The 48939-nt window shown below is 73.5% G+C and carries 41 protein-coding genes, 3 pseudogenes and 1 riboswitch (1 of these 45 running past the window's edge); of the genes and pseudogenes, 24 read left to right on the top strand and 20 right to left on the bottom strand.

The genetic code is table 11. The annotated features are described in order from the left end of the window. Together JQN83_RS22045 and JQN83_RS22050 are read right to left on the bottom strand one after the other, a co-directional pair. Positions 1 to 567: the start of a DUF6077 domain-containing protein gene (locus JQN83_RS22045; protein WP_208569035.1), read on the bottom strand. It extends 1581 nt beyond the left edge of the window; only the first 567 of its 2148 coding nucleotides appear in the window; its start codon is at positions 565 to 567; its stop codon lies beyond the left edge, outside the window. Positions 568 to 740: 173 nt separating this feature from the next. Continuing rightward, the gene (locus JQN83_RS22050; RefSeq protein WP_208569036.1) at positions 741 to 1379 is read right to left on the bottom strand and encodes a TetR/AcrR family transcriptional regulator; all 639 of its coding nucleotides are present in this window, start codon (positions 1377 to 1379) and stop codon (positions 741 to 743) included. Positions 1380 to 1556: 177 nt separating this feature from the next. Here JQN83_RS22050 and JQN83_RS22055 point away from each other — a divergent pair, with 177 nt between their 5' ends. The 4 genes from JQN83_RS22055 to JQN83_RS22070 all read left to right on the top strand — a co-directional run bounded on the left by JQN83_RS22055 (position 1557) and on the right by JQN83_RS22070 (position 6660). After that, positions 1557 to 2450: an ABC transporter permease gene (locus JQN83_RS22055; RefSeq protein ID WP_208569037.1), complete on the top strand. Its 894-nt coding sequence runs from the start codon at positions 1557 to 1559 to the stop codon at positions 2448 to 2450. Further along, positions 2443 to 3261 carry an ABC transporter ATP-binding protein gene (locus JQN83_RS22060; RefSeq protein WP_067303417.1) on the top strand — a complete coding sequence of 273 codons (819 nt, stop codon included), beginning with the start codon at positions 2443 to 2445 and terminating at the stop codon, positions 3259 to 3261. Before JQN83_RS22055 ends, JQN83_RS22060 begins: the two co-directional genes overlap by 8 nt. A gap of 170 nt (positions 3262 to 3431) precedes the next feature. Further along, positions 3432 to 4940, top strand: a complete 1509-nt coding sequence (locus tag JQN83_RS22065; RefSeq protein ID WP_208569038.1) for a bifunctional cytidylyltransferase/SDR family oxidoreductase — start codon at positions 3432 to 3434, stop codon at positions 4938 to 4940. Positions 4941 to 4965: 25 nt separating this feature from the next. Then, complete coding sequence (locus JQN83_RS22070) at positions 4966 to 6660, top strand: CDP-glycerol glycerophosphotransferase family protein (protein WP_208569039.1); 1695 nt, start codon at positions 4966 to 4968, stop codon at positions 6658 to 6660. A 276-nt stretch (positions 6661 to 6936) separates the two neighbouring features. Here the strand turns inward: JQN83_RS22070 and JQN83_RS22075 are convergent, their stop codons facing one another. The 4 genes from JQN83_RS22075 to JQN83_RS22090 all read right to left on the bottom strand — a co-directional run bounded on the left by JQN83_RS22075 (position 6937) and on the right by JQN83_RS22090 (position 11561). Continuing rightward, complete coding sequence (locus tag JQN83_RS22075; RefSeq protein ID WP_208569040.1) at positions 6937 to 7788, bottom strand: C39 family peptidase; 852 nt, start codon at positions 7786 to 7788, stop codon at positions 6937 to 6939. Between the two features lie 272 nt (positions 7789 to 8060). Continuing rightward, positions 8061 to 8205, bottom strand: a riboswitch (cyclic di-AMP (ydaO/yuaA leader). 449 nt (positions 8206 to 8654) lie between these two features. Continuing rightward, entirely contained in the window at positions 8655 to 9416 is a 762-nt protein-coding gene (locus JQN83_RS22080; protein ID WP_307799557.1) for a hypothetical protein, read from the bottom strand. A 125-nt stretch (positions 9417 to 9541) separates the two neighbouring features. After that, the gene (locus tag JQN83_RS22085; RefSeq protein WP_208569042.1) at positions 9542 to 10075 is read right to left on the bottom strand and encodes a hypothetical protein; all 534 of its coding nucleotides are present in this window, start codon (positions 10073 to 10075) and stop codon (positions 9542 to 9544) included. Positions 10076 to 10211: 136 nt separating this feature from the next. Beyond that, on the bottom strand, positions 10212 to 11561 hold the full coding sequence (locus tag JQN83_RS22090; RefSeq protein ID WP_307799558.1) for an acyltransferase family protein: 1350 nt from the start codon (positions 11559 to 11561) through the stop codon (positions 10212 to 10214). 186 nt (positions 11562 to 11747) lie between these two features. Here JQN83_RS22090 and JQN83_RS22095 point away from each other — a divergent pair, with 186 nt between their 5' ends. The 3 genes from JQN83_RS22095 (at position 11748) to pseI (ending at position 15442) form a co-directional block, all read left to right on the top strand. After that, positions 11748 to 13073, top strand: a complete 1326-nt coding sequence (locus tag JQN83_RS22095; protein ID WP_208569043.1) for a polysaccharide pyruvyl transferase family protein — start codon at positions 11748 to 11750, stop codon at positions 13071 to 13073. An 89-nt stretch (positions 13074 to 13162) separates the two neighbouring features. After that, on the top strand, positions 13163 to 14287 hold the full coding sequence (locus JQN83_RS22100) for a glycosyltransferase family 2 protein (RefSeq protein WP_208569044.1): 1125 nt from the start codon (positions 13163 to 13165) through the stop codon (positions 14285 to 14287). Positions 14288 to 14389: 102 nt separating this feature from the next. After that, positions 14390 to 15442, top strand: coding sequence for a pseudaminic acid synthase (gene pseI / locus JQN83_RS22105; RefSeq protein WP_208569045.1), 1053 nt, complete (start codon positions 14390 to 14392; stop codon positions 15440 to 15442). 472 nt (positions 15443 to 15914) lie between these two features. Here the strand turns inward: pseI and JQN83_RS22110 are convergent, their stop codons facing one another. Genes JQN83_RS22110 through JQN83_RS22125 form a run of 4 tightly spaced genes read right to left on the bottom strand, consistent with a single transcriptional unit; the run spans position 15915 to position 18714 of the window. After that, entirely contained in the window at positions 15915 to 16415 is a 501-nt protein-coding gene (locus JQN83_RS22110; protein ID WP_244252944.1) for a hypothetical protein, read from the bottom strand. Positions 16416 to 16464: 49 nt separating this feature from the next. Further along, on the bottom strand, positions 16465 to 17211 hold the full coding sequence (locus JQN83_RS22115; RefSeq protein WP_208569046.1) for an SDR family NAD(P)-dependent oxidoreductase: 747 nt from the start codon (positions 17209 to 17211) through the stop codon (positions 16465 to 16467). After that, positions 17204 to 18466: an AMP-binding protein gene (locus JQN83_RS22120; RefSeq protein ID WP_208569047.1), complete on the bottom strand. Its 1263-nt coding sequence runs from the start codon at positions 18464 to 18466 to the stop codon at positions 17204 to 17206. Before JQN83_RS22120 ends, JQN83_RS22115 begins: the two co-directional genes overlap by 8 nt. Then, a complete protein-coding gene (locus tag JQN83_RS22125) occupies positions 18463 to 18714 on the bottom strand; it encodes an acyl carrier protein (protein ID WP_244252945.1) in 252 nt (83 codons plus the stop codon). The genes JQN83_RS22120 and JQN83_RS22125 overlap by 4 nt, the downstream gene beginning before the upstream one ends. An 88-nt stretch (positions 18715 to 18802) precedes the next feature. Here JQN83_RS22125 and JQN83_RS22130 point away from each other — a divergent pair, with 88 nt between their 5' ends. Next, the gene (locus JQN83_RS22130; RefSeq protein WP_208569048.1) at positions 18803 to 19315 is read left to right on the top strand and encodes a GNAT family N-acetyltransferase; all 513 of its coding nucleotides are present in this window, start codon (positions 18803 to 18805) and stop codon (positions 19313 to 19315) included. Positions 19316 to 19484: 169 nt separating this feature from the next. Here JQN83_RS22130 and JQN83_RS22135 read toward each other — a convergent pair whose 3' ends face one another. After that, complete coding sequence (locus tag JQN83_RS22135) at positions 19485 to 21374, bottom strand: hypothetical protein (RefSeq protein WP_208569049.1); 1890 nt, start codon at positions 21372 to 21374, stop codon at positions 19485 to 19487. 344 nt (positions 21375 to 21718) lie between these two features. On the opposite strand from JQN83_RS22135, the gene pseB reads away from it, so the two are divergent. The 7 genes from pseB (at position 21719) to JQN83_RS22170 (ending at position 29140) form a co-directional block, all read left to right on the top strand. Further along, the gene (gene pseB, locus JQN83_RS22140) at positions 21719 to 22702 is read left to right on the top strand and encodes a UDP-N-acetylglucosamine 4,6-dehydratase (inverting) (protein WP_208569050.1); all 984 of its coding nucleotides are present in this window, start codon (positions 21719 to 21721) and stop codon (positions 22700 to 22702) included. Next, entirely contained in the window at positions 22699 to 23856 is a 1158-nt protein-coding gene (locus tag JQN83_RS22145) for a DegT/DnrJ/EryC1/StrS family aminotransferase (RefSeq protein ID WP_208569051.1), read from the top strand. Before pseB ends, JQN83_RS22145 begins: the two co-directional genes overlap by 4 nt. Before the next feature lie 12 nt (positions 23857 to 23868). Further along, complete coding sequence (locus tag JQN83_RS22150; protein WP_208569052.1) at positions 23869 to 24705, top strand: hypothetical protein; 837 nt, start codon at positions 23869 to 23871, stop codon at positions 24703 to 24705. Beyond that, positions 24702 to 26507 carry a class I SAM-dependent methyltransferase gene (locus JQN83_RS22155; RefSeq protein ID WP_372444100.1) on the top strand — a complete coding sequence of 602 codons (1806 nt, stop codon included), beginning with the start codon at positions 24702 to 24704 and terminating at the stop codon, positions 26505 to 26507. Before JQN83_RS22150 ends, JQN83_RS22155 begins: the two co-directional genes overlap by 4 nt. A 137-nt stretch (positions 26508 to 26644) precedes the next feature. Beyond that, the gene (locus JQN83_RS22160) at positions 26645 to 27373 is read left to right on the top strand and encodes a cytidylyltransferase domain-containing protein (RefSeq protein WP_219470838.1); all 729 of its coding nucleotides are present in this window, start codon (positions 26645 to 26647) and stop codon (positions 27371 to 27373) included. After that, the gene (locus JQN83_RS22165; protein WP_208569090.1) at positions 27370 to 28494 is read left to right on the top strand and encodes a PseG/SpsG family protein; all 1125 of its coding nucleotides are present in this window, start codon (positions 27370 to 27372) and stop codon (positions 28492 to 28494) included. Before JQN83_RS22160 ends, JQN83_RS22165 begins: the two co-directional genes overlap by 4 nt. A gap of 13 nt (positions 28495 to 28507) precedes the next feature. After that, on the top strand, positions 28508 to 29140 hold the full coding sequence (locus tag JQN83_RS22170) for an alpha-ketoglutarate-dependent dioxygenase AlkB (RefSeq protein WP_208569053.1): 633 nt from the start codon (positions 28508 to 28510) through the stop codon (positions 29138 to 29140). 48 nt (positions 29141 to 29188) lie between these two features. Here JQN83_RS22170 and JQN83_RS22175 read toward each other — a convergent pair whose 3' ends face one another. The 4 genes and pseudogenes from JQN83_RS22175 to JQN83_RS34190 form a co-directional block, all read right to left on the bottom strand. Next, positions 29189 to 31678 carry a DNA gyrase/topoisomerase IV subunit A gene (locus tag JQN83_RS22175; protein WP_208569054.1) on the bottom strand — a complete coding sequence of 830 codons (2490 nt, stop codon included), beginning with the start codon at positions 31676 to 31678 and terminating at the stop codon, positions 29189 to 29191. A 41-nt stretch (positions 31679 to 31719) separates the two neighbouring features. Continuing rightward, positions 31720 to 32358, bottom strand: a pseudogene (locus JQN83_RS34180) (toprim domain-containing protein); the annotation flags it as partial. Positions 32359 to 32364: 6 nt separating this feature from the next. Continuing rightward, positions 32365 to 33834, bottom strand: a pseudogene (locus JQN83_RS34185) (ATP-binding protein); the annotation flags it as partial. Beyond that, positions 33811 to 35229: pseudogene (locus tag JQN83_RS34190) on the bottom strand (ATP-binding protein); the annotation flags it as partial. The pseudogenes JQN83_RS34185 and JQN83_RS34190, both read right to left, overlap by 24 nt. A gap of 312 nt (positions 35230 to 35541) precedes the next feature. On the opposite strand from JQN83_RS34190, the gene JQN83_RS22185 reads away from it, so the two are divergent. Then, positions 35542 to 36798 carry an SGNH/GDSL hydrolase family protein gene (locus JQN83_RS22185; protein WP_208569056.1) on the top strand — a complete coding sequence of 419 codons (1257 nt, stop codon included), beginning with the start codon at positions 35542 to 35544 and terminating at the stop codon, positions 36796 to 36798. Between the two features lie 251 nt (positions 36799 to 37049). Here JQN83_RS22185 and JQN83_RS22190 read toward each other — a convergent pair whose 3' ends face one another. Next, positions 37050 to 37490, bottom strand: a complete 441-nt coding sequence (locus JQN83_RS22190) for an RrF2 family transcriptional regulator (protein ID WP_208569057.1) — start codon at positions 37488 to 37490, stop codon at positions 37050 to 37052. A 113-nt stretch (positions 37491 to 37603) separates the two neighbouring features. Here JQN83_RS22190 and JQN83_RS22195 point away from each other — a divergent pair, with 113 nt between their 5' ends. The 4 genes from JQN83_RS22195 to JQN83_RS22210 all read left to right on the top strand — a co-directional run bounded on the left by JQN83_RS22195 (position 37604) and on the right by JQN83_RS22210 (position 41999). Further along, positions 37604 to 38857, top strand: coding sequence for a globin domain-containing protein (locus JQN83_RS22195; RefSeq protein ID WP_504739806.1), 1254 nt, complete (start codon positions 37604 to 37606; stop codon positions 38855 to 38857). A 268-nt stretch (positions 38858 to 39125) separates the two neighbouring features. After that, entirely contained in the window at positions 39126 to 40340 is a 1215-nt protein-coding gene (locus JQN83_RS22200; protein ID WP_208569059.1) for a glycosyltransferase, read from the top strand. An 87-nt stretch (positions 40341 to 40427) separates the two neighbouring features. Continuing rightward, complete coding sequence (locus JQN83_RS22205; RefSeq protein ID WP_208569060.1) at positions 40428 to 41291, top strand: alpha/beta hydrolase family protein; 864 nt, start codon at positions 40428 to 40430, stop codon at positions 41289 to 41291. Between the two features lie 84 nt (positions 41292 to 41375). Next, entirely contained in the window at positions 41376 to 41999 is a 624-nt protein-coding gene (locus JQN83_RS22210; RefSeq protein ID WP_208569061.1) for a hypothetical protein, read from the top strand. A 175-nt stretch (positions 42000 to 42174) separates the two neighbouring features. Here the strand turns inward: JQN83_RS22210 and JQN83_RS22215 are convergent, their stop codons facing one another. Further along, a complete protein-coding gene (locus tag JQN83_RS22215; protein WP_208569062.1) occupies positions 42175 to 43071 on the bottom strand; it encodes a DUF72 domain-containing protein in 897 nt (298 codons plus the stop codon). A gap of 166 nt (positions 43072 to 43237) precedes the next feature. On the opposite strand from JQN83_RS22215, the gene JQN83_RS22220 reads away from it, so the two are divergent. From JQN83_RS22220 to JQN83_RS22230, 3 genes are all read left to right on the top strand, one after another. Next, entirely contained in the window at positions 43238 to 43744 is a 507-nt protein-coding gene (locus JQN83_RS22220) for a DinB family protein (protein ID WP_208569063.1), read from the top strand. Positions 43745 to 43852: 108 nt separating this feature from the next. Then, positions 43853 to 44098, top strand: coding sequence for a hypothetical protein (locus JQN83_RS22225; RefSeq protein WP_208569064.1), 246 nt, complete (start codon positions 43853 to 43855; stop codon positions 44096 to 44098). A 294-nt stretch (positions 44099 to 44392) separates the two neighbouring features. Next, positions 44393 to 45133 (top strand): Pr6Pr family membrane protein, encoded by a 741-nt coding sequence (locus tag JQN83_RS22230; RefSeq protein ID WP_208569065.1) that lies wholly within the window; start codon positions 44393 to 44395, stop codon positions 45131 to 45133. Positions 45134 to 45187: 54 nt separating this feature from the next. Here the strand turns inward: JQN83_RS22230 and JQN83_RS22235 are convergent, their stop codons facing one another. Together JQN83_RS22235 and JQN83_RS22240 are read right to left on the bottom strand one after the other, a co-directional pair. After that, positions 45188 to 45694: a mycothiol transferase gene (locus tag JQN83_RS22235; protein ID WP_208569066.1), complete on the bottom strand. Its 507-nt coding sequence runs from the start codon at positions 45692 to 45694 to the stop codon at positions 45188 to 45190. A gap of 96 nt (positions 45695 to 45790) precedes the next feature. Continuing rightward, complete coding sequence (locus JQN83_RS22240) at positions 45791 to 46162, bottom strand: VOC family protein (RefSeq protein ID WP_208569067.1); 372 nt, start codon at positions 46160 to 46162, stop codon at positions 45791 to 45793. Between the two features lie 264 nt (positions 46163 to 46426). On the opposite strand from JQN83_RS22240, the gene JQN83_RS22245 reads away from it, so the two are divergent. Further along, positions 46427 to 47827 (top strand): acyl-CoA synthetase, encoded by a 1401-nt coding sequence (locus JQN83_RS22245; RefSeq protein ID WP_244252987.1) that lies wholly within the window; start codon positions 46427 to 46429, stop codon positions 47825 to 47827. A 4-nt stretch (positions 47828 to 47831) separates the two neighbouring features. Here JQN83_RS22245 and JQN83_RS22250 read toward each other — a convergent pair whose 3' ends face one another. Continuing rightward, positions 47832 to 48671: a metallophosphoesterase family protein gene (locus tag JQN83_RS22250; protein ID WP_208569069.1), complete on the bottom strand. Its 840-nt coding sequence runs from the start codon at positions 48669 to 48671 to the stop codon at positions 47832 to 47834. Positions 48672 to 48939: the final 268 nt, after the last annotated feature.

A 48939-nucleotide genomic window follows, 5' to 3' on the forward strand; every position in this document is an offset into this window, starting at 1 on the left:
GTCAGCCCGCCACGCCCGCCGGGTGAGCAGCATGGCACCGATGCCCGCGACCGCGCCGGCGGCGGCCGGGACCCACCAGGAGAGCACGTCGCCGGCCGGGGTGCCGGCGAGGCCGGCGGTGACGGCGGCGACCACCCCGGCGGCGACCACGGGCAGCAGCCAGCGGCGCGGCTGGCCCGTGCCGCCCGCCGGGACGGGGTCGGAAGTCGTCGGCGCTCCGGCGGCGTCGGGAGTCGTCGGCGCTCCGGCGGCGTCGGCAGCCGCACCCGCCGGGGCGGGGACCCGGGCCCGGCGCAGGGCACGCACCGCCACCACGGCGGTGATCAGGGCGCAGCCGACCAGCCAGATCAGGAACGTCACCGACGGGCGCAGCCCGAACAGGAAGGACGCGTGGTAGAGCACCGTCCACAGCGCGAAGCCCAGCACGGCCGCGTCGGTGACGACGGCCGGGGCCGCGGCGAGCGCCGACCGCAGCCGGTGCGCGGGCTGCGGCCGTCCGGCGGCAGGCCCGGCGGGGGGTGGTGCGACGGGCGGAGGCGCGACGGCAACGGGGTCGGCGTTCGGCACGGGTCGTCCTTGTCGTCGTGCGGGCACGGTACGCGAGAGTCGTACGGCCGGCGGGCGGCGGACGGTCGCCCGGCTCCGGTCCGGAAAGCAGGGTAACCGCAACCATCGTCCGTCGATGGCCGGTGGGCGGCGTGGCGGTGTCCCGGAGTTGGCCGGGTGGGGTGGGTGCCGGGTCAACCGGACACCGGGGCCGCCCGCGGCCGGGGCACGGTGCCGTTCGCGGTGAGCCCGATGGCCACCGACTCCACCAGCAGGTCCAGGTAGGTCGGGGTGAGCGGGGTACGGGCGATGGCCAGTCGCCAGTACAGCGGCCCGACGATCAGGTCGACCGCCGCGTCGGCGTCGGTGTCGGCGGGCAACTCGCCGCGCTCCACCGCCAGGCCGATCAGCCGGCCGCCGATCTCCTGCTGCTTGGCCCGCAGCAACTGCTGCAGGGTCTCGTCGATGGTCGGGTTGCGGGCCGCCTCGGCGAGCAGGTCGGGGATGATCTGCGAGGCCAGCGGGTGGCTCAGCGCGTGGGCGACGACCTGGAACAGCAGCGTCAGGTCGCCGCGCAGGCTGCCGGTGTCCAGCGCCGGCAGTTTGCTGCCGGCGGCGGCGACCACGGTCTCGATCACCAGGTCGAGCTTCGAGCTCCACCGCCGGTAGATCGCGGTCTTGCTGACGCCGGCCCGGCGGGCCACCGCCTCGATGGAGAGCCGCCCGTATCCGACGGCGGCGAGTTCCTGCATCAACGCGCGGCGGATGGCCCTGGTGATGTCGCCTCTCAGCACTGCGGCACCGGCCGGCGCACGCCTCTTGTCGCTGGTCATCGGGGACTCTTCGCACCTGTCACGTGGGCCAATGTAGCGCAACGACGGTACGGTTGCGTCCCGACGTGTTATGGACTACCGTCCACGCAGCGACGAGGCTGCCCCGGCACCGCGCCGACCCACAGTTCCCATCGTCGCGCGCATCCCGTTGGTACGAAAGATCGGAGCGCCCTTCCCATGGCCACCACCGCGCTGGTCGACCCCGAAACGGGCCTGACCCAGGCGCAGCTGGCCGCTCGGCACGGACTACGGGTCGCCGGTGAGCGCCCCTCCCTGACCGAGTACAGCCGCAGACTGTGGGCCTACCGGCACTTCACCGCCGCGTACGCCAACGCCAAACTGGTCGCTTCGTACAGCAACGCCAAGCTGGGCCAGATCTGGCAGGTGCTCACCCCGCTGACCAACGCCGCCGTCTACTACCTGATCTTCGGCGTGGTGCTCGGGCAGAACAACATCCCGAACTTCATCGCGTACCTGACCACCGGGTTGTTCATCTTCAACTTCACCCAGAGCGCGGTGCTGGCCGGCACCCAGTCGATCAGCGGCAACCTGGGGCTGATCCGGGCGCTGCACTTCCCCCGGGCCTGCCTGCCGCTGGCCGCCACGCTGACCCAGTTCCAGCAGTTGCTGGCCTCGATGATCGTGCTGGTCGGCATCGTGCTGGTGACCGGCGAGCCGCTCACCCTGGCCTGGCTGATGCTGCCGCCGGCACTGCTGCTCCAGGCGGCCTTCAACGCCGGGGTCGTGATGGTGGTCGCCCGGATGGGTTCCAAGGCCAGCGACCTCAAGCAGGTCATGCCGTTCATCCTGCGCACCTGGATGTACGGCTCCGGGGTGCTCTACAGCGTCAAGCTGTTCGACCGGCTGCCGGAGTGGGCCTCGACGCTCATCCAGTTCAACCCGATCCTGGTCTACATCGAGCTGGCCCGGTACGCCCTGCTGGAGCAGGCGCCACTGCTCAACGAGTCGCTGACCCAGCTCTGGCTGGTGGCGGCCGGCTGGGCGATCCTGGGCGGGATCGCCGGGTACGTCTACTTCTGGCGCGGCGAACAGGAGTACGGCCGTGGATGACCGGTACGAGACGTCCAACGACGTCACCGTGACCCTGCCCCGGGTCGTCGAGCGGATCCCCACCGTGGTGGTGGACGACGCGCACGTGATCTACCGGGTGCACAAGGGCGCCGGTGGCGGGAGCACACCGGTGGCCGCGCTGCGCCGGCTGGTCAAGCGCTCCTCCGCGCCCAACATCCAGGAGGTGCACGCGGTCAAGGGGGTGTCCTTCACCGCGTACCGGGGTGAGGCGATCGGCCTGATCGGCAGCAACGGCTCCGGCAAGTCGACCCTGCTGCGGACCATCGCCGGGCTGCTCCCGGTCAACCGGGGCGCGGTCTACACCCAGGGCCAGCCGTCCCTGCTGGGGGTGAACGCCGCCCTGCTCAACGATCTGTCGGGTGAGCGCAACGTCACGTTGGGCTGCCTGGCGATGGGGATGCAGCCCGACGACGTGGCCCGGATGACGCCGGAGATCATCGAGTTCTCCGGGATCAACCAGCGGGGCGACTTCGCCAGCCTGCCGATGCGGACGTACTCCTCGGGCATGGCGGCCCGGCTGCGGTTCTCCATCGCCGCCGCCAAGAAGCACGACGTGCTGCTGATCGACGAGGCGCTCGCCACCGGCGACAAGGGCTTCCGTAAGCGCAGCGAGCAGCGGGTCCGGGAACTACGCGAGGGGGCCGGCACGGTCTTCCTGGTCAGCCACCAGCTCTCCTCGGTACGGGACACCTGTGAACGGACGATCTGGTTGGAGTCAGGGCTGATCCGGATGGACGGGCCCACCGACGAGGTGATCCGGGCGTACGAGGCATTCGCCAACGGCAAGTAGTATTCCGGGCGCACGTACGGCATCGATCCGATGCTCCACGGACCGCGTCGTCCCGTTGGGGCGGCGCGGTCCGCGCGTTAAGGTTCATCCCGTCGCCAGGCTGGCGCAATCTTCCGTTCAGGGTGACCCCCGGGACGCGTGCAGACATCCCCCGAGAGTGAGGATCGGCAATGACGCAGGACCACACCACTGGCCCGGACGCCACACCGGAGACCCCGGCACCGTGGCGGCCCTCGCGGACGGTGGCGGTGGTGCTGGCCGGAGGCACCGGGACCCGGCTCGGCCTGGGCATCCCGAAGCAGTTGCTGAAGATCGCCGGCAAGCCGATCATCGAACACACCCTGGCCGTCTTCGAGTCGGCCCCGGAGATCGACGAGATCATCGTGCTGATGGCCACCGGGCACGTCGCCGACGCCCAGCAGATCGTCGACAAGGCCGGCTTCCGCAAGGTCAGCAAGGTCATCGAGGGCGGCGAGACCCGTAACGCCACCACCCGGGCCGCCCTGGACGCGGTCGGCGACGGCGACGTCAACATCCTCTTCCACGACGCGGTCCGCCCGCTGGTCAGCGCCCGGATCGTCCGCGAGTGCGTGAACGCGCTGTGGAGCTACTCCGCCGTCGACGTGGCGATCCCCTCCGCCGACACGATCATCCAGGTCGACGAGGACGAGTGCATCACCGACATCCCGGTCCGGTCCCGGCTGCGCCGGGGGCAGACCCCGCAGGCGTTCCGCTCGGGCACCATCCGGGAGGCGTACCGGCGGGCCGAGGGCGACCCGGACTTCGCCGCCACCGACGACTGCGGCGTGGTGCTGCGCTACCTGCCCGGCACCCCGATCAAGGTGATCGACGGCTCGGACGAGAACATCAAGGTCACCCACCCGGTCGACGTGCACCTCGCCGACAAGCTGTTCCAGCTCGCCGCCGCCCAGGCCCCCCGGCTGTCGCACCGCAGCTACACCGAGGAGCTGGCCGGCCGGACGATCGTCATCTTCGGCGGCAGCTACGGCATCGGGCACGATCTGGCCGAGCTGGCCCGGGGCTACGGCGCGCAGGTCTTCCCGTTCAGCCGGTCCAGCACCGGCACCCACGTCGAGCAGACCGGCGACGTCGAGGCCGCGCTGAAGACCGCCTTCGAGGCCACCGGCCGGATCGACCACGTGGTGGTCACCGCCGGCATCCTGGAGAAGGGTGCACTGGCCGAGATGGACGAGGAGACCATGGACCGGGTGCTCCAGGTCAACTTCGTCGGCCCGGTGATCGCCGCCCGGCAGTCCCTGCCGTACCTCCAGCAGACCAAGGGTCAGCTGCTGCTCTACACGTCCAGCTCCTACACCCGGGGCCGGGCCCAGTACGCGCTCTACTCCTCCACCAAGGCGGCGCTGGTCAACCTGACCCAGGCACTGTCCGACGAGTGGGCCGAGTACGGCGTCCGGGTCAACTGCATCAACCCGGAGCGCACCGCCACCCCGATGCGTACCAAGGCGTTCGGTGAGGAGCCGGAGCACACCCTGCTGGCCGCCGAAACGGTCGCCCAGTCCTCGCTCGACGTGCTGATCTCCGACCTCACCGGTCAGGTGATCGACGTCCGGCGGGCCCCCGGCGAGGCGGCCCCGGTGCCGGCGCAGCCGACCGCGGCCGAGCAGGACCGGCTGCCCAGCGGCGTCGACGCCGGCTGACCCGACACCCCGGAGACGGTACGACATGCGTGGTGACCTGGTCAGGAAACTGATCGCACGGTGCCTGACCACCGGCCTGGCCGTGGTCGCCTTCCTGGTGGTGGCGTTCACCGGGGCCACCGGTTGGGGCCTGGCCCTGGCGGTGGCCGCGCTGGCCGCCGCCGGTTACGAACGTCGGGTCCGCCCCGACGCCGACATCGTCGCCGAGACGGTGCTGCTGGCCGCCGGCATCCTGGTCGGCTACGCCCGCCGGCTCGACGACGGGTTCGACCCGGTGCTGGCGCTCACCGCGCTGCTGCTGCTGGGCCTGGTGCTGCTGGTGGGGCCGCTGCGCGATGCCGGCAACCTGGAGATCCGGGCGGCGAACCTGCCGGTGCGGGCGTGGACCCCGCTGGTCGCCGCCCGGCTCGGCGGCGTACTGCTGGGGCTGCTCGCCGTGGTGGCGGTGGCCGCCGCGTTCGCCCTGCCCGCCGTGCTGGCGCTGGTCGTCGTGCTGGTGGTCGCGGCCGGCTGCGGTGCGGTCGGCCTGGACCTGGCCCGGCGGCGGTTCCGGCCGTCGGGTGGGGGCGGCCCGGTGACCCGGGCGCTGCGCACGCACCAGCCGGAGTTCCTGCTCTACTTCTCCGCCCCACCCGGCTCGGAATACCAGGTCACCATGTGGCTGCCCTACCTGGAGCGGCTCGGTCGGCCGTTCCTGGTGCTGCTGCGGGAGCCGGAGTTCCTGCCCACGATCGCCGCCGCGACGAGCGCCCCGGTGGTCTACTGCCCCACCCTCAAGGCGATGGACGAGGCGCTGGTGCCCAGCCTGCGGGTGGCGTTCTATGTCAACCACGGGGCGAAGAACAGCCACTGCATCCGGTTCACCCAGCTCACCCACGTGCAGCTGCACCACGGCGACAGCGACAAGGCCCCCAGCGCCAACCCGGTCTCGGCCATCTTCGACAAGATCTTCGTGGCCGGTCCGGCGGCGATCGAGCGGTACGCGCGGGCCGGCGTGGAGATCCCCGCCGAGAAGTTCGTCGTGGTCGGCCGCCCGCAGGTCGAAGCCATCGAGGTACGCCGGGAGGCCCGCCCGCTGACCGCCCCGACCGTGCTCTACACCCCCACCTGGACCGGCCACCACGCCGACGCCAACTACTGCTCGCTGCCGGTGGCCGAGCCGCTGCTGCGCCGGCTGCTCGACCGGGGGGCCACGGTGATCCTGCGCGCCCACCCGTACACCGGGCAGAATCCGGCCTCGGCCCGGCAGTTGGCCCGGCTCACCGAGCTGCTCGCCGCCGACCGGACCCGTACCGGCCGGCAGCACCTGTGGGGGTCGGCGGCCAGCCGCGAGCTGAGCCTGACCGAGTGCGTCAACCGCTCCGACGCGCTGGTCTCCGACGTCTCCGGGGTCATCTCCGACTACCTCTACTCCGGCAAGCCGTACGCGGTGACCGACCTGGGCGTCGACGGCGACGAGTTCCTGGACCGGTTCCCGCTGGCCCGCTCCGGTTACGTGCTGCGCCGGGACATGGCCAACCTCGACGAGGTGCTGACCGGGCTGCTGGACACCGACCCGTTGGCGGCGGCCCGCTGGCAGACCCGCCGCCGTTACCTGGGCGACTTCCCCGCCGACGCGTACGCCGAGGGTTTCCTGGCCGCGGCCCGCCGCGAGCTGGAACCGGGCTGGACCCCGCCGACCCCCCGTACCCCCGCCGCCCCCCTCTCCCCCCACGCCTGACCCGCACCCGCACCCGCCCGCCTCCGCCCGCACCCGCCTCCGCCCGCACCCGCTCGCGCTCGCACCCGTCCCGGACACGCCTCCGCACCCGCCCCGCGCGCCCGCCTCCGTCGGCAAGATCGTGCTCGATCCAGGTTGTAGTGGCCTCCTCGTCGCAGGAGGCCACTACAACCATGTTCGAGCACGATCTTGCTCCGGCCGGTCGGGTCGACCCCGGGACAGCGAACCGCCCCGGCCACCCGTGGTAGGGCGGCCGGGGCGGGTGGGGTGGCTCGGTCAGGCGGAGTAGCCCCGGGTGGCGATCCAGTTCGCCAGGGTGGTCACGCTGACCCAGTAGGCCGGCAGCGACGGGTCGGCCGAGTCGGCGATCCGCACGGTACGACCGTTGTCCCGGTAGCCCACGGCGGCGATGTAGTGGCCGCCGGGGAAGGAGTGCCAGCCGCCGTCGAGGTCGGTGGCGTCCCCGGCCACGTTCGCGACCACGGCCCGCTTGTCGGCGACCGCCGCGACCACGTCGGCCCGCAGCCGGTCGATCTGCGCGTCGCTCGGCGTGCCGGCGAACATCCTGGTCCGGTACGGGTCACCCTTGACCACGGCGTTGAGCACCCGGGTGGTGTCCTCGGCCGAGTTGGTGCCCATCTCGGTGGTGCCCAACTGGGCGGCGAGGTCGTCCTGGCCGCGCTCGATGCCGGCCGCGCTGAGCGCGTTGCGGACCGCCGCCGGGCCGCAGTAGTAGTAGGTGGTCTGGGCCTGGTAGTCGTAGCGCAGGACCTTCGACGACGGCGGCTTCGGGGCCGCCTTGCGGGTCAGGTCCGGGTCGGCGGTGGCCCTTGCCTTCGCCCGGGTGACGCGCGGCGACGGGGCGTCGCTCGCCGACGGGCTGGCCGAGGGGGTGGCCGACGGGCTGGTCGGGGCGGGGACGGCGACCCGGGCTTGGGCGCGGCTGGCGACGTCGTCGAGGCGGGGGGCGGTCTCGGCGACGGCGGTGGCGCGCTGCTGGTCGGTCGGGGCGTCGTCGACCCCGGCGGCCAGGGCGGTGCCACCGGCGGCCAGGGCGAGGACCGCCGCCGAGCCGACGACCATCCGGTACGGGCGTCGGATGCCCAGTAGGCGGAGCTGTCGTTTCATGTGGTGCTTCACAGGGTGTTCCTCCACGGGGCGAGGCGGCGGGCACACCCCATCGGCACGCGGCGGACACGCCGCGCGCGGATCGGGTGTTGCGCCGCTCGTTCGGCAGGGACCGCCCGACGGGGGGCCGGGCGGATCGGCGGCTCGCCCGGCAGGGGCCGGGCGGCGGGGCACAGAGCCGGGTCAGCGCGTCGGGCGCGACGGTCCGGCGGTGCCCCGGCACCGAGGTGGAGGAACTACCGAGGGGGTGGGGTCATGCTGCACGAGGAGGGAACTCCTTCCTTTGCCGCCGACCGGGTTAGCTGACGGATTCGGGCGGGAAGATCGCCCTACCCCGGGCCGTGGCCCGGAGATTCACCCCAGGTGGTGCGTGTGGGTCCCCGGTTCGTGACTGGCACGATTGAGCGGGTCGGCACGGCGTCGCCTCTTGCGATCGGAAACCGCACCGGACCGCAGCGACACTACTGGCCGGTTTCCCCCCTCGCCAAGCCCGTTGAGCTGCACAAACATGGGCTGGACGAGTCAGTTTCGGGGCACTCGGGCACTGACCCGCCACGCGTGGGACGGTCGGAGCGCCCGGGCCCGTCCAGGCGAAAACCCGGACGGCCGGGCACCGACCGCCGATGATCGTCGCAGTCGATGTGACCGACTGTGACCAGGTGTCCGGTTTCCACCCGCAGTGACGGCACCCACAACCCGCAGATAACAATTCAGTCCCGCCGACCCGCCGACCGGTCCGGCTTCGCCGACCAGCCGACCAGCCGACCAGCCGGCCCGCTGACCCGCTGGCCCGCTGGCCCGCTGACCCGCTGACCCGCCGACCGTCCGGCTTCGCCGACCAGCGACCGGCCGACCTGACGGCCGGGTCAGCCGACCCGGGCCGGACGCCAGCGGGTGGCGGGGGCCGGGCGGGTGGCGGACGTCGCCGGACGGGGCAGTGGGACCCGGGTCGGCCGCCACCGTTGCGCCGCCGCGTGTGCCTCGGCAGCCAGCGACCGGGCCGCCTCGGCGGCCAGTTCGGCGTTCCGCCACGCCGCCCGTTCCCGCCCGACCGCAGCCCGGTACGCTGTACGCCGGTCCTCGCGGACCGCGCGGGCCAGCATCACCTCGTGCTCGACCGGGTGCCGACGCGGGTCCCAACCGTCGCGGTGCGCGAAGACGTCCCGCAGCCGCTCCACCGACAACTCTCCCCGCCAGTGCGCCGCCACGGCCTCCTGGTGCAGCCACCGCTCCCGACCGGCGTACTCGGCGGGGGTGCGGGGAGTACGCGGGCTGGGCAGCGCCCGGGCACCGGTGAACCGGCGGGCCAGCGTCTCCGCTTCGTCGTACGCCTGCCAGGCCCGTTCCAGGGCGTCGTGGGCCGCCAGCCAGGCCACGCGGTGGTGGCGGGCCCTCCGGGCGGCTCCGGAGGCGGCGACGGCCACCTCCTCCGCGTAGCGACGCAGGTCGGCGACGGGGGGTGGGGCGTCGGATGCCGGCGCGGCGGCAGTGGCTGCGGCGGCCGGTTGGTCCCGCTCGGGCCGGGCCACCAGGATGGTGATCCCGGTCAGCGCCAGGACGAGCAGCGCGGACCAGATCACGGTGGCGGTCGGGACCTCGATCAGGAACTGGGAGAGCACGGTGTTCACGGTCGACACCTCGCAGGCGGGATGCGGAAGAGGAGGCCGTACCGGCGGCGGGAACATCCGGCCGGGCGGTGCGGGTGTGGTGCGTGGCGCAGGCGGTCGCGGGTGGTCGGCCCCCGCGTGGGCGGTCAGCCCTCCGGGGGTGCCCGGGGGGCGGTGGCGACGGGTGTTCGACCGGCCGGCAGCGCCGGGGGCGGGGCGCTCCGCGCGACGCCGGCCGGCACGACGGCGTCGACCCGGTCTGCCGTCGGCACGGCGAGCACGACGGCGGCCCGGTCCGCTGCCGGCACGGCGAGCACCACGGCGACGGCCCGATCTGCGGCGGCGGCCGGGTCGGCCTCCCGCCCACCGCTGCGGATGTCGGTCGGGGCGGCCGGGGCTCCGGCCGCGGGCAAGGACAGCGACGCGTCGACCGGCAGGGCGGCTGCCGCCGGCCCCGGGTCGAACGACGCCGGGCGCAACGACGCCGGGCCGGGCAGTGCTGGGCCGGACAGTGCCGGGCCGGACAGTGCCGGGCCGGACAGTGCCGGGCCGGACAGTGCCGGGCCGGACAGTGCCGGGCCGGCGACGGCGAACGCGATCGCGACGGCCAGGCCGGTCAACAGCCGGGACCACCAGCGGGCGACCCACCACAGCGGACTGGTGGGTGCGGCCGGGAGCATATGTCCACGTTACCGCCGTGGTGACCGACCCGCAGCACCGCCGGGCGTGTCGCCGCGCCCACCACCGTGGACCTGGTCCGGGGCGGTGCTGCACCAGGTCGCCGCCCAGCTCGGCCCGGGTTCCGGTGCGGGGTGGTCAGTGCGGGTCGCGCGGTCCGACGTACTCGACGGGGAGTCCGGCACGCCGCCCGTCGCCGGCAGCCCGCGGCCCCGGCACGGTGACACCGCCGCTGCCGGCCACGTCGTCCGGCCGAACCCCACCGGCGGCGACACCGGCCGGCGCCCCACCGCCGACAACGGCACCGCCGACAGCGGCGTCGGGGCCAGCGGCACCGCGGGCGGCGGCACCGCGGGCGGCGTCGGGGACAGCGGCACCGCGGGCGGCGTCGGGGGCGGCCGGCACGGGTGGGGTACGGCGGCGGGGAGCGAGCCGGCGCATCATCGGCGTCTCCACGAAACGGTGCAGGGCGGCGGCCAACGCCAGGTTCAGCACCAGGAAACCGAGCACGGCCAGTGGTCCCGACCAGCCGGGCAGCCCCACACCCCAGTGCCCGGTGAGCCGCAGCACCGTCATCATCACCAGCACGTGCACCAGGTAGAAGGCGAACGACACCTCACCGAGCCAGATGAGGGTGCGGTGCCGCCACGGCGACCAGCGGCCCTGCACGTCCGCGCGGGCCGCCGCCGGGATGACCAGGATGTACGCCACCGACAGCAGCGCCGCCCACATCTCGGCCGGGATCCAGTGCGCCGCCACCCAGACGACCACGAACAGCAGGCTGGCCAGCGGCAGGCCGGGCCCCCGCCAGTGGCCCCGACGCAGCAGCTCGGCGGCGGCGACGCCCAGCCAGAACTCGGTGGAGCGGACCAGCGGGAAGACCTGGGTGAACCACCAGTTGCTGCCCTCGGGGAGCAGTTGCTGACCGGGCCAGAGCGCCAGGATGACCAGCGGCACCGCCACCACCATGGCCCAGAGCACGCCGGAGTGGGCCCGCCGGATCGCCGGCAGCACCAGCGGCAGGCAGAGGTAGAAGAACAGCTCGCAGGACAGCGACCAGCTCACGTTGTTGATGCTGTAGAAGTAGCCGGGGGTGGGGTCCCACGCCTGGACGAGGAAGAGGTTCTCCAGGGCGGCGCGCGGCACCACCGGGTCGGCGAACCACCACATCACCAGCAGCGCCGCCGCCCAGGTCAGCACGTGGTTGGGATAGATCTTGGCGAGCCGGCGACGCCAGAAGTCCCGCCGCCGGTCGCCGTCGCGGGTCGACCAGACCAGCACGAAGCCACTGAGGATGAAGAAGAACTGCACCCCGGACAGGCCCAGGGTGAACAGCCAGTCGACCACCGCCCTGGCGTCGGACTGGGTGACGATCCGCATGGTGCCGACGTGGTAGCCGAAGACCAGCATGGCGGCGATCCACCGCAGCCCGGTCAGCGACGGCAGCCGGTTCAGCGCCGGGGACGCGGGGGTGGGCACGCTGGTCACCCGGGGCACCCTACCGGCACACCCCACCGTGGGTGACGCGCCGGGGTGGTGCGGATGTGCGGAAGGTGTACGAAATCCCTCCACTGCCCTAACATCGCGGGACCCGTCGGTGTCGGCGCGCGCCCATGGGGCGGACCGGCGCGGCCCGTCGCAGGCACGCCCGGCTAACGAGGAACGGAGCAGAGTGTGCACCAGCGGATCCTGATGCGGGCCAAGAAGGACCCGTTCGACGTACGCGGCCCGGAGGAGGCGTACGAGGGGAACTGGATCGGGGAGAACAACGGCAACCTGGTCTTCAGTCACGCCGCGCACAAGTTGCTGCGCACCTCCACCGCGCGGATCACGTCGACCGAGTTCAAGGTCGACCTGCGCGACGCCGACCGGATCAACGAGCAGTACGACGTGTACGTCATCCCGCTGGCCAACGCGTTCCGGCGCAGCTACGCCCACCGCATCGAGCTGATGACGAAGCTGGTCGAGCGGCTGCGGATCCCGGTGGTGGTGTTCGGGGTCGGCGTGCAGACCGACGTCACCGGCGACCGGGAGTACCTGCGTCCGATCGACGACGTGGTCAGCCGGTTCGTCCGGGCGGCGCTGGAGCGGGGGCCGAGCATCGGTGTACGCGGGGAGATCACCGCGCGGTACCTGAACACGCTGGGCTTCTCCGCCGTCGACGTGATCGGCTGCCCGTCGATGTTCCTGCACGGCGACCGGTTCCGGGTGGAGAAGTCCGCGCCGGCCCTGAGCACCGACGCCCGGGTGGCGCTGACCGTCTCCCCGTACGTCAAGTCGATGGCGAAGATCATCACCTCGCACCAGGCCCGCTACCCCAACCTGCGCTACCTCCCGCAGGACCTCAAGACGCTGGGCACCCTGCTCTACGGCGACGCCCCCGAGGACCGGGGCAAGACCAGCGCCATCCCGGTGCACACCTCGCACCCGCTGTTCACGCAGGACAAGGTGCGGATGTTCCTCGACCCGTGGACCTGGATGGACTATCTCGCCGGTTTCGACTTCGCCTTCGGCACCCGCATCCACGGCACCATCACCGCGCTGGTCTCCGGCACCCCCGGCTACCTGTTCGCGCACGACTCGCGCACCCTGGAACTGGCCAGGTACTTCGACATCCCGCACCGGCTGATGAAGGACGTGCCGGCCGACGTGGACGCCGCACAGCTCTATGCCGAGGCCGACTACACCGCCCTCAACACCGGGCACCGGGCCCGCTACGAGGTGCTGCGCGCGTTCCTCGCCCGGCACGACCTGGGCAACGCGTTCGACGACGGCGACAGCGCGGCCCGGTTCGACGCGCAGGTCCGCGAGACGGTGTTCCCCCCGGCGGTCCGGCCCGCCGGGGCCACCTCGCCCGAGGAACTGCTGGCCCGCATCCAGTGGCTGCGCGACCGTAACGCGGCGCTCGGCGACGACGTGCGGGAGCTGCGGGAACAGCGGCTGCGGGCCCGGGTCAAGCGGGCGGTCGGCGCACCGGTGCGGCGGATGCTGAACCGTTAACCTGCCGCTCGGCCGCTGTTCAGCAGCTCCATCTCCGCCGGATACGTCACGTTCCGTGGCCGTCCATACCCGTGCACCAGGGTGGCGGGGTGGTCAACCAGCCCGCGCCCACCCCGCTGCTCAGCGTCGTCGTCCCCGTCCACGGGGTGGAGGCGTACCTGCACCAGTGCCTCGACTCGGTGCGCACGGACGTGCCGGCCGACGCGGCGGGCGCGGTCGAGATCGTCGCGGTCGACGACGCCTCGCCGGACCGGTGCGGTGAGCTGCTGCGCGCGTACGCGGCCGAGCATCCGGGCGTACGCACGGTGCACCTGACCCGCAACGTCGGGTTGGGTCCCGCCCGCAACGCCGGCCTGGACGTGGCCGTCGGGGAGTACGTCTGGTTCGTCGACAGCGACGACTGGTTGCCGCCGGGCACCGTCGCGGCGGTGCTGGACCGGCTCCGGGCGCACCGCCCCGACGTGCTGATGCTCGACCACCTGCGGGTGAGCGAGGACGGCCGGCGCGAGGTGGACGCGAGCAGTCACCTGCTACGCGGCATCCCCGGGGTGGTCCGGCTGGCCGACCGACCCGGGCTGCTGCGGGTGCAGCACACCGCGTGGAACAAGGTGGTCCGCCGGGAGTTCATGGTCGACCTGGAACTGCGCTTCCACCCCGGCTGGTACGAGGACATCCCGTTCAGCAACCCGCTGCTCATCGGCGCGGAACGGATCTCCGTGCTGGACCGGGTCTGCTACCTCTACCGGCAGGGTCGGCAGGGCGCGATCACCTCCACCCGCAGCGGTCGCCACTTCGACGCCTTCGCCCAGTACGACAGGCTGTTCGACTGGGTCGCCCGCCGGTATCCCGACGAGCGGCTGCGCGGCGAGCTGTTCACCCTGATGATCAACCACATGCTGGTGGTGGTCGGCAACGACGGCCGGCTGCACCCGCACCTGCGCCGCGAGTTCTTCCACCGCATCGCCGCGCACCACCGCCGGCACCTGCCGCCGGGCGGCTACCCCCGGCCGGGCGGCGTGGCGGGGCTCAAGCACCGGCTGGTCGGCCGGGACGCCTACCTCGCGTACGCGGTGCTGCGCCAGGCGCACCGGCTGGCCGGGTGGCTGCGCAGCCCGGTCGCCGCACCGGAACCGGCCCCGTCGGTCGCCGGGCCGACCCCGCTGGCGGACTCCCCCGCCGACCGGGACGCGCTGGCGGGTCGCGGCAGCCGGTGACCGGCCACCACCGACACGGTACGCCGGCATCGGACCGGTGGCGCTGTCGGCGTGTCGACGACCGGCCACGAGTGACGAGTGACAGGGAACAGGGGTCTTGGGATGACGACGACAGTGAAGATCGGGCCGCACGTGGTGGGGGCCGGGGAGCAGCCGTTCGTGGTGGCGGAGATGTCCGGCAACCACAACGGTGACCTGGGGCGGGCCCTGGCGATCGTGGACGCGGTGGCGGCCAGCGGGGCGCACGCGCTGAAGTTGCAGACGTACCGGCCGGACACCATCACCATCGACGTGGACACCCCGGCGTTCCGCATCTCCGGCGGGCACGAGCTGTGGGGCGGGCAGAACCTCTACCGGCTCTACGAGCGGGCCCACACCCCGTACGAGTGGCACGGGCCGATCTTCGAACGGGCCCGGGAGCGGGGGCTGACCGTGTTCTCCTCCCCGTTCGACCCGTCGGCGGTGGAGCTGCTGGAGGGGCTGGACGTCCCGGCGTACAAGATCGCCTCGTCGGAGCTGGTCGACCTGCCGCTGATCCGGCTGGTCGCGGGCACCGGCAAGCCGCTGGTCATCTCCACCGGCATGGCCACGCTCGCCGAGATCGACGCCGCGGTGCGCACCGCCCGCGACGGCGGGGCCGGTGGCATCGTGCTGTTGGCCTGCACCGCCGCCTACCCGGCCCCACCGGCCGACAGCAACCTGCGCCGGATCCCGGTGCTGGCCGACGCCTTCGGGGTGCCGGTCGGCCTGTCCGACCACACCCCCGGCATCGGGGTGCCGGTGGCCTCGGTGGCGCTGGGCGCCTGCTTCATCGAGAAGCACGTCACCCTCGACCGGGGCGACGGCGGGGTCGACTCCGACTTCTCGCTGCACCCCGACGAGCTGGCCGCCCTGGTGGTCGAGTCGGCGCGGGCACACGCGGCGCTCGGCGGCACCGCCATCGGCCCGACCCCGGCCGAGCGGGAGGGGCTGCGGTTCCGCCGTTCCCTGTTCGTGGTGGCCGACGTCCGGGCCGGCGACGAGGTGACCGCAGCCAACGTCCGCTCGATCCGCCCGGCCGGCGGCCTGCCTCCGGTGGAGATCGACCGGGTCCTCGGCCGCACCTTCACCACCGACGTCCCCCGCGGCACCCCGCTGAGCTGGGACCTCGTCTGACACCGCCCCGCTCTGCCCTGCGCAGCCCCGCTCTGCTTAGCCCCGCCCTGCGCAGCCCTGCTCGGCCCAGCCCCGCTCTGCCCTGCGCAGCCCCGCTAGGCCCTGCCCTGCCCCGCCCTGCGCAAGCCCTGCCCTGCCCTGCCCTGCTCTGCGCAGCCCCGCTCGGCCCAGCCCCACCCCTGTCCAACCCAGGCCGCCCAGCCCTGGCGCTCATGATCAAATGACGAAAATGGCGACGACACGCCGGCAGATGTCGTCGCCATCGTCATCTGATCATGGCCCACCCCCGCAGGAGTGGCACGGCCTCGGCGCACCGGCTGCCACGGCGGAAACCCACCGGGCGGCGCGGCGGATAACCCCTCGGTCCTGCGGGGGCGGGGCGACGTCGGATGTGACGGGACCGGAGCAGGGTCGCGCGGCGGGCGGCGGGCGGCGGGATCACGTGGCGGGCGGCGACGCCACCGGGTGCTGCTCAGGGGGCGAAGGCCACCGTGACCACCAGGTCGGCCAGGTGCAGGGTGCGCCACACCGCACGCGTGTGCGGGGGTACGGCCAGACCGTGCCGCCGCCACCAGGCGGCCACCGGTATCTCGGCCAGTTTGCACAGGCTCTCCGCCCGGGTCCAGCGGGCCCAGAAGTCGACCGGGCCGAAGCGGGCGGCCAACGCGGGCGGGACCTCGGCGGTGGCCCGTTCGGCGTCGATCGCCACCCGCCAACCTGGGGTGACCGGCCCGTACCAGCCGACGCAGCGCCCGTCGTCGAGATGGCTGCGGGTCACCGCGTACCGCAGCTCGGTGGGGGTGCCGACGCGCAGGTGCCGTTCGGCGGCGCCCAGCAGCGCCGGCACCGGTCGCAGCCCGACGTTTCCAGCCGGCCGGACCGGCGGGCCGACCGCGCGCCCCGACTGCCCGCCCGGCCGGGTGCCCACCGACCCGACCGCACCCCCACCGGCCGACTCGGACCGGGCCGTCACGACACCGTCGCCCCGACCGCCGCCGGGCCGGTGGTCGGGGCAGGCACGGTCAGATCGAGGCAGCACCGTCGACCACGATGACCTGGCCGTTGATGTTGGTGTGCTCGCGCAGCAGCATCCGCACCACCGGCACCACCTCGGCGGGCTCGGTCAGGTGCCCGGTCGGGGTGCGGCGGACGATCTGGTCGAGCTGGGTGCTGCCCAGCACGGCGGACATCTCCGAGGCGAAGAAGCCCGGCGCGACGGCGTTGACCAGCATCCGCCCGCCCAGCTCGCGGGCCAGCGACCGGGTCGCCGCGTCCATGCCGCCCTTGGTGGCCGAGTACGCCACCAGGCCGGGGAAGCCGCGCTGCGCGCAGATCGAGGTGACGTTCACGACCCGGCCGCGCCGGCCCTGCCCGAGCATCCGCCGGATCACCAGGCGGGTGAGCTGCAACGGCGCGGTCAGGTTGGTCTCGACGATCCGGGCGATGTCGGCGGTGGCGGTGTGCGTGTGCATCGAGTCCTGCCCGACGGCGGCGTTGTTGACGAGCCCGTCGATCGGGCCGAACCGCGCCTCGACCGCCCGGACGAAGCCCTGTGCCGCCGCGAGGTCGGTGACGTCCACCGCGCCGACGTGCACCCGGTCGGGGTGCGCGTCGGCCAGCTTCTCCAACTCGGGGGTGACGCTGCGGGCGAACGCGGCAACGGTGAGCCCGGCGTCGAGCAGGTCGGTGACGATGGCCAGGCCCAGCCCCCGGGACCCGCCGGAGACGAGGACGACGGTGCTGGGTGGGACGAGCGCGGAATCAGACATCGCTCTTCAGGGTCTCCTTGACGGGAATCTCGGTCAGTAGGCGGATGCGGCGGGGCACCGCGTACTCGGGGAGCCGCTCGGCGCACCAGCGCACCAGCGCACCCTCGTCGAGCAGGGATGCCCCGTCCGGTTGGCCGGCGTCGCCCGGCGCGGTGGCGGGGACGACCTCGGCGACCACCATCCGGCCGAGCACCGGCGCGCGGCGGCCGGTCACCCGGGCCCAGGCCACCTGAGGGTGGGCGGTGAGCACGTCGCGGACCAGCCCGGCGGAGACCTTGCTGCCGCCGACGTTGATCTCGTCGGAGTCCAACCGACCGGTGATCATGACCCGGCCCTCGACGATCTGCGCCCGGTCGCCGGTGCGGACCGGGCCGTCGTGCCCGACGCCGTGGTGCGGCGAGGCGACCACCAGTTCGCCGTCGCGCAGCGAGAGGGTGGGCCGACCGGGTACGGCCCGGTCGAGCCAGTCGACCGGGAAGCCGGCCCGCCCGTCGTGCACCACGATCGACGCGCCCACCTCGGAGGAGGCGTAGATCCAGGAGATCCGGGCGGCCGGGAAGAGCGCCCGGAGCCGGTCCAGGACGGTCTGGTCGACAGGTTCGCCGCCGAGGGTGAGTTGCCGCAGCGGCACCCGGGCCAGCGCCTCCGGGTCGCGGTGCAGGGTGCGCCGCCAGAAGGTCGGGGTGCCGGAGACGGCGTCCACCCGGTGCGCGGCGGCCAGCGCCGGCCAGTCGTCCAGCTCGTCCGGGTCGACCACCACCAGGTGCTGACCGGGCTGGGTCAGCGACAGGGTGACCACCTGCCACCAGGCATAACTGCCGGGGGCGTACGGGCAGAGCCAGGTCCGCTGCGGCTGGGCCGCCCGCACGGTGGTCAACGAGTCCAGGGTGTGCCCGACCCGCTTGGGCCGGCCGGTCGAACCAGACGTGAGCAGCCAGAGCCGGCCGGCCTCCGCTGCCCGCCCGGTGGCCGGCGGCACGGTCCGCGGCACCCCGTCGACGAGCACGGTGACGGCGAACCCGGCGGCGCGCAGCTCGTCCCGCATCGTCGCGTCGACCCGGGTGGGGCCCGCGAGCAGCAGTTCGGTGCCGTCGGTGGCGTGCTGCCGGGCGACGGCGAGGGCGTCGGCGGCTCCGGCGGTGAGGACCGCGCCGGGTGACGGCAGCGCCGGCGCGGGTAGGTCCCGCCAGCTGCGGGGCACCCCGGCGACGACGATGCGGTTGTCCAGCCCGGCCGGCGAGGTCGCGACGGTCACTGCCGTTGGAGTTCGGCGAGGAAGTCGAGGACGTCCCCGACGGTGGCGATCCGACGCAGCCCGGGGGCGTCGAAGTTCAACTCCTCCCCGGTCTCGTCCTCCACCCGCAGCGCCAGCTCGGAAAAGTCCAGGGACCGGAAGCCGATCTCCCGCAGGTCGGCGGAGTCGTCGTCGGGCAACACCCTGCCCTGGTTCCGCACCACCTGCGCCATGAGGTCGCGGATCTGCGCGCGACTCAATTCGTTCATGCGCCGGAGTGTACAGCCCGACAATTACCTCGCCCATTTACCCGGGTAGGGTCGACCCGGGTCCACCAGGTGAATAAAAGGGGTACGAGTGTTGCGCGAGGCCACCACGGAAGACGTTAACCTGATGTTTTCCTGGCGTAATCAGGAAACCAACCGGCAGGTCAGCAAGACCAGTCACGAGATCACCCCCGCCGAGCACGCGGCGTGGTGGTCGCGGGTCCGCACCGACCCGGCCCGCCGCGTGCTGGTCTATCTCCACGACGACCTGCCGGCGGGCGTGGTGACGTTCTTCGACCTGCGCCTGGACGGGCCGACCCGGTCCGGTGCCTGGGGTTTCTATCTGGACGCCGACGGGCTGGCCGAACGGGGGGCAACCCTGCCCGCCTGGCTGGGGGTGATGCGGGCGGCGGTGGACCACGCCTTCGACGTGCTCGCGCTGGACCGGCTCGACGGCGAGGTGTTGGCGCACAACACCGTCGTACGACAGATGAACCGTCGTTTCCGGTTCGTCGAGGGCACCGGGCGGCCCGAGACGGTCGACGGCCGGGAAATCATCGTCGTCCCCATTTCCCTGACCCGGGAAAATCGTCGCCGACGCTAAGGTCGACAGGTGTCCGGTGACGATTCACCGACCGGCCATCCCCCGTTAACCGAATGGCGCGCGCCGGGCGACGGCGGAAACGCACACGACCGGGGCGGCACCGGGTGGCGAAAGCGTGCGGCACCGCGACCCGGCACCGGGTGGCGGTGACGTGCGGGGACCACCCGGATCAGTGGCGACGCCAGGCGGCCCAGTGCTGCGCCGGGTTACCCCCCAACCGGACGAAGCCGTACCGGGTGCCGTCCCAGTCGTCCGGCTCGCCGGGTGCCCACCGGACGAGGACGACGTCCGCGTCGGCCGGCGGGTTGTCCACGAACCACCGCACGTCGGCCCAGGTGACCTGGTGGCTGAGGTTGAACCGGAGCACCCACTGCACGCCGAGCGACGCCCAGACCCGGTCGCCGGGGCGTACCCCCAGGTCGGCCACCCGGGGGGTCGGGGCGGTCGCCGCGACCATCGGCCGGACCAGCCGGTCGGTGATCACCTGCATGGTGCCGATGTTCACCACCACCAGCGCGGCGAGCACCGGCACGCGCATTCGGGGCGACCGCACGGCGGCGACCAGCAGCAGGCAGCCGGCCAGTCCGACGGCCGCGCCGGTGTACGGCCGGAACTCGCGCCAGCCCCCGGTCAGGGCCATCAGGTCGGGTGCGCCGAAACCGCCGTAGCGCAGTTCGTGTCCCCGGCCGGCCACCCAGGCGAGCCGGGCGGCGATCAGCGTCGCCCCGGCCAGCAGCACCGCCGCCGCGACCGCCGCCCGCCGCCACCGCACCCGGGGCGTCGCGGTCACCAGCATCACGACCCCGACCAGCAGCCAGAACGGGGCGAGCATCTGCACGTAGCGGCCGTAGATGGCGTCCAGCGGTTTACCGGTGATGCCGGCCAGGATCACCGACGCTCCGGCGGCCACCCCGACGCTGGTCACCACCGCCACCCCGACCGTCCACCGGGTCGCCGCATCGTCCGCCGCCGACCCTGCTGCGACGGAGGTGCCGACCGTGGTCGCGGCCGGCGCAGAGGCCGGGGTCGGAGCCGGCGCGGAGGCTGGAACCGGCGCGGAGGCTGGAACCGGGGCCGGGGCCGGCGCGGAGGACAGTGCCGGGGCCGGGGTGGAGGACAGCGCGGCGGGACGGCGCAGCAGGAGGCGGACGGCGCCGGCCCAGGCGACACCGGCCAGGCCGAAGGTGATGACCACCAGGTACCAGAGTTGGGTGGCGACCGCCGCGCCGACCCGCAGCAGCCCCGGGCCGGAGGCGACCGCCCGGACGGTGCCGCCGCCGGGCGGGTCCCCGAGCAGGTAGACCCGGTCGCCGAGCAGCCGGATGACCGCCTCGTTGAGCAGGGCCAACGCCAGTACCGGCAGGACGGCGGCGAGCACCTGCGCCGGGCTGATCCGTCGCCGCAGGAACAGCAGCAGCACCAGACCGGCGTGCACCCCCACGATCACCAGGCCCCGCGAGTGCAGCAGGTGGAACACCCCGACCAGGGCACCGGCCCCGGTGGCGACCAGCGGGGCGGGTCGGCGTACCCACCGGTGCACGACGAGCAGCCAGGCCAGCACCAGCGGCGCCAACACGGTGTCGATCATCGCCACGCCTGCGTAGAAGACGGTCGCCGGGAGGGTGGCCGCGACGGCGGCGGCGGCCAGGGCGACCGCGCGGCTCACCGGCGCCAGCCGACGCACCAGCAGGTAGGCCAGCGGCAGCACCGTCGCGTTCAGCACCGCGTTGATCAACTGCACCAGCCGGTAGCTGTCGGTGAAGTCCCGCTCCCCGAGGAACGCCGGGGAGATCAACAGCGGGTAGCCGACCCGGCGCAACGGCCCGTTCTCGCTGCTGAAGCCGCCCGGCCCACCGGCCAACGCGCGGGCGGTGTGCAGGTAGCTGTCCTCGTCGGTGTGGGCGATCGGCAGCGGCACGTGCCGGGACGACCACATCCGCCAGGCGACGCCCACCAGCCAGCCCACCACCAGCAGCACCGGCACCAGCCGACGGCCTCGACCGGCCGGCTGCCCGGGCGGGTCGGCGACCCGGGGTCCTACCTCGGTGACGGCCACCATCGTCGCCTCCTGCCTCGTCGGGGCACCCCGTCGGCCCGCCCGGGACGCGCGACGGTCCCGGCCCGCAGGCCGGGCCGGGCGGGTGCCCGACCGTGGGTGTCGGATGCGCCTGCGGCGGGGGTGCCCACCGGCCGCGCCGGGCCACTGTAGTCAGCGACGTAGCCGCTGGTCAGCCGGCAGCAACCGGGTCGGCAAGTGTTCGCCTGGCGGGGGTCCGGCATTCACGGGAGCAGCGCGGTCGGTTCACCCGGGGGCGTCGGGGTGTTAACCCGACCTGGTTAGCGTCCGTCCGGTCGCCTGGCCCGAGCCGGTGGCGCACCAACCACGAGCTGGGGAGCACCAAATTGAGTGAGTTGAATGGGTCCTCCATTCTGGTCACCGGCGGGACGGGGTCCTTCGGGAAGACGTTCCTCCGGCACGTCCTCGACGTGGCCGACCCGGCCCGGGTGGTGGTGTTCTCCCGCGACGAACTCAAGCAGTACGAGCTGCGCCAGCAACTCGGCGACGACCCCCGGCTGCGCTGGTTCATCGGCGACGTGCGGGACCGGCACCGGCTCACCCGGGCCATGCACGGGGTGGACCACGTGGTGCACGCCGCCGCCCTCAAGCAGGTGGACACCGCCGAGTACAACCCGTCGGAGTTCATCGCCACCAACATCACCGGCTCGCAGCACGTGGTCGACGCGGCCATCGAGGCCGGCGTCAAGAAGGTCATCGCGCTCTCCACCGACAAGGCGTCCAGCCCGATCAACCTGTACGGCGCGACCAAGCTCGTCGGCGACAAGCTCTTCGTCTCGGCCAACCACTACGCCGCCCAGCACCCCACCCGGTTCGCCGTGGTCCGCTACGGCAACGTGGTGGGCAGCCGGGGTTCGGTGGTGCCGCTGTTCCGCCGGCTCGCCGCCGAGGGCAAGAGCCTGCCGATCACCGACAAGCGGATGACCAGGTTCTGGATCACCCTGGACCAGGCCGTGCAGTTCGTGCTGGACAGCTTCGACCAGATGCAGGGCGGCGAGCTGTTCGTGCCGCGTATCCCCAGCATGCGCATCCTCGACCTGGTCGAGGCGATCGCCCCGGACGCCACCACCCACGAGATCGGCATCCGGCCCGGCGAGAAGCTGCACGAGGAGATGATCGCCCCGGACGACAGCCGCCGGACGCTGCGCGCGAAGGACCGGTTCATCGTCCAACCGACGATCGCCACCTGGGGTTACCGGCCGCCCGTCGACTGTGAGCCGGTGCCGGACGGGTTCGCCTACCAGTCCGACGGCAACGACGAGTGGTTGAGCGTCCGGCAGCTGCGCGACATGCTGGGCATCACGGCGTGACGGCGATGCTCCCGTACGGCCGGCAGTCGGTCACCGACGACGACGTCGCCGCCGTGGTCGCCACCCTGCGCAGCGACTGGCTCACCACCGGCCCGCAGGTCGACGCGTTCGAGGCGGACCTCGCGGGCTGGACCGGCGGGGCCGGCTGCGCGGCGGTCGCCAACGGCACCGCCGCCCTGCACGTCGCCTACGCGGCGGCCGGGGTGGGACCCGGCGACGAGGTGGTGGTGCCGCCGATGACGTTCGTGGCGACGGCCAGCAGCGCGGTCGCCCTCGGCGCGCGGATCGTCTTCGCCGACGTCGAGGAGGAGACGTTCACCCTGGACCCGGCGGCGGCAGCCGCGGCGACCACCGCCCGGACGAAGGTCGTCGCCGCCGTCGACTACGCCGGCCACCCGGCCGACTACGACGCCCTGCGCACCGCCCTGACCGGCTCCGACGCGCTGCTGCTGGCCGATGCGGCGCACTCCATCGGGGCCACCTACCGGGGCCGACCGGTCGGTTCGCTGGCCGACCTGACCACCTTCTCGTTCTTCCCCACCAAGAACCTCACCACCGCCGAGGGCGGCGCGGTCGCCAGCCTCGACGCGGAGCTGCTGAAGCGGGCCCGCCGGTTCCGCAACATCGGGCTGGTCCGGGAGCGCGCCGAGCTGCGCACGCCGGACGAGGGCGGCTGGCACCAGGAGGTGCACTCCTTCGGGCTGAACTACCGGCTGCCGGACGTGCTCTGCGCGCTGGGCCGCAGCCAACTGCGCCGGCTCGGCGACTTCCTCGCCGCCCGCGCCCGGCTGGTGGCCCGCTACGACGAGGCGCTGGCCGACCTGGACGGGGTGCTCACCCCGACCCGCCGGTCGTGGGCCGCCCCCGCCTGGCACCTCTACCCGGTCCGGATCCTCGACGGCCGCCGCCGCGAGGTGTACGACCGGATGCGCGCCGCCGGCATCGGCGTCCAGGTCAACTACCTGCCGGTGCACTGGCACCCGGCCTTCGCCGACCTCGGCTACCGGCGCGGGTCCTGCCCGGTGGCCGAGTCGTTCTACGCACAGCAGCTGTCGCTGCCGTTGTACCCGGGTCTCACCGACACCGACCAGGACCGGGTGATCGACGCGCTCGGCGCGGCGCTGCGCGGCGTCACCGCGCCCACCGCCGCCTGACCGGGGGAACCGATGCACCACGCGAACCACTTCTACGGCCACGCCCACGTGCTGGCCCGCTATTGCGGGCTGGGCGACGACCACCCGCCCCGGATCAACGGGTACGTCCAGCACGGCTGGAACATCGGCGACGGCCTCGCCCCCGGCCACCCGTACGCCGAGCGCACCCCCAGCCTGCTCTGGTCGGAGCAGACCCGGCGGCGGGCCTGGTCGGTGGGTCGACGCAACGTGGTGGTCACCGGTGCGCCCTTCACGTACCTGCTCGACCTGCGCCGCGACGACCCGCCGCCGGCCGCCCGGGAGGGCACCATCTGGTACCCGTTCCACGGCTGGGAGGGCCAGCACGTCAAGGGCGACCACAAGGAGCTGATCGCCCGGATCAGGGACACCGAACCCGGCCCGGTCACCGTCTGCCTCTACTGGCACGAGTACGGCATGCGCCGGGTCCGCCGGCTCTACGAGAACGCCGGTTTCCGGGTGATCTGCCACGGCTACCGGGGCCACTGGTGGCGCGACACCGACCCGCTGTTCCTCGACAAGCAGCTCACCGAGCTGCGTCGGCACGCCCGGGTGGCGTCCAACCGGCTGACCAGCGCCATCTTCTACGGCGTCGCCGCCGGTTGTGAACCGGCCGTCTACGGCGACCCGATGATCCTGGCCAAGGAGGACCCCACCTTCGGCGGCACCGCCCGGATCCGCCGGCAGTGGCCGCAGTTGCACGGCGAGACGGTGGACCTGCCGACCGCCGTCGACATCGCCCGCGCCGAGCTGGGCACCGACCACCGCTGCACCCCCGCCGAGCTGCGTGAGCTGCTCGGCTGGGCGCATCCCGCAGGAGGCACGAGTTGACCACTGGAACCACCGCCCCCGTCGTCCTGCCCGGTGGGGAGATGCTGGCCTGGTCCGACCTGCCGGAGCAGCGGCTGGCCGACGGGGGGCCGCTGGGCGCGCTGGCCGCCCGGGTCGTACCGGCGGGGGCGCGGGTGCTGCTGGCCGGGCCGCACGATCCGGCGTTGCTGGACCGGCTCGCCCACGCCGAGGTGACCTGCCTGCTGCGCAGCCACCCCGACGCGGTGGTGTTGACCGACCGGGCGGCCCGGGTGATCGTCGGCGGGCCGGCCGGACTCGACCCCGCCGACACGTTCGACGTGGTGCTGGCCGGGGCCGGCCTGGACGCCGTCGAGTCGGTGGAGGGCGTCCGGCTGGGCTGGGCGGGGGTGCTGGCCCGGTTGACCGCCGCGCTGCGGCCCGGCGGCACGCTGCTGCTGCGGCTGGACAACCCGCTGGGGGTGTCCCGGCTGGTCGCCACCTCCCCCTGGTACGCCGACCGGGCCGACGCGGCGTGGAGCATCGGCGGGGTGCTGGACGCCGGCCGCCCGGCCAACCGGGAGCAGCTGCGGGACCGGCTCGCCGAGGTGGGCCTGACCGCCGACGCGAGCTACGCCGCGTACCCCGATCCGGGTGCCGCGACGGCGCTGGTCGGCACCGACGCGCTGGACCGGTCACCCACCTCGGGGTTGCTCGACGCGGTGCTGCACGGGGCCTGCGCCGGTGGGTTCGCCGGCGGCGCGGTGCTCCAGGACCCGGCCCGGCTGGCGGTCGACGCGCTGCACGCCGGGCTCGGCGCGACGCTGGCCCCCGGCTGGCTGACGCTGGCCCGACGCGCCGGCCCCGACGCGCCCGTCGACCGGCCACTGCCGGTGGTGCTGGTGCAGACCGGGCCGCCCGGGGTCGGGGTGGTCGAGGTGAGCGACGGGCCGGCCGGCTGGCACTGGGCGGTGACCGGCGGCGGGGCCGGCAGGGTCCGGCCGGCGCCCTTCGCCAGCCGGGAGGCCGCCCACCGGGACCCGGCCGCGCTCACCGGCCCGGTGCCGCCGGGGCGGCTGCTGCGGACCCTGCTGCTCGACGGCTGCCTGCGGCGCGACCTGGACGCCCTACGCCGGTTGCTGCGCGGCTACGCCGGGTGGCTCGCCGGGCAGGCCGCCCCGGACGGACGGCTCACCGGCGCGGTCGCGCTGGCCGACCCGGACACCGTGGTCGTCGACGGGGACACCTTCGCGGTGCTCGACCCGAGCTGGCAGGCCAGCGAGCCGCTGCCCCTCGAGGTGGTGCTGGCCCGGGGGCTGTGGCGGTTCGCGGTCACCCTGCTCACCGGCGGCTACGCCCACCCGTGGCCGTCCACCCTGGACGTCGCCGGGTTGACCGTGGTCCTCGGCGGGGTCGCCGGGCAGGACCTGGACCGGGCGACCGTCGACACGGCCGTGGAGACCGAGGCGGCGGTCGCCGCCGCCCTGCGCGGCCTGGACGCCGACGGGCGGGGGGCACTCGCCACCGAACTCCGCGCGGTCACCCCCACCGACCCGCCCGCCGGGCCGCGCAGCTACCAGCAGATGCGCGAGGCCTGGGTACGCCAGCGCGAGGAGCTGACCCGGCTCGCCGCCCTGCTGAAGTGGACGGAGGAGCTGCTCACCTCCCGGGAACGGGCGCTACGTCGCGCCGACGCCACGATCAACCTGCTCAGTGGCTCGCTCAGCTACCGGGTGGGCCGGCTGGCCATCACCCCGGCCCGGCTGGCCAAGCGGGGTGCCCGGGCGGCGAAACGGCGGGCCCGTGAGGCGCTCGGCCCCAAGCCGCCGGAGGAGCAGCAGTGACCGCCCCGCACACCCCGCCGGCGGGCCGACCCGGCGGCACCGGCATGGCGGCGGGCCGGCCCGGCGTCCCGGCGACGGGCCGGCCCGGCCACGCCGACCTCGGCGGACCCGACGCGGTCGCACCGGTCGGCTCCGACCTGCGGATCGTCGGGATCGTGCAGGCCCGGATGGGCTCGTCGCGGCTGCCCGGCAAGGTGCTGCGTCCGCTGGCCGGGCGCAGTGTCCTCGGCCGGGTGGTCCGGGCCGCCCGGGACAGCGGGGTCCTCGCCGACCTGGTGGTCGCCACCAGTGTCGACCCGGTCGACGACGCGGTGGTCGCCGAGTGCGCGCGGCTCGACGTGCCGGTGCACCGGGGACCGGTGGACGACGTGCTGAGCCGGTTCGTCGGCGCGCTCGACGCCCACCCCGGCGACGCCGTCATGCGGTTCACCGCCGACTGCCCACTGCTGGACCCGGAGATCGTCTCCCTGGTGGCGGCGGTCTACCGGGCCGTCCCCGGGCTCGACTACGCCAGCACCTCGATCGCCCGTACCCTGCCCCGGGGGTTGGACGTGGAGATCATCCGGGCGGACGCGCTGCGTACCCTGGACCGGCTCGCCGTCGAGCACCACCGGGTGCACGTCACCTCCTGGGCGTACGCCCATCCGGAGCTGTTCCGGGTGCTCGGGGTGACCCTCACCCCGGACCGGTCGACGCTGCGGCTCACCCTCGACACCGACCAGGACTGGGCGCTGGTCAGCGCGGTCGTCGACCACTTCGGCGACGTCAGCGTGCCGCTGGCGAAACTCGCCGACTGGTTGGACGGGCGGCCCGACCTGCGTACCCTCAACTCCTCGGTACGCCAGAAGCGGCTGGAGGAGTCCTGAAGCCACCACGGATCGGGTTGCGCTGCGACGCCGGCCCGCACACCGGCGTCGGGCACCTGGTGCGCTGCCTGGCCCTCGGCGAGGAGTTCCTGGCCCGGGGTGCCCGGGTCGAGCTGTTCGGGACCGTCGAGCGGGTCGGTTGGGCCGCCGACCGACTGACCGCGCGCGGCATCCCGGTCCACCCCGGTCCGGGCACCCCCGCCGGGCTGGTCGAGGCGGCCCGCGCGCACGCCCTGGACGCGCTGGTGCTCGACTCGTACGAGCTGGACCCGGCGGGGGCCGGGGCGCTGCGGGCGGCCGGCGTGGTCACCCTGGCCATCGTCGACGGCGACACCCGGGGCCAGGACGCCGACCTCTACCTGGACCAGAACTTCGGCGCGGACACCGCCGGCACGCACGGCACCACCGGCACGGACACCGCCAGCCCGCACGGCACCACCGGCACGGGCACCGGCGGCGGCCGGTTGCTGGCCGGGGTGCGGTACGCGCTGCTGCGCGACGCGGTGACCGCCGCCCGGCCGCCGGCCCCACCGCCGGCCCCACCGACGGACCGCCCCCGGGTGCTGGCCTTCTTCGGCGGCACCGACGCCGTCGGGGCGGCCCCGGTGCTGGCCCGGGTGCTGCTCGGCACCGGCCACCCGATGGAGCTGACGGTGGTGGTCGGGCGGCCGGAGATCGAGGCCGAGCTGACGCGGGTCGCCACCGGTCGGGGGCAGGCGCTGCACCTCCTCGCGCCCACCGACACGTTGCCCACGCTGATCGGCGCGGCCGACCTGGTGGTCAGCGCCGCCGGCACCTCCACCTGGGAACTGTGCTGTCTGGGTGCGCCCGCCGCGCTGGTCTGCGTGGTGGACAACCAGCGTGACGCGTACCGCCGGGTGGTGGCGCACCGGCTCGCCGCCGGCCTCGGTGAACTGCCGGACCTGGTCGCGCCGGGGCTGGCCGGCCGGGCCGCGCGGGCCGACGCGGGCCGCACGCTGCGCGCCCTGCTGGCGTCCCCGCAGCGTCGGGCGGCGCTCGCGGCCCGCGCCTGGGCCACCGTCGACGGGCGCGGCCGGGCCCGGGTGGCCGACGCCGTCCTCACCCGGATCGCCGATCGTACGGGTGTACTAAACCCCTGATAGGGTGCCGGGTATGTCGCAGGCCGCCTACCAACCGTCGATGCTCGACCTCACCGACGCCGACCCGACGCTGACCCCGCTGGCCGGGCTGCGCCGCCGGGTGCTCACCCGGGGCGCGTGGGTCGACCACCTGCCGGGCTGGGTGCGCGGCTCGGACACGGTCCTCGACACCCTGCGCACCGGGGTGCCCTGGCGGGCCGAACGCCGCACCATGTACGACACGCAGGTCGACGTCCCCCGCCTGCTCTGCTGGTACGGCCCCGACCGCCCGCTGCCGCACCCGCTGCTCACCGCGGCCCGCACGGCGCTGAGCCGGCACTACGCCGCCGAGCTGGGCGAGCCGTTCGTCACCGCCGGCATGTGCCTCTACCGCGACGGGCGGGACAGCGTCGCCTGGCACGGCGACACCATCGGCCGCTCCGCGCACACCGACACGATGGTGGCGATCGTGTCGTTCGGCTCGCCCCGCCCGCTGCTGCTACGCCCCCGGGGCGGCGGCGACACGCTACGTTTCCCGCTCGGCCACGGCGACCTGGTGGTGATGGGCGGTTCCTGCCAGCGCACCTGGGAGCACGCCGTGCCCAAGACCACCCGCCCGGTCGGCCCCCGGGTCAGCGTCCAGTTCCGCCCGGTCGACGTCGCCTGACGCCGACCGGGCGACCGGCCGTCAGCCCTCACGACGGCCGGGCCGGACTCAGTCGCGTTCGATGAGGTGACCGACGACGGTCGGGCCGAGCATGACGGCGAAGCCGGACCCGTCGCGGCGCGGATCGGCCGGCGGCAGCTCCACCGGGTCACCGGTCGCCGTCGCGCCCACCGGCCGCGCCCCGATCCAGGCCACCACCAGGTCCGTCTCCCCCTTGAGGAAGCGCTGCGCCCGCACCCCGGCGGTCGCCCTGCCCTTCGCCGGGTACGACGCGAACGGCGTCACCTTGACCGTGGCCCCGGTGGAGGTGACCACCATCGGCTCCCCGTGGGCGGCGTCGTCGGTGCGGATCGCGCCGAAGAACACCACCCGGGCACCCGCCGGCAGGTTGATCCCGGCCATCCCGCCACCCTTGGGCCCCTGCGGGCGGATCAGCGTGGCGGCGAACCGCAGCAGGGCCGCCTCGCTGGTGACGAAGGCCAGCGTCTCGGTGTCGTCGGCCAGCCAGGTCGCCCCCACCACCTCGTCGCCCGTGCGCAACGAGATCACCTCGAACTCGTCCGAGCGGACCGGCCACTCCGGGGCGCAGACCTTGACCACACCCTGCCGGGTGCCCAGCGCCAGCCCCGGGGAGCCCTGCGCGGTGGGGCCGAGCGGGGCCAGACCGATCACCGTCTCCCCCGCCGCCAGCGGGACGATCTCGGCGGCGGCCATACCACCACGCAGCGACACCGTGCCGGCCTGCTCGGGCAGCACCGGCAGCGGCAACACGTCGACCTTGAAGGCCCGGCCGGCGCTGGTGACCAGGAGCACCCGCCCCCGGGCCGTGGTGTGCACGACCGCGCGTACGGTGTCGTGTTTGACCCGGCCGTTGCGGCGACGCCCCTCGGACGCCTCCTCCGACTCGGCCGCGGTGCGGGCGACCAGCCCGGTCGCCGAGAGGATCACCTGACACGGGTCGTCGGCCACCTCCAGCGGCCCGGCCGGCACCGACGCGGCGAGCACCTCCTTGAGGTCCCCGTCGACCAGGGTGGTCCGCCGCGACCCGGAGAACTGCTTCACCACGGCGGCCAACTCGTCGGAGACGACCTTGCGGAGCACCTTCGGGTCGTCGAGGATCTTGGACAGCTCGGCGATCTCCCCGCGCAGCTTCTCCTGTTCGGCCTCCAGCTCGATCCGGTCGTACCTGGTCAACCGGCGCAGCGGGGTGTCGAGGATGTAGGTCGCCTGGATCTCGGAGAGCTTGAACTTCTGCATCAGGCCGTCCTTGGCGGCCTGGGCGTCCTCGCTGGCCCGGATCAGCTTGACCACCCGGTCGATGTCGAGCAGGGCGACCAGCAGGCCGTCGACCAGGTGCAGCCGCTCCTGGCGCTTACGCCGCCGGTACGCGCTGCGCCGGGTCACCACCTCGTAGCGGTGGGCCAGGAACACCTCCAGCAGCGCCTTCAACCCGAGGGTGCGCGGCTGGCCGTCGACCAGCACCAGGTTGTTGATGCCGAAGGACTGCTCCAGCGGGGTGAGCCGGTAGAGGTCGGCCAGCAACGCCTGCGGGTTGACCCCGACCTTGCACTCGACGACCAGCCGGGTGCCGCTCTCCCGGTCGGTGAGGTCCTTGACGTCGGCGATGCCGGTGAGCCGCTTGGTCTTGTTCACCTCGTTGGTGATCGCCGCGATGACCTTCTCCGCGCCGACGCCGTAGGGCAACTCGACCACGGTGATCGCCTGCCGCCCCCGGCTGCCCTCCAGCGGGCCGATCTCCACCCGGCCACGCATCCGCACCACACCGCGCCCGGTCTCGTACGCCCGGCGCACCTCGTCCAGGCCGAGCAGCAGGCCACCGGTGGGCAGGTCGGGGCCGGGGACGAACTCCATCAACCGGTCGAGGTCGGCGTCCGGGTGGTTGATCAGCCAGCGGGCGGCGGAGACCACCTCGCCCAGGTGGTGCGGGATCATGTTGGTCGCCATCCCGACCGCGATCCCGGACGCGCCGTTGACCAGCAGGTTGGGGAAGGCGGCGGGCAGCACGGTCGGCTGGGTCAGTGAGCCGTCGTAGTTGGGCTCGACGTCGACGGTGTCCTCGCCCAGCTCACCGACGAGCAGCATCGCCTCCCGGGACAGCCGGGCCTCGGTGTAACGCGCCGCGGCCGGGCCGTCGTCGGGGCTACCAAAATTTCCGTGCCCGTCGATGAGTGGCGCGTTGAGCGAGAAGTCCTGGGCGAGCCGGACCATCGCGTCATAGATCGCGGTGTCGCCGTGCGGGTGGTACTTGCCCATGACGTCGCCGACGATCCGGGCCGACTTCACGTGCCCCCGGTCGGGGCGGTGGCCCTGCTCGTGCATCGACCACAGGATGCGGCGGTGCACCGGCTTCAAACCGTCGCGGGCGTCGGGCAGGGCGCGGGAGTGGATGACCGAGAAGGCGTACTCCAGGTAGGAGTCGGAGACCTCGGTGACCAGCGGGTTGTCGAAGACCCGCGCACCGGCCTGGTCGAAGGCGGACAGGTCCACCTTGGCGCGGTCGTCCTTACGGCGTGCCATCGTTCAGCTCTCTTCCGGGTGTGCGGCGGCCACGGTGCTGGTCATGCGTCGATCGCGTCCCGGTCGACCCGGTCGGAGGAGTCGATGAGCCAGTTGCGGCGCGGCTCGACCTTCTCGCCCATCAGCAGTTCGAGGATGCGCTCGGCGGCGTCGACGTCGTCGAGGGTGATCCGGCGGACCGCCCGGGTGGCGGGGTTCATCGTGGTGTCCCACAACTCGTCGGCGTCCATCTCACCGAGGCCCTTGAAGCGCGGGATCGGGGTGACGATCTGCTTGCCGGCCTTCTCCAGCTTGCGGACCGTCGCCTCCATCTCGGCCTGGGTGTAGGTGTAGGTGGTCTGCGGGCTGCGCCCCTTCGTGGTGATCTTGTGCAGCGGCGGCATCGCGGCGTAGAGCCGGCCGGCCTCGATCAGCGGGCGCATGTAGCGGGCGAACAGGGTGATCAGCAGGGTCCGGATGTGCGCGCCGTCCACGTCGGCGTCCGCCATGATCAGCACCCGGCCGTAGCGCAACGAGGACAGGTCGAAGGTACGCCCCGAGCCGGCCCCGAGCACCTGCACGATCGCCGCGCACTCGGCGTTGTCCAGCACCTGCTGGAGGTTGGCCTTCTGCACGTTGAGAATCTTGCCGCGAATCGGCAGTAGCGCCTGGTATTCCGAGGTACGAGCGACCCGTGCGCTGTTGTGGACGAAGACCCCCGCTTCGAGGGCGAAATTGTGGTAGCCGTCAACGGTCAGGTCGTAGACGTCCGCTGTCTCGTCGAGCGGCTCGACGGACACGACACGGTGGTTCACCAGATTGACCGCCTCCCGGAGGCGGGCGTAGTCGCCGTCGTAGAACGCCAGGAGTCGATCGAACCGGAGTCCCGTGCGTGCAGACCTCAGACGGTCGGCTTCGTACGCCGCACCGAGCTCGGTATTCGGCAGCACCAGCAGCGGAGCGAGCCGCTTGAGCGCGGCCCGCCGCCGGCCCTCCTGTTGGCGACCGACCCGCTCGCTCTTCGGCACGTTGGCCACGTAGGCAGCCCGACCGGCCTGCGCCTTGGCAAGGTGACCGGTGCCCGGGTCCGCCAACCGCTGCTTCATCAAGCGTGAGTGCCGGGCCCCGAATTCGGGGTTCTCCTCGTGCCAGGCCCGCACCGCGTTGCGCTGGCGTTCACGCTCGGCAGGATCACTGAACTGTTCGACGGTCTTTCGCGACCGCCAGGCACGCAGTTCGGAGTTGTCCCACTGCCGTACCGAACGCTCCCGCCAGGCGGAACGACGAGCAGGGTCCGCGAAATAGTTCCGGACGCGCTCCGCAGCGGCCGCACGGTGCTCGGGCTGTGACCAGTACTGGGCCTGCCGGTCCCGCATCCGGTCGGCGTAGGCGGCCTTTTCCTCGTCACCGAGCGCGTCGTACCAGTCCTGAAAGCCCTTGTTCAGCTTGGCTCGGAATTCGGGTGACTCGTTGAGCGCGAACAGCCGGGCGAGGCACGCCTCACGGAATGCGGGATCGCGCCACTGCGCGCTGAGCATGGCCGACTTGAACTCCCGGCCACCGTTGGCAAACCACTCCCGCCAGCCCGCGTGGACGTGTTCGCCCATCATCGCGGCGTGCAGTGCCGAGTGGTCGGCCCAGGTCATCCGTTGGATGTTTCGCGGATCGTTGTTGCGCTTGTTGATGTCGATGTGGTGACGGACGTTGCCGTTGGTGGCGCTGTCGCGACCGTGACGAAGATTCCAGGCGTCCGCGAGGTAGTGGGTGTAGACCCACTCCTCCCGGTCGTTCATCCAGATCCGCTCGTACCCGTGCAGCTTGTGCCCCTCGGCCTTACTGGAAATGCTCCGGTACAGGGGCATCAGTGAGTCACCGGGGGTCAGGGCATCGGCCCGTCGGTAGGAACCGTCGCGCAGCCGGAAAAGGTGATCAGGTGTGCAACGGACCGACGCGCCGTTGTCGAGCTGCACCCGGACCAGCCGGGCAGCTCTCTTGGTGAGACGTGGCTCCACCAGCGGAGCGACCACCACGCGCCCTGCCTTGTTGGTGGTGTACCCGAAATGGGTCACTCCCCGCTGCCAGTCCGCCGCCAGATCGGCAAAGGACCGAGCCTCGCCGGAGGCGAGCGCGACCATGGTGTCGCCGGTAAAACACCCCAGGGCGCTGTCCCCCTCCACGATGAACAGCTCGCTGCGGTCCACCCCGGTCGCGCGGCAGTCGACGAGCTTGGCGGGCATCGACGCGCCCTCCAGGGCGGTCTTGCGCCGGGCGGCGTCCTTCTGCTGCTTCTGGGTCAGCCGCACCCGGGCCGCGTCGACGATCTTCTGGAGCACCGTGCGCGCCTCGGCCTTGCTGCGTTTGTCCTCCAGCCACGCCTTGACGTGCTGCTCGACCAGGGTCTGGAGCACCTTGGTGATGCCGGCGGTGGAGAGCTCGTCCTTGGTCTGCGAGGTGAACTGCGGCTCCGGGATGCGGACGTGCAGCACCGCCGTCATCCCCTCCAGGACGTCGTCCAGGGTGGGCGGGTCCTCCTTGGGCTTGAGCAGCCCCCGGGTGTTGCGGACGGCATCGGCCAGGGTCCGGGTCAGCGCCCGCTCGAACCCCTTGCGGTGGGTGCCGCCGTGGGCGTTGCGGATGGTGTTGGTGAAGCACTCGACGGTGCGCTCGTAGCCGGTGCCCCACCGGAAGGCGATCTCCACCTCGGCCCGGCGCTGCACGTTGGACTGCATCACGCCGTTGGCGTCGGCGGCGTTCTCCCGGTAGGTCCCCTCGCCGGTGACCAGCAGGGTGCCGGAGACCGGGCGGTCGCCGGCCGGGGCCAGGAACTCCACCATGTCGGTGAGCCCGTTGGGGAAGTGGAAGCGCTCCTCGACCGGCTCCTCGGCGGTCTCGTCGCGCAGCCGGTAGTCGACCCCGGGGACCAGGAAGGCGGTGTTGCGCAGCTTCATCCGGACGGCCTCGACGTCGAGGCGGGCGCCGGTCTCGAAGTAGCGGGCGTCGTGCCAGTAGCGGATCGAGGTGCCGGTGCGCTGGCCGCGCTTCATCGACCCGACGACCTGCAGGCCGGGCCCGGCGGTGAACGGGGCGTCCGGGCCGTCACCGGCGAAGACCCCGGGCACCCCGTGCCGGAACGACATCGCGTGCACCTTGCCGCCGCGTCGGACGGTCACGTCGAACCGGCGGGACAGCGCGTTGACCGCGGAGGCGCCCACGCCGTGCAGACCGCCTGAGGTCTTGTAACCGGAGCCGCCGAACTTGCCGCCGGCGTGCAGCCGGGTGAGCACCAGCTCGACCCCGGAGATGCCGGACTTGGCGTGCACGTCGGTGGGGATGCCCCGGCCGTCGTCGTCGACCTGCACCGAGCCGTCGGCGTGCAGGATCACCTCGACCGTACGGGCATGACCGGCGACACCCTCGTCGGTGGAGTTGTCGAGGATCTCGTTGACGAGGTGACCCACGCCACGACTGTCGGTGGAGCCGATGTACATGCCGGGACGCTTGCGGACGGCGTCCAGGCCCTCCAGGTGGGTGAGGTCGTCTGCCCCGTAGAGGGTCTCAGGCTGTGCGGTCAACTGGTCGTACTCCCCGGTCTCGGCGGTGTGGTGCCGCTCACCGTCTCGATCTCTCCACGCGCGGCGTGCCGCAGCGAGCGTAGCCGTACGCCCCGACAGCGGCGTGCAGCCCCACGTCGGACGGCGTCGCGCGTCTGCCGGGCACAACGCCGCCGACCGTCGGGGCCTTCCCCGGCCGGGTGGACGGGACCCGGAAACGACCATTTCCGTGATTCGACGATCATGTTAAGAGGCATTGACGCCCATCTCGCCAAGTGATCTGATCCGGCCCAGCAGGATCTTTCACATTTGCATGGACAGATGGGGGACGTCATGTCCAGGTTCCGTCGGAGCGCCCTCGCGGCACTCCTCACCGTCGCCACGGCCGCCCTGCCGGTCGCCGTCGGCTCCGCCGCACCGGCCGCCGCCGCCCTGCCCACCGCCGCCGTCGCCCTCGGCGACAGCTTCATCAGCGGCGAGGGTGCCGGGGCGTACGCGCCGGTGACCGACCTCAACGGGGTGGCCCAGCCCTTCCCGGGCTGGGCGGCACCGAACAACAACGCCTACTTCTGCCACCGATCACCCAACGCCTCACTGTTCAAGGCGGACCTGCCGGGGATCACCGACCGGTTCAACCTGGCCTGCTCCGGCGGCCAGCCGTACGACATCGCCAACGCCTCGGCCAGCCGGACCAAGGGCCGGCAGGTCGCCGCCCAGCTCGACCAGTTGCGCGCGGTCGGGCAGACCCACGACATCGACCTGGTGCTGGTCGGCCTCGGCTCGAACAACAGCTCGTTCACGTTCGGCAGCGTCGCCGAGAAGTGCGCGAACCGGTTCATCGCCGACGCCTGGACCGGGTGGTGGGAGTTCTGGGCGTACCTGGGCGGTCCGGTGGAGCAGGAGCCGTGCTCGGACGCCGACCTGGCCACCTCCGCCCAGGTCGCCGCCGCGACGGCGGAGACCACGGCGGCGGTCCGGCAGATCCTCACCACGCTGGACCAGATCGACGCCGACGGCCAGCACCGGATCGTCTTCCAGGACTACACCAACCCGCTGCCGCCGGAGCTGGCCTCGACCTACTGGGAGGAGGACAGCCGGGACGACACCCGGGACAAGTTCCGTGACCTGGGCGCCGAGCGGTACGCCGCCGGTTGCCCGATCCACCGGGCCAGCCTCGCCCCCGGCCAGCGTTTCTCGCAGGGCCTGGGCACCCTGGTCAGCTCGGTGCGCAGCACGCTGTCCGCCGAGTTCCCCTCCGCCGACCTGGTCTACCTCAACGTTCAGCGGGCCTTTGACGGGGCCCGGCTGTGCGAGTCGGCGGGCAGCCCCGCCAATGCGCTGGCCACCCCGATCCGGCTCCAGGACGGCACCTCGGGAGTCTTCGTGACCAGCCTGTCCGGCTACGACAAGCTGGACATCCAGCGGATCGCGAACACCTGCGGGACGTACTTCCAGACCTGCCAGGAGTCCTGGCACCCGAGCGCGGCCGGGCACCAGGTTCTGGGTCGGTGCCTGACCGGCGCGGCGGCGACGGCGGCCCGTACGGTCGCCTGCGTCCGGTCGACGGACGGCACGGTCCGGGTCAGCTGAACCGGTGGCCGGTGGGAGCGGGCGGTCGAGCCGCTCCCACCGGCCACACCGCTCCCACCGGCCACAGCGCCCGCACCGCACCCATCCACCCCGCCCGGGACCCGCGCCGCACCCGGCTGCCGAACGGGCCGCGCAGCTCGCCTACGAATCAGCTCGCCTACGAATCGGCCGGGCAGCTCGCCCCACCGACCGGGCCGCTCAGCTCGCCCCGCGCCGGCCGGGTGCGGGGGCACGGGGGGCGCGACGCGGGTTCAGGTCGCCGTCGGAGCGGGCGGGGCGAGGCTGAGCAGCAGGGCGGTCGGCGAGGCGTCGACCAGGTCGCCCAGCGGCACCTCGTCGAGGACGGCGAGGAAGGCCGCCTGGGCGCGGCGGAGCTGGACCCGCAGGCGGCAGCTGGCGCGCAGGGCGCAGCCGGACTCCTCGCAGGAGACCACCTCACCCTCCCCCTCGAAGGCGCGTACGACCCGGCCGACGGTGATCCGCTCGGCCCCCTCGGCGAAGGCCACCCCACCAGAGCGGCCCCGCACGGTGACCAGCACGCCCGCGCGCTGCAACCGTTGCACCACCTTGGCCACGTGGCTGCGGGGCAGGTCCAGCCGGTCGGCCAGCTCGTCGACGGTGGTCCGGGTCGACGCGGGGGCGGTGAGCATGGCGATCCGCAGGGCCATGTCGGTCGACCGGTTGAGCTTCACCGTCCGACCCTAACCAGGGCCGTCGGCGGCGGACAGGGGCGGACGGCCGGAACCGCCGCGTCCACGGACCCGGGACCTTCGGCCCTTAAGAAGACTCTGAGATTCCTGTTTAAGTGTCCTCTGTAGCCGAACAGCAAGGAGGAGCCGTGCTCTCGGAGTCGTCAGCCGCCGTCGTCACCGCCACCCTGCCCGTGGTCCGGGCCCATGCCGACCAGATCACCGGCCGCTTCTACGCCCGGATGTTCACCGCCCACCCGGAACTGCTGAACCTGTTCAACCGGGGAAACCAGGCAACCGGACGTCAGCAGGCGGCCCTGGCCGCCTCCGTCGTCGCGTACGCCGGGCACCTCACCGGTGCCGACACGACGGGGTGGACGGCGATCCTGGACCGGATCGCGCACAAACACGCCTCGCTCGGCATCACCCCCGACCAGTACCCGCTGGTGGGTCGGCACCTGCTGGCCGCCGTCGGCGAGGTGCTCGGCGCGGCGGTCACCCCGCAGGTCGCCGCCGCCTGGGACGAGGTGTACTGGCTGATGGCCTGCGAACTCGTCGCCCGGGAGGCCCGCCTCTACACGGTCTCCGGGTTGGCCGGGGACGGCGCGGTGTGGCGCGACTGGCGGGTCGGCGGGGTGACCCCGGAAGCCACCGACGTCGTCTCGATCGCCCTCGTCCCGGCCGACGGCGGCCCGGTGCCGGGCTTCGTCCCCGGGCAGTACGTCTCGGTCGCGGTGGACCTCGGCGGCGGGCTCGGCCAGCAGATCCGTCAGTACAGCCTCTCCGGCCGCCCCGCCGACGACCACTGGCGGATCACCGTGAAACGGGTCCGGGGCACCGGGGACGCCCCGGACGGTCTGGTCTCCAGCTTCCTGCACGAACGCGTCGCCCCCGGCGACATCCTGCGACTGAGCCCACCCTTCGGTGAGGTCAGCGCGGTCGCCGGGGACGGGCCGCTGCTGCTGGTCAGCGCCGGGATCGGCCTCACCCCGGCGATGTCGGCCCTGGAGCACCTGGCGGCCACCGCACCGGACCGGCCGGTGGTGCTGGCCCACGCCGACCGGGACGCCGCCGCCCACGCCCACCGGGCCGACCTGCTCGCGCTGCACGCCCGGCTGCCCCGGCTGCGCCTGCGGCTCTGGTACGAGCAGGGCACCGCCGGGGACGACACCCCGCCACTGGTCGCCGAGGTGTCCCGGGGCCTGATCGAGCCGGAACTGATCCCCCTCTCCCCGGACGCGCACGTGCACCTCTGCGGACCGCTGCCGTTCATGAACCAGGTCCGGGGCGACCTGCTGCGTCGGGGCGTACCGGCGGAGCGGATCGGCTACGAGGTGTTCGGCCCGGGGATGCTGCCCGAGCCGAGGTGAACGATCCTCCCCACCACGGCCGCCCGGCGGACCGCCCGACCACCGGCACACGCAGGGCGGTCGGGCCGGTACGGAAAGTTGATGTTTATCGCCTCCGCGCTGGGCAACTGGTTCGGGCATGCAGGGCGGTGCGCGACGTCCGGGCATCGGCTCCTGACCGGCGGCCGGGTGCCCGCCGATCGCCCGGTGCGCGGGACCCGGTGACGACGACCGGGGCCCGTCGTGACCGGGGCCGCCTCGCCGGCGACCGGCCCACGGAGGAGGAAGCATGCGCATCGCGTTGGTCTCGGGGCACGCCAGCCCGCTCGCCGCCACCGGACAGCACACCGGTGCGCAGCACCTGCACGTCGCCGAGCAGGCGGCGGCGCTGGCCGCCGAGGGCCACGAGGTGCGGGTCTACACCCGGCGGGACTCCCCCACCCCACCCGACACCGTGTCGACCGACACCGGGTACCAGGTGTGGCACGTGCCGGCCGGCCCCGCCCGGGAGGTGCCGACCGACGAACTCCTGCCGCACCTGGGCGAGTTCGGCCGCTGGTTGGCCGAGCACTGGCAGCACGGCGGCTGGCGGCCGGACGTGGCGCACGCCCACTTCTGGCTGAGCGGCCTGGCCACCCTGCACGCCGGACGCCGTACCAACACCCCGGTGGTGCTGACCTACCACGACCTGGGCAGCGCGCACCGACGCCGCTCGGCCGGCCGGGACCCCGGACCCCGGGGTCGGATCGGCTACGAACGCGCCCTCGGGCGGGCCGCCGACCGGGTCGTCGTCCAGTCGCACGACGAGTTGGGGGAACTGGTCCGCCTCGGGGTGCCCCGGTCGAAGCTGACCCTGGTGCCGGCCGGGGTGGACGAGACGGTGTTCGGGCCGGCGGGGCCGGTCGTTCCCCGCGACCCGGCCCGGCCCCGGTTGCTCACCGTCGGGTCGCTGCGCGAACGCAGCGGCTTCCAGGACGTCATCCGGGCGTTGCCCGCGGTGCCGGAGGCCGAGTGCGTGGTGGTCGGTGGGCCCCCCGCCGACCTGCTGCCGGCCGACCCGGTCGCCCGCCGGTTGACCGCGCTCGCCGAGTCCTGCGGGGTCGCCGACCGGGTCCGACTGGTCGGGTCGGTGCCCCGCGACGAGTTGGCCGCCTGGTACCGCTCCGCCGACCTGCTGGTCGCCGCCCCCTGGTACGAGCCGTTCGGTCGTACCCCGTTGGAGGCGATGGCGTGCGGCGTGCCCGTGGTCGGCACGGAGGTCGGGGGGATCGCGGAGAGCGTCGTCGACGGGTTGACCGGGGACCTGGTGCCGCCGCGTGACCCCCGGGCGCTGGGCGGCACGATCCGCCGGCTGCTCGCCGACCGGGTACGCCGCTTCGCGTACGCCACCGCGGCCCTGGACCGGATCCGCGTCCGCTACTCCTTCCGGCACTGGGCGGAGCAGCTCACCGCCGTCTACGCCTCGGTCAGCGGGGTCGGTCAGGTCGCCACGGCAGCCGCCTGACCGCCTCCGCCCCGACCACCCCCCGGGGCGCCGGGAGCGGTCGGGGCGGAGCACCGACCCGTTATTACCGGCCGGTAGGATGAGTCGGTGAGCGGGGACGTGGCATACACGCAGGAGTTCGTCGACGTCGACGGGGCCCGGATCGGCATCCAGGTCTACCCGGAGCCCGTGGGGGCGCCCGGCGGCCCGGCGGTGGTGATCTGGCCGGCGATGGGGGTCCGGGCCCGGTACTACCGCCCGTTCGCCACCGCGCTGCACGACGCCGGCCTGGCCGTGACCGTCGCCGACCTGCGCGGCACCGGCGTCAGCACGCCCCCGCCGTCCCGGACCTGCCGGTACGGCTACCGCGAGCTGGCCACCGACGTCGGCGCGGTCCTCGACGCGCTGAAGCCCCGGCTGGACGGCCGTCCCACGCTGCTGCTCGGGCACTCCCTCGGCGGGCAGGCCGCCCTGCTGCACCTGGCACTGCACGGCACGGACCGGGTCGACGGGCTCGCCCTGCTCGCCGTCGGTGTCCCGTACTGGCGCAGCTATCCGGGTCTGCGGCGCTACGGCGTGCTGCCGTACTCCCAGGGGATCTCGGCGGTGGCCGGGGCCCTCGGGGTCTGGCCGGGCTGGGGGTTCGGCGGCCGGCAGGCGCGGGGGGTGATCCGGGACTGGGCACGCACCGCCCGGACCGGCCGCTTCCCCACCCTCGACGGGGTGGACGGCGAGGCGGCCGTGGGCCGGTTGTCCCTGCCGGTGCTGGCGGTCAGCGTGGACGACGACCAGTACACCCCGCACCCGGTCGTCGACCACCTCTGCGCCAAGCTCACCGCCGCACCGGTCACCCGGCACCGGTACACGGTGGCCGAGGCGGGGGCTGCGCTGGACCACTTCCGCTGGGTGCGGGCCGGGTTGCCGCTGACCCGGCGGGTCGCCGACTTCGCCGCCGGGCTGCCGCGCCGCTGATCCCCCGCCTGGCCGCGAGCCGGGCGCGTAGCCGCCGCCGGGGCGGGTATGCCGCTGCGCCCGCACACGGTGGAGGGGGATCAGATGTCTGAACGACACACCGCACTACGCTCGATGCACGACCTGGGCCTGGCGGCCTGGTTCGGTGGCTCCCTGATGGGAGCGCTGGGCGTCAACGGAGCGGCGGCACGGATCAGCGACTCGACCCAACGGCTCCCGGTGGCCTCGGCCGGTTGGTCGCGGTGGACCCCGGTCAACGCGGCGGCGATCGGCGCGCACCTGGCCGGCGCGGTGGGCGAACTGGCCACCGAGAGCCCCCGGATGATGGCCCAGTCCGGGGTGGGACGGATGAGCGCGGTGAAGACGGCGCTGACCGTCAGCGCACTCGCGGTGACCGGCTACAGCCGGTTGATCGGGATGAAGTTGCAGAACGCCGGCAACCCGCCGGTCTCGGGGACCACCGAGCCCAACTACCAGACACCCGCCGAGGTGGCGCACCGGCAGCGGCAGATGAAGGTCCTCCAGTGGACCATTCCGGCGTTGACCGGGGCACTGGTGGTGGTCACCGCGTACATGGGTGAGCAGCAGAAGCCCGGCCAGGTGTTCCGGGGGATGCTCGGTCGCGCCGGTGGGCTGATGGGCGCCCCGATGACGATGGGCCGGCTGGCCGCGACGGGGGCCCGCCGCAGGATGGCGATGGCCAGCTGACCGTCGGGCCGGGACCGGCCGGTGCGGGGCCCGCCGTCGACAACACGACGGCGGGCCCCGCACCGGCGGGTCGGCTACCCGACCCGCCCGCCGACCGTCCTGGCCCGGTCGCCCGGCCCGACGGCACGTCGCGTGGTGGACGGCCCGGGACACACCCGAGGGTCGGTGACCGGGGTCAGTGGCCGGCGACGGCCGTCGTGGGGGTCACCCCGAGCAGCTCCGCCAGCCGGGCGGCGTCCCGCTGGGCCTGCCCCGCGCAGCAGTTGTTGAACAGCACGTGCAGCTCCCCGGACCGGGCGGCCAGGTCGGTGAGCAGGTCGGCCCAGCGACGGAGTTCGTCGTCGGCGTAGGCGTACCGGAACCGGTCCTCCTTGCTGCCGTGTTCCCAGTGCGCGCTGTGGCCGTGCATCCGCACCAGCACCGGCTCGGCGGTACCGATCATGATCGGGGGCACCGAGGACGGGTGCCCCTGCGGCATGTCGACGCAGACCAGGCTGAGGTCGTGGTCGCGCAGGAAGGTGACCGTCTCGGCCGCCGCCGCACCGTCGAACCAGGACCCGTGGCGCAGCTCCACGGCGACTCGCCAGGGCCGGCACCGGTCGGCCAGTTCCGCGATCCGCCGCCGGGCGCCCTCCCCCCGCACCAGCCACGGCGGGAACTGCAACAGCACCGCGCCGAGCCGGTCGGCCGCCGCGAGTGGCGCCAGCGCCGCCCGGAACCGGTCCCACAACGCGTCGTACGTCGCCTCGGGCAGGTCCCGGCGGCGGACCCGGGACGGCCCGGTGGCCGGTCGCAGGTCCCTCGGCAGCACCTGCACCGGGGTCGGGTGTCCGGTAAAGAGGCTGAACGCCTTGACGTCGAAGGTGAAACCCGGTGGTGTGGCCGCCGCCCAGCCGCTGGTGGTCTCCGGCACCGGGACGGCGTAGTACGAGGTGTCCACCTCGACCAGTCCGAACTGCCCGGCGTACCAGCCCAGCCGCTGTGCCGGGGTACGCGCCGACCGGGGATACCAGCCGGAACGCAGCAGCGTCTGATCCGCCCAGGACGAGGTGCCCACCCTGATCGTTCCCATGTGGTCCAGTGGACCGCCCGCCGACGGGATCGGCAACCGCTGGGTTCCGCCGCGTGGCCGCCCGTCGACCGCCCGGTGGTGGTGACGCGGCGGGGTGGGGGCCGGAAAGTGTCGGAGGGTGGCCCTAGGGTCACCCCGACGACATCGACCACGGAGGGTGACGGGGATGACCACTTCGGAGCAGGTGCTCACCGGTGAACGGGCCGACCTGTTGCAGGCTGTCGGCATGCACCGCGGCTTCCTGCGGCACACCGTGCGCGGGCTGACCGACGCGCAGGCGGCGACCCGCAGCACCGCCAGCGAGTTGTGCCTGGGCGGCCTGATCAAGCACGTGACCATGGTGGAGGACCGGTGGGCACGGTTCATGGTCGGCGGGGCCGAGGCGATGGAGAGCGAGCCGGTCGACTGGGCCGGCATGTTCCAGATGACCGACGACGACACCCTGGTCGATCTGCTCGCCCGGTACGCCGAGACGGCGGCCCGCACCGACGAGCTGATCACCACCCTCGACCTGGACGCGAGCCATCCACTGCCGGTGGCGCCCTGGTTCGAGCCGGGTGCCGCCTGGTCGGTGCGGCGCACCCTGCTGCACGTGATCGGGGAGACCGCCCAGCACGCCGGGCACGCCGACATCATCCGGGAGTCGATCGACGGCGCCAAGACGATGGGCTGAGCCTGGCGCGGGCGGGCCCGTCGTCGCCGTCCGGTGCCGTGTGACGGGGGCCACCTGAGCCCCGCCCGATGTGACGCCCCGCACCGGGGTGGCGCTGAGCGACACGAGATGACCGGACACCGCCTCGATCAGGAAACCGCTGAGCGGCTGCTCAGCGGGCCGGGCGATGGGCCGGTGGCGGGCCCCGCGCCGCTCGTGGCGCTGCTGATCGCGATCCGCGCCGCTGCAAACCCGGCTGAGCTGCGCGGGGAGCCGGCGGCGATGTCCGCTTACCGGGCCGCCCGGGCCGGCATGTCGCGGTCGGTACCGTCCGGCCCCACCTCCGCAGACCCGTCCGACCAGCAGAGCGGGTAGTCAACCGCCTGGTCGGCGGGACGACCCGCCAACCAGGCGGACAAGGCGAGTAGTCAGCCGCGCGGTCGGCGGGACGACCCGCCAGCCAGCGGACAACCGGCAGCACGCGACAACCGGGCAACCGGCCGGGACAACCAGGCGACCTGGCAGACGGCTGGACCAATCGGGCAACCTGCCAGCCGGCCGGACAACCGGGCAGGACCGAGACGACCGGGCAGACGGCCCGCTGGCACCGCTGGCGACCAGGGACGGGGCACGGCCGCCAGCGGTGCCACCGGCTGGTAACTTGCGCCGATGAATCTGCGGCGTCGACGCCTGGCGGTGGCCTTCCGGCTGGCGATTGTGATCAGTGTGCTCGCCGGGATCGTGCTCACCGCCCTCGGCCCCGCCACCGTCACCGGTCTGCTGCCGTACTTCACCATCCAGAGCAACCTGGCGGTCGGGCTCTTCGCCGGATACGCCGCCTGGCGGGCCGGGCAGTCCCGACCCGAACCGCCCTCCGCGCTCAAGGGCGCGGTGACCCTCTACATCACCATCACCGGCGTGGTCTACCACCTGGTGCTGGCCAACCCGGCCAGCCCGTTCGCGATGGCCCAGCCGGACCGGGGACCCGCCGAGACGGTGGGCAACCAGTTCCTGCACACCGTCGTGCCGTTGCTCGCCCTCGCCGACTGGACGCTGTTCGACGAGCGTGGCCGGCTGCGCCTGCGGTACGCCGCCTGGTGGCTGACCTTCCCGCTGGCGTACCTGGGTTTCGCCCTGGTACGCGGGCTGATCGTGCACCGCTACCCGTACCCGTTCGTCGACGCCGGACAACTCGGCTACGCCGGTGTCACGGTCAGCGCGGTCTTCTTCGCCGTCGCCTTCTGGCTGCTCGGCCTGCTCTTCGTCGGCGTCGACCGGGCCCTGGCCCGGTGGGGCGCGACCCCGCCGCCCGACCGGGACGCCCCGACACCCGACCCGGACACCTTGACACCCGACCGGGACGCCCCGGCGGAACCGACACCACCGCCACCGGTCGGGCGATCAGCGTAGCCAGATGCGCCCCCACCGGGTGAGGTCGGCGCACCCGGAGCGGGTGGGATCGGCTCAGGGGCGGAGCAGACCCCGCAGGTAGGCGGCCTGGCCGACGTGTTGGAGAGCGTCGGTGACGATGCTGACCAGCCGGACCCCGAGGGTCACCGGCGGGTCCCAGCTCTCGTCGACCACCCGGTCCAGGTCCGTCGGGCGCAGGCCGGCCAGGAACGTGCGGGTCCGCTGCGCCACCGCCCGGTGGTAGTCGACGAGCACCTGGGCGCTTTCCGGTCGGACCGCCGCGACCTGCTCCGCGGTGTGGCCGTAGCCGATGTCGGCGGGGTCGGCGGGAAGTCCGAACCGGGCCGCCCGGTCACCGGCGACCCAGAGTTGGTCGACGCCCAGCAGCTCGGCGATCTGCTGGTCCTGGATCCGGGTGAGGTGCCAGACCAGCCAGCCGACCGGGTTGGCCCCGGGGCGGGGAGCCCGGCGCAGCTCGTCGGGGCCGAGCCCGTCCACGGCGGCGTCCACCAGGTCGGGCAGTTGATCGTAGGTCTCGGTCAGCAGGTCGTCGACGTTCACCGGTGCCTCCTCCGCGCTGGGCGTACACCCGACCCGGATACCGCTGACGGACCCCGACAAACCGCCTCGGCGGGCCCGCGTGGGCGCGGGGGCGGCTCAGGCGGGGCGTTCGGGCCGGGTGATGGCCCAACTGCGGCCGTCCGGGTCGCGTAGCAGCACCTCACGGGGGGTGGCGTTGGCGGCACTGACCTGCGCGCCGACCGCGACGGCGCGGCGCAGCACGGCATCGGGGTCGGTGGACTCCACGGTCAGCACCGGCAGCCGGGGGGTCGTCGCGGGCAGGTCGGCCCACTCGCTGACGGTGAACCGGTGACCGGCCACGACGAGGTCGGCGGTGAGCACCCGCCCGTCGGCGAGGCACTCCCGTGGGTGCGGGACCGCGCCGAAGACGTGGGCGTAGAAAGCGATGGCGTCGGACGCGTCGGTGACCATGAGGTACGGCGCGGCCGGTGGGTGCTCGGAAGTCATGACGTCGGTGCCGCCTTCCCCGTCGACCGGCGACGGATCCGTCTGGATCGACCGTAGGTGGCGCGGCTGGCGCACCGGCACCCTTAACCGACCCCTGAACCGTGCCGGCCGCCGGTGGTGCCCGGGCGGCGGGGTCGACGCGCCGACACCCCGGCGGTCGGGGGTGGTGACGGGCCGGCCGCCGCACTAGCGTCGGCGGCACGGGGCCGCACCGCGCCCTGCCGAACTGCCGGAGAGGGCGGGACCGTGTCGCTGCTGGCCGCGATGTCATCGTCGATGGACGACCGCCCGGACCTGGTACGGGTGGATGACCGGGTGCTGTCCCGGTCCCGGTTGCAGGGGCTGGCCACCGCGGTCGCCGACGACCTGCGCGGCCTGGACCGGGTGGCGGTCGAGGCCACCCCGACGATGGAGACCGTGGTGGGTGTGGTGGGCGCGCTGCGGGCCGGTGCGGCGGTGGTGCCCGTGCCGCCGGACGCGGGACCCCGGGAGCGGGAGCACATCCTGCGCGATTCGGCGGCCCAGGCCCTGCTCGCGCCGGTGGGCGCGGCGGTCGACGGTTCCCCGGGGTCCGGTGCCGGGTTGCCGGTCGTCCCGGTCGACCTGCGCCGGGAGTCGGCGGGTACGCATCCGGAGCCCGCCCCGGAGCGGACCGCCCTGATCCTCTACACGAGCGGGACGACCGGTGCGCCGAAGGGCGCGCTGCTCTCCCGGGCCGCCATCGCCACCTGCCTGGACGGGCTGGCCGACGCCTGGGCGTGGACACCGGACGACCTGCTGGTGCACGGGCTGCCGCTGTTCCACGTGCACGGGCTGGTACTCGGGGTGCTCGGGCCGTTGCGGATCGGCGGCCGGTTGCACCACGTCGGCCGGCCACGCCCCGAGCGGTACGCGGCGGCCGGTGGGACGCTGTGTTTCGGCGTACCGACGATCTGGGGACGGATCGCCGCGGCACCGGCCGCCGCGCGGGCGTTGCGCCGCGCGCGGCTGCTGGTGTCGGGCAGCGCGGCGCTACCCACGGCGGTCTTCGACGGCCTCGCCGGGTTGACCGGGCACCGGGTCGTCGAGCGGTACGGCATGACGGAGACCCTGATCACGGTGAGCGCCCGGGCCGACGGGCCGCGCCGGCCGGGTGCGGTCGGGGTGCCGCTGCCCGGGGTACGCACCCGGATCGTCGACGAGCAGGGCCACGACCTGCCGAGCGACGGTACGGCGATGGGTGAGCTGCTGGTCGCCGGCCCGACCCTGTTCGACGGCTACCTGAACCGGCCGGACGCCGACGCGGCGAGCCGTACCGCCGACGGCTGGTTCCGCACCGGGGACGTCGCCACCGTCGGCCCCGACGGCTGGCACCGCATCGTCGGGCGGGCGAGCACCGACCTGATCAAGAGCGGCGGGTACCGGATCGGGGCGGGTGAGGTGGAGGAGGCGCTGCTGGCCCACCCGGGGGTACGCGAGGCTGCGGTGGTGGGCCTGCCGCACCCGGATCTGGGGCAGCAGGTCACCGCGTACGTGGTCGGCGACGGGGTGACCGGGCCGGAGCTGGTGGACTTCGTCGCCCGGCAACTGTCGGTGCACAAGCGGCCCCGGGAGGTCCGGCTGGTCGACGCCCTGCCCCGCAACGCGCTGGGCAAGGTGCAGAAGAAGCGCCTGCTGGACGGCTGAGGCGTCAGACCTGGATGGGTGCCGGCAGCACCCGCCGCAGCCACGAGTCGGGGCGGGGGCGGGGGCGCCACTCCCGGGGGTAGCCGACGGAGACCTCCTCGAACCGCACCCCGTCGTGCCAGGTCACCCGGGGGATGTGCAGGTGTCCGTAGATCACCGTCCGGGCGTGGAAGCGGCGGTGCCAGTCGGCGGTGAGTTCGGTGCCGCACCACTGGGCGAACTCGGGGTAACGCAGGATGTCGGTGGGCATCCGGACCAGCGGGTAGTGGTTGACCAGGACCTTCGGCACGGTCGGGTCGCAGCCGGCGAGCCGGGTCTCGGTCAGCGCCACCCGGGCCCGGCACCAGGCGTCCCGGCTCGGGTGCGGATCGGGGTGCAGGAACACCTCGTCGGCGCAGACCACCCCGGCGGCGTGGGCGCGGGCCAGCGCCTGTTCCTTACTGGTGACGCCCGGTTCGCGGAACGAGTAGTCGTAACCGACGAACAGCGGTGCCACCAGCAGCGGGCCGTCGGCTCCGGTCCACACCGGGTACTCGTCCTCCGGGGTGCTCACGCCCAGGCTCCGGCAGTGCCGCACGATGGCCTGGTAGCGCTCCTCCCCGCGCAGCCGGACGGGGTCCTGGGAGTGGGTCCACAGCTCGTGGTTGCCGGGGGCCCAGATGACCTTGCCGAACCGTTCGCTGAGCAGCGTCAGCGCCCAGGTGACGTCGGCGAAGAGTTCGGCGACGTCACCGGCGACGATCAGCCAGTCGCCGGCCGCGCGGGGCCAGAGGCTCTCCACGATCTTCCGGTTCTCCGGGTACGCCACGTGCAGGTCACTGACGGCGTAGATGCCGGCGTTCATCGGTGTGTGGTCCCCTCGTTCATCCAGTGCTGCGGGTGCGCGGCTCGACGCCGCTGCCGGCTCGGTGCGGTACGGCGTCGGGTCGGCCTCGTGCGGGTGGCGGCCGGTGAGGTTCCGGCCCGTGGTCGCGCAGCTATGCCGCCGGGATCGTCCAGGTGTCGCCGGTGTGGAGGAGGTTGGTGAGTTGTTGTTCGGGGGTGTCGGTGGTGGTGTTTTTGGCGGTGGTGATTTGGTGTTGGACGAGGGTGTCGTAGGAGGGGCGGTTGAT

Source organism: Micromonospora antibiotica (assembly GCF_017599305.1).
GTDB lineage: Bacteria > Actinomycetota > Actinomycetes > Mycobacteriales > Micromonosporaceae > Micromonospora > Micromonospora antibiotica.

Bases quoted from the DNA above. Each gene is read 5' to 3' on its own strand.
- JQN83_RS22115 (WP_208569046.1), bottom strand. From the start codon at position 17,211: ATGTCTGATTCCGCGCTCGTCCCACCCAGCACCGTCGTCCTCGTCTCC.
- pseI (WP_208569045.1), top strand. From the start codon at position 14,390: ATGACGACGACAGTGAAGATCGGGCCGCACGTGGTGGGGGCCGGGGAG.
- JQN83_RS22225 (WP_208569064.1), top strand. From the start codon at position 43,853: ATGACCGGACACCGCCTCGATCAGGAAACCGCTGAGCGGCTGCTCAGC.
- JQN83_RS22050 (WP_208569036.1), bottom strand. From the start codon at position 1,379: ATGACCAGCGACAAGAGGCGTGCGCCGGCCGGTGCCGCAGTGCTGAGA.
- JQN83_RS22245 (WP_244252987.1), top strand. From the start codon at position 46,427: ATGTCATCGTCGATGGACGACCGCCCGGACCTGGTACGGGTGGATGAC.
- JQN83_RS22200 (WP_208569059.1), top strand. From the start codon at position 39,126: ATGCGCATCGCGTTGGTCTCGGGGCACGCCAGCCCGCTCGCCGCCACC.
- JQN83_RS22230 (WP_208569065.1), top strand. From the start codon at position 44,393: ATGAATCTGCGGCGTCGACGCCTGGCGGTGGCCTTCCGGCTGGCGATT.
- JQN83_RS22085 (WP_208569042.1), bottom strand. From the start codon at position 10,075: ATGCTCCCGGCCGCACCCACCAGTCCGCTGTGGTGGGTCGCCCGCTGG.
- JQN83_RS22240 (WP_208569067.1), bottom strand. From the start codon at position 46,162: ATGACTTCCGAGCACCCACCGGCCGCGCCGTACCTCATGGTCACCGAC.
- JQN83_RS22075 (WP_208569040.1), bottom strand. From the start codon at position 7,788: ATGAAACGACAGCTCCGCCTACTGGGCATCCGACGCCCGTACCGGATG.
- JQN83_RS22055 (WP_208569037.1), top strand. From the start codon at position 1,557: ATGGCCACCACCGCGCTGGTCGACCCCGAAACGGGCCTGACCCAGGCG.
- JQN83_RS22210 (WP_208569061.1), top strand. From the start codon at position 41,376: ATGTCTGAACGACACACCGCACTACGCTCGATGCACGACCTGGGCCTG.
- JQN83_RS22065 (WP_208569038.1), top strand. From the start codon at position 3,432: ATGACGCAGGACCACACCACTGGCCCGGACGCCACACCGGAGACCCCG.
- JQN83_RS22220 (WP_208569063.1), top strand. From the start codon at position 43,238: ATGACCACTTCGGAGCAGGTGCTCACCGGTGAACGGGCCGACCTGTTG.
- JQN83_RS22170 (WP_208569053.1), top strand. From the start codon at position 28,508: ATGTCGCAGGCCGCCTACCAACCGTCGATGCTCGACCTCACCGACGCC.
- JQN83_RS22070 (WP_208569039.1), top strand. From the start codon at position 4,966: ATGCGTGGTGACCTGGTCAGGAAACTGATCGCACGGTGCCTGACCACC.
- JQN83_RS22135 (WP_208569049.1), bottom strand. From the start codon at position 21,374: ATGGTGGCCGTCACCGAGGTAGGACCCCGGGTCGCCGACCCGCCCGGG.
- JQN83_RS22185 (WP_208569056.1), top strand. From the start codon at position 35,542: ATGTCCAGGTTCCGTCGGAGCGCCCTCGCGGCACTCCTCACCGTCGCC.
- JQN83_RS22215 (WP_208569062.1), bottom strand. From the start codon at position 43,071: ATGGGAACGATCAGGGTGGGCACCTCGTCCTGGGCGGATCAGACGCTG.
- JQN83_RS22150 (WP_208569052.1), top strand. From the start codon at position 23,869: ATGCACCACGCGAACCACTTCTACGGCCACGCCCACGTGCTGGCCCGC.
- JQN83_RS22175 (WP_208569054.1), bottom strand. From the start codon at position 31,678: ATGGCACGCCGTAAGGACGACCGCGCCAAGGTGGACCTGTCCGCCTTC.
- JQN83_RS22125 (WP_244252945.1), bottom strand. From the start codon at position 18,714: ATGAACGAATTGAGTCGCGCGCAGATCCGCGACCTCATGGCGCAGGTG.
- JQN83_RS22250 (WP_208569069.1), bottom strand. From the start codon at position 48,671: ATGAACGCCGGCATCTACGCCGTCAGTGACCTGCACGTGGCGTACCCG.